This window comes from Liquorilactobacillus sp., from assembly GCF_047719775.1.
Taxonomy (GTDB): Bacteria; Bacillota; Bacilli; order Lactobacillales; family Lactobacillaceae; genus Liquorilactobacillus.
The window spans coordinates 1-57,671 of record NZ_JBDNTS010000002.1; the positions used below are offsets into that span (position 1 = coordinate 1).

General features: G+C 37.1%; 51 protein-coding genes, 2 pseudogenes and 1 other annotated feature. Of the genes and pseudogenes, 17 read left to right on the forward strand and 36 right to left on the reverse strand.

All coding sequences use genetic code 11. The features are described from left to right. Positions 1 to 145: 145 nt before the first annotated feature. The 7 genes and pseudogenes from ilvD to ABF682_RS01180 form a co-directional block, all read right to left on the reverse strand. Entirely contained in the window at positions 146 to 1,903 is a 1,758-nt protein-coding gene (ilvD, locus tag ABF682_RS01150; RefSeq protein WP_415618743.1) for a dihydroxy-acid dehydratase, read from the reverse strand. Positions 1,904 to 1,915: 12 nt separating this feature from the next. After that, positions 1,916 to 2,308: a RidA family protein gene (locus tag ABF682_RS01155; protein WP_415618744.1), complete on the reverse strand. Its 393-nt coding sequence runs from the start codon at positions 2,306 to 2,308 to the stop codon at positions 1,916 to 1,918. A gap of 20 nt (positions 2,309 to 2,328) precedes the next feature. Next, positions 2,329 to 3,110: pseudogene (locus ABF682_RS01160) on the reverse strand (ABC transporter ATP-binding protein). A 14-nt stretch (positions 3,111 to 3,124) separates the two neighbouring features. Beyond that, a complete protein-coding gene (gene ilvA, locus ABF682_RS01165; RefSeq protein ID WP_415618859.1) occupies positions 3,125 to 4,399 on the reverse strand; it encodes a threonine ammonia-lyase IlvA in 1,275 nt (424 codons plus the stop codon). A gap of 99 nt (positions 4,400 to 4,498) precedes the next feature. Further along, positions 4,499 to 5,509 carry a ketol-acid reductoisomerase gene (gene ilvC, locus ABF682_RS01170; RefSeq protein WP_415618745.1) on the reverse strand — a complete coding sequence of 337 codons (1,011 nt, stop codon included), beginning with the start codon at positions 5,507 to 5,509 and terminating at the stop codon, positions 4,499 to 4,501. Between the two features lie 197 nt (positions 5,510 to 5,706). Beyond that, positions 5,707 to 7,359 (reverse strand): biosynthetic-type acetolactate synthase large subunit, encoded by a 1,653-nt coding sequence (gene ilvB / locus ABF682_RS01175; RefSeq protein ID WP_415618860.1) that lies wholly within the window; start codon positions 7,357 to 7,359, stop codon positions 5,707 to 5,709. Between the two features lie 352 nt (positions 7,360 to 7,711). Then, positions 7,712 to 7,927, reverse strand: coding sequence for a hypothetical protein (locus ABF682_RS01180; RefSeq protein WP_415618746.1), 216 nt, complete (start codon positions 7,925 to 7,927; stop codon positions 7,712 to 7,714). A gap of 596 nt (positions 7,928 to 8,523) precedes the next feature. Here ABF682_RS01180 and ABF682_RS01185 point away from each other — a divergent pair. Next, complete coding sequence (locus ABF682_RS01185; protein ID WP_415618747.1) at positions 8,524 to 9,852, forward strand: MFS transporter; 1,329 nt, start codon at positions 8,524 to 8,526, stop codon at positions 9,850 to 9,852. 249 nt (positions 9,853 to 10,101) lie between these two features. On the opposite strand, the pseudogene ABF682_RS01190 reads toward ABF682_RS01185, so the two are convergent. Further along, positions 10,102 to 13,028 (reverse strand): annotated as a pseudogene (locus tag ABF682_RS01190) (YhgE/Pip family protein). A 422-nt stretch (positions 13,029 to 13,450) separates the two neighbouring features. Between ABF682_RS01190 and ABF682_RS01195 the strand changes: the two are divergent. After that, entirely contained in the window at positions 13,451 to 13,894 is a 444-nt protein-coding gene (locus ABF682_RS01195; RefSeq protein ID WP_415618748.1) for an AraC family transcriptional regulator, read from the forward strand. A gap of 352 nt (positions 13,895 to 14,246) precedes the next feature. Here ABF682_RS01195 and ABF682_RS01200 read toward each other — a convergent pair whose 3' ends face one another. The 3 genes from ABF682_RS01200 to ABF682_RS01210 form a co-directional block, all read right to left on the reverse strand. Next, entirely contained in the window at positions 14,247 to 15,578 is a 1,332-nt protein-coding gene (locus ABF682_RS01200) for a serine hydrolase (RefSeq protein ID WP_415618749.1), read from the reverse strand. 70 nt (positions 15,579 to 15,648) lie between these two features. Beyond that, positions 15,649 to 16,812 (reverse strand): sensor histidine kinase, encoded by a 1,164-nt coding sequence (locus ABF682_RS01205; protein WP_415618750.1) that lies wholly within the window; start codon positions 16,810 to 16,812, stop codon positions 15,649 to 15,651. A 15-nt stretch (positions 16,813 to 16,827) separates the two neighbouring features. After that, a complete protein-coding gene (locus tag ABF682_RS01210) occupies positions 16,828 to 17,517 on the reverse strand; it encodes a response regulator transcription factor (RefSeq protein ID WP_415618751.1) in 690 nt (229 codons plus the stop codon). Between the two features lie 316 nt (positions 17,518 to 17,833). On the opposite strand from ABF682_RS01210, the gene budA reads away from it, so the two are divergent. Then, positions 17,834 to 18,544, forward strand: coding sequence for an acetolactate decarboxylase (gene budA / locus ABF682_RS01215; RefSeq protein ID WP_415618752.1), 711 nt, complete (start codon positions 17,834 to 17,836; stop codon positions 18,542 to 18,544). 167 nt (positions 18,545 to 18,711) lie between these two features. Here the strand turns inward: budA and ABF682_RS01220 are convergent, their stop codons facing one another. The 4 genes from ABF682_RS01220 to ABF682_RS01235 all read right to left on the reverse strand — a co-directional run bounded on the left by ABF682_RS01220 (position 18,712) and on the right by ABF682_RS01235 (position 24,051). Then, a complete protein-coding gene (locus ABF682_RS01220; RefSeq protein WP_415618753.1) occupies positions 18,712 to 19,782 on the reverse strand; it encodes a 2,3-butanediol dehydrogenase in 1,071 nt (356 codons plus the stop codon). A 213-nt stretch (positions 19,783 to 19,995) separates the two neighbouring features. Then, positions 19,996 to 20,247 (reverse strand): helix-turn-helix domain-containing protein, encoded by a 252-nt coding sequence (locus tag ABF682_RS01225; protein WP_415618861.1) that lies wholly within the window; start codon positions 20,245 to 20,247, stop codon positions 19,996 to 19,998. A gap of 122 nt (positions 20,248 to 20,369) precedes the next feature. Beyond that, positions 20,370 to 22,625 (reverse strand): lectin-like domain-containing protein, encoded by a 2,256-nt coding sequence (locus ABF682_RS01230; RefSeq protein WP_415618754.1) that lies wholly within the window; start codon positions 22,623 to 22,625, stop codon positions 20,370 to 20,372. Between the two features lie 28 nt (positions 22,626 to 22,653). Next, entirely contained in the window at positions 22,654 to 24,051 is a 1,398-nt protein-coding gene (locus ABF682_RS01235) for a hypothetical protein (protein ID WP_415618755.1), read from the reverse strand. A 483-nt stretch (positions 24,052 to 24,534) separates the two neighbouring features. Here ABF682_RS01235 and argC point away from each other — a divergent pair, with 483 nt between their 5' ends. The 5 genes from argC to argF are packed head-to-tail and all read left to right on the forward strand — an operon-like array spanning position 24,535 to position 29,748. Beyond that, positions 24,535 to 25,566 (forward strand): N-acetyl-gamma-glutamyl-phosphate reductase, encoded by a 1,032-nt coding sequence (argC, locus tag ABF682_RS01240; RefSeq protein WP_415618756.1) that lies wholly within the window; start codon positions 24,535 to 24,537, stop codon positions 25,564 to 25,566. Positions 25,567 to 25,591: 25 nt separating this feature from the next. Continuing rightward, positions 25,592 to 26,794, forward strand: a complete 1,203-nt coding sequence (gene argJ, locus ABF682_RS01245; protein WP_415618757.1) for a bifunctional glutamate N-acetyltransferase/amino-acid acetyltransferase ArgJ — start codon at positions 25,592 to 25,594, stop codon at positions 26,792 to 26,794. Positions 26,795 to 26,818: 24 nt separating this feature from the next. Beyond that, positions 26,819 to 27,583 carry an acetylglutamate kinase gene (gene argB / locus ABF682_RS01250; protein WP_415618758.1) on the forward strand — a complete coding sequence of 255 codons (765 nt, stop codon included), beginning with the start codon at positions 26,819 to 26,821 and terminating at the stop codon, positions 27,581 to 27,583. Continuing rightward, positions 27,561 to 28,718 carry an acetylornithine transaminase gene (locus ABF682_RS01255; RefSeq protein ID WP_289981189.1) on the forward strand — a complete coding sequence of 386 codons (1,158 nt, stop codon included), beginning with the start codon at positions 27,561 to 27,563 and terminating at the stop codon, positions 28,716 to 28,718. Before argB ends, ABF682_RS01255 begins: the two co-directional genes overlap by 23 nt. A 10-nt stretch (positions 28,719 to 28,728) precedes the next feature. Further along, complete coding sequence (gene argF, locus ABF682_RS01260) at positions 28,729 to 29,748, forward strand: ornithine carbamoyltransferase (protein ID WP_415618759.1); 1,020 nt, start codon at positions 28,729 to 28,731, stop codon at positions 29,746 to 29,748. Between the two features lie 232 nt (positions 29,749 to 29,980). Here argF and ABF682_RS01265 read toward each other — a convergent pair whose 3' ends face one another. Continuing rightward, the gene (locus ABF682_RS01265) at positions 29,981 to 30,559 is read right to left on the reverse strand and encodes a TetR/AcrR family transcriptional regulator (RefSeq protein WP_415618760.1); all 579 of its coding nucleotides are present in this window, start codon (positions 30,557 to 30,559) and stop codon (positions 29,981 to 29,983) included. 141 nt (positions 30,560 to 30,700) lie between these two features. On the opposite strand from ABF682_RS01265, the gene ABF682_RS01270 reads away from it, so the two are divergent. Beyond that, positions 30,701 to 32,611: an MFS transporter gene (locus ABF682_RS01270; RefSeq protein ID WP_415618862.1), complete on the forward strand. Its 1,911-nt coding sequence runs from the start codon at positions 30,701 to 30,703 to the stop codon at positions 32,609 to 32,611. Between the two features lie 195 nt (positions 32,612 to 32,806). Here ABF682_RS01270 and ABF682_RS01275 read toward each other — a convergent pair whose 3' ends face one another. The 5 genes from ABF682_RS01275 to hemH all read right to left on the reverse strand — a co-directional run bounded on the left by ABF682_RS01275 (position 32,807) and on the right by hemH (position 36,677). Next, complete coding sequence (locus tag ABF682_RS01275; RefSeq protein WP_415618761.1) at positions 32,807 to 33,268, reverse strand: GNAT family N-acetyltransferase; 462 nt, start codon at positions 33,266 to 33,268, stop codon at positions 32,807 to 32,809. A 109-nt stretch (positions 33,269 to 33,377) separates the two neighbouring features. Next, the gene (locus ABF682_RS01280; RefSeq protein WP_415618762.1) at positions 33,378 to 34,745 is read right to left on the reverse strand and encodes an FAD-binding oxidoreductase; all 1,368 of its coding nucleotides are present in this window, start codon (positions 34,743 to 34,745) and stop codon (positions 33,378 to 33,380) included. Positions 34,746 to 34,798: 53 nt separating this feature from the next. Beyond that, positions 34,799 to 35,018: a binding site (T-box leader), on the reverse strand. A 298-nt stretch (positions 35,019 to 35,316) separates the two neighbouring features. Beyond that, positions 35,317 to 35,460 (reverse strand): hypothetical protein, encoded by a 144-nt coding sequence (locus ABF682_RS01285; protein ID WP_164478088.1) that lies wholly within the window; start codon positions 35,458 to 35,460, stop codon positions 35,317 to 35,319. Beyond that, complete coding sequence (locus tag ABF682_RS01290; protein ID WP_289981198.1) at positions 35,460 to 35,597, reverse strand: hypothetical protein; 138 nt, start codon at positions 35,595 to 35,597, stop codon at positions 35,460 to 35,462. Before ABF682_RS01290 ends, ABF682_RS01285 begins: the two co-directional genes overlap by 1 nt. A 90-nt stretch (positions 35,598 to 35,687) precedes the next feature. Then, positions 35,688 to 36,677: a ferrochelatase gene (hemH, locus tag ABF682_RS01295; RefSeq protein ID WP_415618763.1), complete on the reverse strand. Its 990-nt coding sequence runs from the start codon at positions 36,675 to 36,677 to the stop codon at positions 35,688 to 35,690. 236 nt (positions 36,678 to 36,913) lie between these two features. Between hemH and ABF682_RS01300 the strand changes: the two genes are divergently transcribed. After that, positions 36,914 to 37,594: a VIT family protein gene (locus tag ABF682_RS01300; RefSeq protein WP_289981203.1), complete on the forward strand. Its 681-nt coding sequence runs from the start codon at positions 36,914 to 36,916 to the stop codon at positions 37,592 to 37,594. A gap of 90 nt (positions 37,595 to 37,684) precedes the next feature. Then, positions 37,685 to 38,347 (forward strand): VIT family protein, encoded by a 663-nt coding sequence (locus ABF682_RS01305; RefSeq protein ID WP_415618863.1) that lies wholly within the window; start codon positions 37,685 to 37,687, stop codon positions 38,345 to 38,347. A 252-nt stretch (positions 38,348 to 38,599) separates the two neighbouring features. On the opposite strand, the gene ABF682_RS01310 is transcribed toward ABF682_RS01305, so the two are convergent. After that, positions 38,600 to 39,451 carry an oxidoreductase gene (locus ABF682_RS01310; RefSeq protein ID WP_415618864.1) on the reverse strand — a complete coding sequence of 284 codons (852 nt, stop codon included), beginning with the start codon at positions 39,449 to 39,451 and terminating at the stop codon, positions 38,600 to 38,602. A gap of 360 nt (positions 39,452 to 39,811) precedes the next feature. Between ABF682_RS01310 and ABF682_RS01315 the strand changes: the two genes are divergently transcribed. Continuing rightward, positions 39,812 to 40,153, forward strand: coding sequence for an ArsR/SmtB family transcription factor (locus tag ABF682_RS01315; protein WP_289981204.1), 342 nt, complete (start codon positions 39,812 to 39,814; stop codon positions 40,151 to 40,153). Positions 40,154 to 40,366: 213 nt separating this feature from the next. Here the strand turns inward: ABF682_RS01315 and ABF682_RS01320 are convergent, their stop codons facing one another. The 4 genes from ABF682_RS01320 to ABF682_RS01335 form a co-directional block, all read right to left on the reverse strand. Beyond that, positions 40,367 to 40,795 (reverse strand): universal stress protein, encoded by a 429-nt coding sequence (locus tag ABF682_RS01320; protein WP_415618764.1) that lies wholly within the window; start codon positions 40,793 to 40,795, stop codon positions 40,367 to 40,369. A gap of 40 nt (positions 40,796 to 40,835) precedes the next feature. Continuing rightward, positions 40,836 to 42,404 carry an Nramp family divalent metal transporter gene (locus tag ABF682_RS01325; protein ID WP_415618765.1) on the reverse strand — a complete coding sequence of 523 codons (1,569 nt, stop codon included), beginning with the start codon at positions 42,402 to 42,404 and terminating at the stop codon, positions 40,836 to 40,838. Positions 42,405 to 42,659: 255 nt separating this feature from the next. Next, complete coding sequence (locus tag ABF682_RS01330) at positions 42,660 to 43,694, reverse strand: acryloyl-CoA reductase (RefSeq protein WP_289981212.1); 1,035 nt, start codon at positions 43,692 to 43,694, stop codon at positions 42,660 to 42,662. Positions 43,695 to 43,725: 31 nt separating this feature from the next. Then, positions 43,726 to 44,298 carry a uracil-DNA glycosylase family protein gene (locus ABF682_RS01335; RefSeq protein WP_415618766.1) on the reverse strand — a complete coding sequence of 191 codons (573 nt, stop codon included), beginning with the start codon at positions 44,296 to 44,298 and terminating at the stop codon, positions 43,726 to 43,728. Positions 44,299 to 44,609: 311 nt separating this feature from the next. Here ABF682_RS01335 and ABF682_RS01340 point away from each other — a divergent pair, with 311 nt between their 5' ends. Then, entirely contained in the window at positions 44,610 to 45,941 is a 1,332-nt protein-coding gene (locus ABF682_RS01340; RefSeq protein WP_415618767.1) for an MFS transporter, read from the forward strand. 112 nt (positions 45,942 to 46,053) lie between these two features. Here ABF682_RS01340 and ABF682_RS01345 read toward each other — a convergent pair whose 3' ends face one another. Beyond that, positions 46,054 to 46,821 carry an ABC transporter permease gene (locus ABF682_RS01345; RefSeq protein WP_354669258.1) on the reverse strand — a complete coding sequence of 256 codons (768 nt, stop codon included), beginning with the start codon at positions 46,819 to 46,821 and terminating at the stop codon, positions 46,054 to 46,056. Continuing rightward, the gene (locus tag ABF682_RS01350; RefSeq protein WP_289980911.1) at positions 46,802 to 47,575 is read right to left on the reverse strand and encodes an ABC transporter ATP-binding protein; all 774 of its coding nucleotides are present in this window, start codon (positions 47,573 to 47,575) and stop codon (positions 46,802 to 46,804) included. The genes ABF682_RS01345 and ABF682_RS01350 overlap by 20 nt, the downstream gene beginning before the upstream one ends. 167 nt (positions 47,576 to 47,742) lie before the next feature. On the opposite strand from ABF682_RS01350, the gene ABF682_RS01355 reads away from it, so the two are divergent. Then, positions 47,743 to 48,426, forward strand: coding sequence for an ArsR/SmtB family transcription factor (locus ABF682_RS01355; RefSeq protein ID WP_289980913.1), 684 nt, complete (start codon positions 47,743 to 47,745; stop codon positions 48,424 to 48,426). A 99-nt stretch (positions 48,427 to 48,525) separates the two neighbouring features. On the opposite strand, the gene ABF682_RS01360 is transcribed toward ABF682_RS01355, so the two are convergent. Then, complete coding sequence (locus ABF682_RS01360; protein ID WP_289980914.1) at positions 48,526 to 49,116, reverse strand: TMEM175 family protein; 591 nt, start codon at positions 49,114 to 49,116, stop codon at positions 48,526 to 48,528. A gap of 519 nt (positions 49,117 to 49,635) precedes the next feature. Then, positions 49,636 to 50,583 (reverse strand): alpha/beta hydrolase, encoded by a 948-nt coding sequence (locus ABF682_RS01365; RefSeq protein WP_289980916.1) that lies wholly within the window; start codon positions 50,581 to 50,583, stop codon positions 49,636 to 49,638. A gap of 151 nt (positions 50,584 to 50,734) precedes the next feature. Here ABF682_RS01365 and ABF682_RS01370 point away from each other — a divergent pair, with 151 nt between their 5' ends. Next, entirely contained in the window at positions 50,735 to 51,196 is a 462-nt protein-coding gene (locus ABF682_RS01370; RefSeq protein ID WP_289980917.1) for a MarR family winged helix-turn-helix transcriptional regulator, read from the forward strand. A 153-nt stretch (positions 51,197 to 51,349) separates the two neighbouring features. Here ABF682_RS01370 and ABF682_RS01375 read toward each other — a convergent pair whose 3' ends face one another. From ABF682_RS01375 to ABF682_RS01390, 4 genes are read right to left on the reverse strand one after another with little or no spacing between them, the layout of a single operon-like run. Then, entirely contained in the window at positions 51,350 to 52,228 is an 879-nt protein-coding gene (locus ABF682_RS01375) for an SDR family oxidoreductase (RefSeq protein ID WP_415618768.1), read from the reverse strand. A 12-nt stretch (positions 52,229 to 52,240) separates the two neighbouring features. Beyond that, positions 52,241 to 52,828 carry a TetR/AcrR family transcriptional regulator gene (locus tag ABF682_RS01380; protein ID WP_415618769.1) on the reverse strand — a complete coding sequence of 196 codons (588 nt, stop codon included), beginning with the start codon at positions 52,826 to 52,828 and terminating at the stop codon, positions 52,241 to 52,243. Next, the gene (locus ABF682_RS01385; protein ID WP_289980921.1) at positions 52,828 to 53,214 is read right to left on the reverse strand and encodes a hypothetical protein; all 387 of its coding nucleotides are present in this window, start codon (positions 53,212 to 53,214) and stop codon (positions 52,828 to 52,830) included. The genes ABF682_RS01380 and ABF682_RS01385 overlap by 1 nt, the downstream gene beginning before the upstream one ends. Positions 53,215 to 53,223: 9 nt before the next feature. Then, positions 53,224 to 53,952 carry an SDR family oxidoreductase gene (locus ABF682_RS01390; protein WP_415618770.1) on the reverse strand — a complete coding sequence of 243 codons (729 nt, stop codon included), beginning with the start codon at positions 53,950 to 53,952 and terminating at the stop codon, positions 53,224 to 53,226. A 116-nt stretch (positions 53,953 to 54,068) separates the two neighbouring features. Between ABF682_RS01390 and ABF682_RS01395 the strand changes: the two genes are divergently transcribed. Further along, positions 54,069 to 54,686 (forward strand): NADPH-dependent F420 reductase, encoded by a 618-nt coding sequence (locus ABF682_RS01395; protein WP_415618771.1) that lies wholly within the window; start codon positions 54,069 to 54,071, stop codon positions 54,684 to 54,686. A 9-nt stretch (positions 54,687 to 54,695) separates the two neighbouring features. Then, positions 54,696 to 55,259, forward strand: a complete 564-nt coding sequence (locus ABF682_RS01400; protein WP_415618772.1) for an RBBP9/YdeN family alpha/beta hydrolase — start codon at positions 54,696 to 54,698, stop codon at positions 55,257 to 55,259. A gap of 461 nt (positions 55,260 to 55,720) precedes the next feature. Here ABF682_RS01400 and ABF682_RS01405 read toward each other — a convergent pair whose 3' ends face one another. Both ABF682_RS01405 and ABF682_RS01410 read right to left on the reverse strand, forming a co-directional pair. Continuing rightward, positions 55,721 to 56,566: a metallophosphoesterase family protein gene (locus tag ABF682_RS01405; RefSeq protein WP_415618773.1), complete on the reverse strand. Its 846-nt coding sequence runs from the start codon at positions 56,564 to 56,566 to the stop codon at positions 55,721 to 55,723. Between the two features lie 14 nt (positions 56,567 to 56,580). Continuing rightward, positions 56,581 to 57,669, reverse strand: a complete 1,089-nt coding sequence (locus tag ABF682_RS01410; protein WP_415618774.1) for an ABC transporter ATP-binding protein — start codon at positions 57,667 to 57,669, stop codon at positions 56,581 to 56,583. Positions 57,670 to 57,671: the final 2 nt, after the last annotated feature.

The following is a 57,671-nucleotide window of genomic DNA, read 5'->3' on the forward strand; positions in this document are numbered from 1 at the left end:
AAACTATAATCTTTCTAAAAAACACACACGGACCCGGTGAGTACACGTAGAAAAAAGGTTAGCCATTCATAAAATTTTTTAATAAATCGAGGCCAGGGGGCAAAATTTAAATTTTGCCCCATCTCCTCTATTATTACAGCTGTACTTAATTATCTTGCGTTGAAGCTGGACCGAACAACTCATCTGCTCCCATCATAATTCCACCCGTATTTGCAGAAGTTACCAGGTACTGATAACGTGCTAAATACCCGAAACGTACTTTGGGTTCAAACGATTTTAAACCCTTTCTTCTTTCTTCTAACTCGTCTTGCTTTACATCTACATCAAGTGTCCGTTTCTCTAAATCAATTGTGATTTGATCGCCATCTTTAATTAGTGCAATTTCGCCACCTGCAGCTGCTTCTGGAGAAACATGTCCTACACAGATTCCATGTGTTGCACCCGAAAAGCGTCCATCAGTAATTAATGCAACTGTTCGGCCCAATCCACGTCCAATGATATCAGATGTCGGATTAAGCATTTCCGGCATCCCCGGGCCGCCTTTTGGCCCTTCGTATCTAATAACAACAACATGCCCAGCTTTGACACTTCCATTATCAATTCCAGTGACAGCATCATCATGAGAATCAAAACAAATTGCTTTTCCCACAAACCGCTTAATATCAGGGTCAACTCCAGCAACTTTGATTACTGAACCATCCTTTGCAATATTCCCATACAAGATAGAAAGGCCACCTTGCTCCGAATAAGGATTATCAAGCGGACGAATTACTTCAGGGTTCAAAGTATGTGCCCCAGCAACATTTTCTCTGATTGTCTTCCCTGTGACCGTGATACGATCAGGATGTAAGATTCCACCTTTTTCAATTAATTCATTCATGATTGCCGGAATCCCACCTGCTTGATGAACATCTTCCATTGTCCATGAAGAAGATGGAACGATCTTAGCCAGATGTGGTGTTTTCTTAGCAATTTCATTAACTCTTTCTTCACTATATTCAATTCCAGCCTCATGAGCAATTGCCAGACCATGCAATACAGTATTGGTTGATCCGCCCATTGCCATATCCAATGCAAAACAATCATCAAAGGCCTCTTTAGTCATAATATCTCTTGGCCTGATATTATGTTCAACATTATACATTACTTGACGTGCTGCTTTTCTAACTAATTCACGGCGCTCCGGTGATACAGCGAGGGTTGTCCCATTATACGGCAAGGCCATCCCCATAGCTTCCATCAGTGAATTCATTGAGTTTGCAGTATACATTCCAGCGCAAGACCCACAACCAGGACAGGCATTTTGTTCTAATTCCAGAAAATCTTCTTTACTAAGTTTCCCATCTTTGAAGGCACCAACAGCCTCGAAAACCGTTGAGAGTGTCGCGGCCTTTCCTTTAGGATCAAGACCCGCTTTCATTGGACCGCCTGAAACAAATGCTGCTGGAACATTGGTTCTTGCCGCTGCCATCAGCATTCCTGGTGTAATCTTGTCGCAATTAGGCATAAATAATACTCCATCAAACCAATGAGCATTAATAACTGTTTCAGCCGAATCAGCTATCAGTTCACGGCTAGGTAACGAATATCGCATCCCAATGTGTCCCATTGCAATTCCATCATCAACTCCAATTGTATTAAATTCAAATGGAACACCACCAGCTTTGCGAATCTCCTCTTTTGCAATTTCTGCTAGCTCTCGCAAATGAACATGTCCTGGAATAATCTCAATGTAAGAATTACAGATTGCAATAAAGGGTTTCTTCATATCTTCTGGATTCTTAACCTGCCCAGTTGCATAGAGCAGGCTACGGCCAGGTGCACGATCCACTCCTTCAGTAATCGTATCACTTCTTTTCTGGATTTCATTACTATCAATGGTAAAATTCAAGGTGTCGCTCATTTATTTCATCTCCTAATTATTTTTTCGTGCGATTGCTTCGACTTCTACAAGTGCACCTGCTGGTAATGCTTGTACTCCAACGGCTGAACGTGCAGGTAAACATTCATTATCTGCAAAAAAGTTGGTATAAATCTCATTGACAGCTTTAAAGTCAGCAATATTAGTCATAAAGACCGTAACCTTAACTACATCTTTAGGAGTCATTTGTGCCGCTCCTAAAACTTCTTTCAAGTTGTTCAATGCTTGAACTGCCTGTTCTTCAACACTCAAATCAGAAACAAACTTTCCTGTCATCGGATTAATCCCGATTTGTCCTGAACAATACAGAACTTTCCCGTTTTTAACAGCTTGTGAATAAGGTCCTAGCGCTTTAGGTGCCTTTTTAGTTTTTACTTCTTTATTCATACTTTTCAACTCCTTTATGATTACTTTGGATAAACAATGACTCGCTTGGCTTCGTCCACCAATATATTAATTGGTGCTTCATAGAAATCGCTCAATTTCTCCGTTGTTAATAGGTTCGCACGCTGCCCTGCTGCATAAATCTTTCCCTTTTTCAAAAACATTATTTTACTAAAACATGGCAAAATTTCTTCTGTGTAATGTGATACCATTAACAGCGCCGGACTATCTTCACTAACAGCAAGTTTTGCTATTTTATTTAACAAGCGTTCACGTGCGAAAAGATCAAGCCCATTGCAAGGTTCGTCTAAAATTAATAACTCAGGTTTTGCCATCAGAGCTCTCGCAATCAAAACTAGTTGTCGTTCTCCTTGTGAGAGCACTCGATATGACTTTCCAATCAGATTCGCACCACCAAGGCGTATAACTTGTTCTTTTGCCTCTTGCATTTCTGCTTCTGTATACTGTTCATAAAGACCAATACTAGCGAACTACCCGATAACACAATTTGTTCCACTAGATCACCTGGATGAAGCCAGTCTTGTAATGCACTACTGACCCAGCCGATTTTACGCCTTAACAAAGAAATATTGGATTTCCCAAACACATTGCCTAAGACCTCAAGTTGACCACACGACGGCCACAAATCACCATGGATCATCTTTAGCATCGTTGTCTTTCCAGCACCATTCAATCCTAGAATTGCCCAATTTTCCTTTGCCTCAATTATCCAATTTAGTTCTTCTAAAATAACTTTTTCTCCTCGCTTTAATGAAACATCCTTAAATTCTAAGATTTTCTTCAAGCTTTGACCTCCTATCAGACCATCATTTCATAGAGCATCTGATTTTCTTTTAAATCAATATACTGTGGATCGAAGGCAGATAATCGTCTTTGCAGCTGAGCGACATTCTCTCTTTTACCCAACTGAATTCCAATTAGAACTGGTCCTTTGCCCCGATTGACCTTCTTCGTATACTCAAATTTAGTAATATCATCATCAGCATTTAAAATCTGATTTACAAATTCTTTTAATGCACCTGGTCGCTGTGGGAAATTCACCACATAATACAGTTGCTCTCCTTCGTAAACCAGCGAACGTTCCTTGATTTCTTGCATCCGCCCAATATCGTTGTTGCCGCCACTGACCACACAAACAACTGTCTTCCCAACGATTTCACTACTTATATTATCAAGCGCAGATACACTGAGGGCTCCTGCTGGTTCAGCAACAATCGCTTCTTTATTGTATAGTTCTAAAATCGTTGTACAGACATGGCCCTCTGCTACCGTTACCAACTGATCAACATATTCGTGTGCATTAAGATATGTCAGATCTCCCACCGTGCTGACTGCTGCTCCATCAACAAACTTATCCATCGTTTGCAACGTAACTGGATGCCCAACCTTAAAGGCTTCCGCCATCGAAGCAGCACCGTTTGGCTCAACTCCAATTATTTTGGTTTGCGGACTAACTGCTTTCATATAAGCTGAAATTCCGCTGATTAGTCCACCACCGCCGATTGCGCTTAGCATATAATCGATTTGAATCCCGTCTTTAACCATATCTTGATAGATTTCAACAGCCAAACTACCTTGTCCTGACATAGTCTGTAAATCATTGAACGGTGCAATAAATGTAAGCGATTCTTGCTGACAATACTTTTGTGCAGCTTTGGCGGAATCATCGAATGTATCACCAATTAGCTGAATTGTTGCATATCCTTTGCCAAAGAACTTAACCTGTTCAATTTTTTGCTTTGGTGTAGTAGTCGGCATAAAGATAACTGCGGGAATCCCCATCTTCTTGCAAGTCCAAGCAACTCCTTGAGCATGATTACCTGCGCTCGCACAGACAACTCCTTTTTTTCGCTTTTCTTCAGACAATTGTGTTATTCCATAATATGCACCTCGCAGTTTAAACGAACGAACAACTTGTAAATCCTCTCTTTTTAGATAGACCTGACAGTCATATTTCTGTGAAAGATATGCGTCATATTGCAAAGGAGTATGGCGCACAACTGACTTTAGAACATCATAGGCTTGTTGTACATTCTCCTTTTTTAACAGCTTTTCCTTGGTCAATACATTCAATAATCTCACCCTTTCCTCACTATAAGAATATGTATTAACAGAGTTGAGCAACAACCAACCCAATCTGTCAAATAAAAAATATGTTATTAATTACCGTGACTACTTGCTATACTTATCTGCTTCTTTAACAAATGGCATCTTAGCCCGCAATTCTTCGCCGACTTTTTGTAATTGTGACTGTTCCATCTTGCCACGATAATCGTATAGTTTCTTAAATCCGTTACGATAATCTGCCATGAATTCTTTGGCAAATGTACCATCTTGAATCTCAAGCAAGTTTTCTTTCATTGCTTTTTTAGATTCTGCGTTAACAACTTTAGGTCCACGTGTATATGAACCATATTCAGATGTATTTGAACAATCTTTGTACATCTTGGCAAAGCCGCCCTCATAGATTAAGTCACATATCAACTTCATTTCATGGTCAACTTCAAAATAAGCAAGTTCTGGGGAATACCCGGCTTCAACCAAGACTTCAAAACCGGTTTCAATCAAGGCTGTTACCCCACCCATCAAGACATTTTGCTCACCAAACAAATCTTCTTCAGTCTCTTCCTTGAATGTCGTCTTCAACAATCCAGCTCTTGCAGCTCCATTAGCCTTTGCAAATTCTTTTGCAAAATCCTCTGCATGACCTGATACATCTTGATAAGTTGCATAAAGTGCAGGAACTCCAAAACCTTCCATATAAGTTCGACGACACAAGTTACCTGGACCTTTAGGCGCCATCATAACAACATCAACATCTGTAGGTGGAACAATTTCTTTGTAATAGACATTAAAGCCATGTGAAAACCCTAATACGTTACCAGCTTCAAGATATGGTGCAACTTCTTTTTTATAGATATCCGACATGACTTCATCTGGAGTAAGCATCTGTACCCAATCTGCTTTTTTAGCCGCCTCGGCAACTGAATATACTTCAAAGCCATCATTTTTTGCTTTATCAAATGATTTTCCTGGACGTATTCCAACAATTACATCTACACCTGAATCACGTAAATTGTTTGCTTGTGCATGACCTTGTGCACCATATCCTATAAAGGCGACCTTCTTTCCTTTCATATAATTAGTAGTAACATCTTTTCCATATAACATATCAACTGACATTTTAAATTCCTCCAAAGTTTTTAGTATAATAAGCTTTCATATATCATATAATTTGTGTAAAATATAATTGTGATTGGCATAGCAAATAAACATATGATTACCGTCATTGTGCTTATTCAATTGTCATCTGGCGTTCTCAAACATTTTTGATAATTCAGTTTTTTCTGAATTGTTTCAGTCGTTCTTTTTTGCTCATACTACTTGATTCCGAACATTTCATGATTTGGTGCCCCGGGTGCAATCATCGGGGTTACTTCTTCAAGTTGTGGCACTGGCGCCTCTATTAAGACACAGTGCTTCTGGGAAAAAGCATCTGCCAATGCTTCCTTCCAATTATTCGGGTTAAGTTTTAGATTTTCGATTCCGTATGCTTGAGCAATTCCAAGAAAATTCGGCTGTTTATCAAAAATCGTTTGTGAACGTCTTTTTTCATAAAATAAATCTTGCCATTGTCTTACCATTCCTAGTGCATGGTTATTAATCAGAATAATCTTTAAATCTAAATCATATTGTTTAATGACTGCAAGTTCCTCTAGTGTCATCTGGAACCCGCCATCGCCTACAAATAACACAACTGTTTTTTGGGGATTAGCAACCTTTGCTCCTATTGCAGCCGGCAATCCGAACCCCATAGTTCCCAAACCACCGCTTGTTATTAATTGTCTAGGCTTAGAAAATGGATAATACTGCGCTGCCCACATTTGATGCTGCCCAACGTCTGTCACGACGATGGCTGCACTTTGCGTCAGTCTTCCCACTTCTTCAACAACTTCTTGCGGTTTGATAACCCCTTCTTGCCGGCGATAATGATACGGATATTTTTTTTGCCAACTTCGTAATTGCAAGTACCATTGATTAATTGGGCCTAACTCAAAATCGGCTTTTAGTAATTGCTGAAATACATCCTTAGCATCGGCTACTTCAGCCAAATCTGCTTTAATGATTTTGTTCAACTCATGTGGATCAATATCGAGATGTGCAATCCAAGCTTTTGGAGCAAACTCAGCTGGCTTAGTTGCCAAGCGGTCATCAAATCTGGAACCTATGTTCAATAAAAAATCACATTCAGATAATGCCATGTTGGCTGCATATGTACCATGCATTCCACCCATTCCTAAGAAAAGTTTCTCATTTTTCGGTACAACCCCCAGACCCAGCAGCGTTGAAACAACAGGAATCTGATACTTTTCAATAAACTGTCGAACTTCTCGGCTTGCGTTAGCACTCAAGATTCCCCCACCAATAAGCAAAATTGGTTTCTTCGACTTCTGCAATTTCTCAACTAACTTTTGTCTTACCGCCGTACTCATCTTCAACGGATTCTCGGACATCTCAGACAGATTAGTCGAGTCACTAACAGATTCCGTCATAACATTTTTGGGTAAATCTACAACGACCGGACCCGGTCTTCCATTAACAGCTAGCTTAAACGCTCTTCTGACTACTTCTGGTAACTGTTTAGCCACTGTAACTTGCAGACTTGCTTTTGTAATAGGTTTTGTGATCTCAATGATCTTGGCTTCTTGAAAAGCATTTGTTCCTAAGACAGTGGTCGCAACTTGACCGGTAAATACCACCAGTGGTACAGAATCGCTCTTCGCATCCGCAATCCCTGTGATTGCATTTGTTGCTCCTGGTCCTGAGGTTACAAAAGCAACTCCAACTTCACCAGTTGACTTTGCAAAACCCTCTGCAGAATGAATGGCTCCTTGTTCATGACGTACCAGAATGTTGTGAAATGAATTCCGGTAGATTGCATCATAGAGTGGTAGCACCGCTCCACCTGGATACCCAAACACAACTTTTACTTTTTGTTTCACAAGCTCCTGTAAAAGTAAATCGGCACCCATTTTCTTAGTAGAATTTACTGCTGAATCCTTCTTTAGCTGTCCTAACAAACCATCACCTCCTCTTAAAAACGATTATGAAAAATTCAGAATCACCTCCTTTCATCTGATTTTTTTATATAAAAAAGCATCCATCATTTTTTGTGATGGATGCTTCCTGCTTACCCACCACATTACATTAGTTCATGCGATGGATTCTCAATTTCTTAGGTAACTAAAAACTACCTAGACATCAAACCACAATCGCATGTGTTAATAATGACTAAGCTAATAATAATATTTACTAGAAAACTTCTATTCATTTTTTCCATGCTCATGTGCTTCAACCTCCTTGCGAATGCAAATTTTATATTGCTTAAAATAATTGTGTGCATTTCTTGTTATACCCACATATTGAACAATACTCTTTATTAGGTGTCAGAGAACCGCAATTAACACAAGTCCCAACTGCAATATTTTCTCTTCGATCCAAAGTATCTACGAATTCTTTACCACACTCAACACAGTAATTGCCTTGTGGTACAACTTCGCCACAACTACAACATACTAGCATCTCATACTTTAACTTCATGAACATTCCCCCAACCACTAACTACGTGTGTAAAAGCGATATGTTGCATATAAGTTAAGACAACTATGTACTTAAATAAATTCTAAACTAATAATTAAAACTACCTGAGTATTAATTCATTTCACGGGTGTTATGTTACACGCCTTATTTTTTCTAGTCAACCTCTTTTTTTATAAAAAAATAAAAAAAGTTTCTAAATAATTTTATTTTTCATTTTTTCCATCTTCAAAGCCCTATAATAGCAAGGATTACAATTTTAAAAAATTTATAATCTGATGATTTTTATAAAAAAGTTTGACAAAAAAATGTTTTGTGTGTATATTCACAACTAATAAAAAAAGTAAAGAAGGATTAAAAATGACTGAGACAGCTTACATTACAATTTCAATGATTATCAGCACGATTATTATTATCAATTGATGCGGGCTGCTTTTTGCTGTCTGCAATTGCGGACAGCCTTGGTCAAGCCAAAAGCTGTTTAAGCTTTTGGCTTTTTTCTTTACTCTAATTAAGGAGGGACTGAAGATGACTTGAGCGACTATTAACCAGAAATAACAATAATCATTCGCATTTATAATTTTAGGAGGATATTTATAATGACTACTGCTACAAAAACAGGTGTTAACTTACCAACTCTGAATCAACCAGACCTAGCACGCGACTCTGTAAAAACGGTAATTCTAGCTTCAATGATTGGTACCGCAATTGAATTTTTTGATTTTTACGCTTATGGAACAGCAGCAGCTACATACTTTCCAAAGGTTTTCTTTCCTGAAGTAACAACTACAATTGCCACATTACTAAGTCTGTTAACGTTCGGGGTAGCATTCGTGGCACGTCCACTCGGATCATTCATCTTTGGTCATTTTGGAGACAAGGTTGGACGCAAAAAAACATTAGTTGTCTCACTACTACTCATGGGTGGTTCAACCGTGCTAATTGGTCTACTGCCGGATTACCACACTCTTGGAATACTTGCCGTCATCTTACTTTGTGTTTGCCGATTCATTCAGGGAATTGGGCTTGGAGGCGAGTGGTCAGGTGCCGCACTTGTCGCTACAGAAAACGCCCCCGAAGACAAACGAGCATTTTATGGAGCTTTTCCTGAATTAGGTGCTCCACTCGGTTTCTTTTTAAGCAATGGTTTGTTCTTCCTGCTTGAAACCTTCTTGACCCCTAGCCAGATGCTTACATTCGGCTGGCGTGTACCTTTCCTCGCTTCTGCTGTTTTAGTAGTTGTTGGTTTCTGGGTTAGAACAAAGATGCAAGAAACTCCTCTATTCAGGCAAGCCCAAGCTAAGCAATTAACTACCAAATCTCCATTGACACTCGTCTTCAAGACTTCTTGGCGTCAAATTGTTCAAGGCACTCTTATTGTTGCGGTAACATATACATTATTTTATACATTGGCAACATGGTCTTTAACTTACGCAATCACAAGCTTAGGCTTTTCTAATCGTGAGTATTTGTTTTTATTAATGGGTGCTATTATTGTTTTTGCTGTTTTAATCGTATATGCTTCCAAACTTGCTGATATCTTCGGCCGTCGGCGCGTCTTATTAGCTTCTTCGAGTGCCTTAATTATTTTCTCACTACTTTTTCCTTATCTTCTGCAGGGACAGCGTAACTTTACTGGTGTCATCATTTTCTTAGTAGTTGGTTTCACATTAATGGGAATTGCCTTTGGACCTGTTGGGGCTTTATTGCCTGAATTATTTAAGACAGAAGTCCGCTACTCTGGTGCCGGAATCTCTTACAACCTGGCTGCGATAGTCGGCGCTGCTTTTACACCAACCATCGCAACCTGGTTAGCTGACAATTGGGGAATAAAATTTGTTGGACTTTATCTTGGTATAATGGCTGTTGCTTGTTTGATTTCGCTCTTGACAGTAAAAGAAACAAAGGATGTTGATTTTTCAGAATAAAAAATATATTATCCTATATAATTTGATTATATATTTATAATTGACTAAAACAATAGCCACTTATTGGATCGAACTTCAAATGTTCATTTAGAACATGGAGTTTGATTTTTTTGTCTATTTTAATTGCAGTCTCTTACTTACTATCTCCCCCATGTTATTTTCCAAAATAAAAAAGAACCTCCATAAGAGATTCTTTTTTGAATACCAGAATTTGATGGTCGTTAGTCGTTAGATTAGTATCAAATCCAATTATTCTTTTTCTTCTGTTGCTGGTTCTGCATAACTGACCGAACCATTTTTTCTTTTTGTAACCATCGTTACCCACAGCAATAGCAATGAAACTACTATGAAGATGAGCATAATCCCAATTGAAAATGCAACTTGACCAGAACCTAATCCCGAAGTCAATGATTCACGGAATCCAAGAACGGAGTATGTCATTGGTAAGAACGGATTAATTGCCTGGAAGAAACCATCCATTCCATTCGTGATATTAATTGGGAATGAACCACCTGAACCGCCGAGTTGGATAACCAAAAGAATCATTGCAGCAAAGCGCCCAGGATTCCCCCCTGCGACTGAAAGGAACATTATCAAGTACATTGCAGTGAACGAGAATACGATTGCGTTAAGAACCATCTGGAAAGGATGGTCTGGAGTCAATCCTACTGCCATCATTAACAACGTTTCAATCACCGCTGTTCCCGTTGCCACAACTGCCCCAATCGCAACTTTACTCAAGAACCACTCTGTTCCCGTACCATCTGGTGTCGATAAACGACGAATTGGATATACTAAGTTAAATACCAAGGCACCAACATATAACGCAACTGAAAGCATATATGGTGCAAGTGCATATCCATAGTTAGGAACCGTACTGTAATTCTTATGAACCAATTTAGATGGTGTTGCAAACATATTTGATGTCTTGTTAGATGTCTTAACTGCATTTACTTTCTTCGCGCCTTTGCCTAGAGCCTTAGCAAGCGCTTTGTTACCATCAGCTAACTTCGATGAGCCTTGTGTTAATTTTGAAGAATTAGCATTAAGCTGACTTGTCCCACTTGCTAGCTGATTAACACCAGAAGAGAGTGTTGGCACTTTACTATTAAGTTGACTCAAGCCACTCGCCAGCTGTGCCGTTCCACTATTCAAGGTAGTGCTATTACTATTCAATTCGCTTGTACCAGATGCAAGTTGACTCACACCCGAAACAAGGGCTGGAACGCTGCTGTTGAGTGTTCCTAAACCAGTTGAAAGTTGTGAGGCTCCACTTGTAAGAGACGAATTATTAGAACTTAATTGACTCGCACCTGAACTTGCCTGATTAGTTCCAGCTGTATAAGTTGCTACTCCACTAACTAATTTTGAAATTTCAGAACTTAAAGTAGAAGTACTTGCAATTGTTGCCACTTTATTTTGAATAGCCTCTGCTGAGGCCAAAGTCGTCGCATCAATATCCGGACTACTTGCATTAATCTTTGAGTTAAATTCATTTGCACTACTTGCAGCCGTGTCTGATAAACTCTTTAATTCAGATACTTTATTAGTTAAAGTCAAAATTGATTTAACCATTGTTTGTGCATCATTGTCAGTCAGTTTGTTGCTCGTATCCATAAGATTTTCCAAATTAGTTACTGCCGTGCCTAAAGAATCCATCTCTGATACCAATTCATTCATTGATTCTAATTTACTAGAAAGTGATGATAAATCTGTCTTTTCACTTAATGTTGTTGCCGCCGTCTGAATATTACTAATTTCAGCAATATTACTTGTGGCGTTTGTATTTGCACTACTATCAGTTGCACTCCCAGACAAAGCTATAATTTGTGCTAATTTTGCTTTATCCGCATTTGTCATATTATCTTCTGACTGCATGCTCTTAGCAAGTGCAGAAACAGTTGATGAATTAGTTGCCACTTGCTTTAAGCTAGCTGTTAGACTAGTACTAAAATCTGTCTTTGCAGTCGCAACGGTTGATAATGTTGTTTGTAATTCTGCAAGCATAGTTTTAATATTACCCGTTTGTCCAGCCAAACTCTTCAATGTAGCCAACTGCGTCTGAAATTTAGTACTATTTATTTCTGTATTCACTGCAGCCATTGAATTAGACATAGAATTGACACTGTCTTTATTCGCTTGAAGAGCACTATTTATCTGACTAACATCCTGTGCTAATACATTATTCATGACATAAAAGCCAGCAGCTGCAGTCGGTAATTGTGATGTTGAACTTGCTAAAGTTTGCATTCCACTATTAAGCGTACTGGAATTGCTGGAGAGTTTACTTAGTCCACTCGATAATGTTCCAACGCCGTTCGTATACGTGCCCAATCCACTTGTCAACGTATTCGAACCCGTCGCCAACTTACTAACACCACTTGCAAGTGTACCTGTACTATTATTCAATTTTTGTGTTCCAGTATTGACTTTAGCCACACCAGCCGTATACTCTGATACACCACTTTGAAGTGCGGTTGCCCCAGTTGCCAGTTTAATCACACCTTGACTCAATGGTACAACACCTGTTTGTAATTCAATTACACCATCATTAATCTTCTTAACACCTGCAGTATATGTGTTAAGTCCATCTGATAATGTTGTTGACCCTTCTTTTAACTTATTAGCACCCTTTGAAGCTGTTGTGAAGCCTGTCCCAACTTGCTTGATTGTCGCAAACATTGTTTTTGCGTAAGCCTTCGTCACAGTTGCATTGATTTTAGTGTTAAGCTGTTTTGCCCCTTCTTCACTAATAACCTTACCAATATAGTTGAGTGAATCGTTCGTCTTATAAGTTAATCTCATTTTTTTGGATTCTTATTCAAGACGGTTGTAGCATTTTTCGAAAAATTCTTTGGAATTGTAATAATTGTATAATACTTTTTATGCTTCATCCCATCCAAAGCCTTCTTTGCAGATACAAAATGCCACTGCAAAGAATCATTTTTCTTCAATTCCTTAATTAATTCGGCCCCAACTTGCATTTTCTTTCCATTGTATGAAACTGCCTTATCTTCATTGACCACGGCAACTGGTAATGACCCAGCGTTCCCATAAGGATCCCATACTGATTTTAAGAAGAATACTGAGTACAAAAAAGGTATGAACATGATTGCTAAGATTGTAGCAATCAATAACCTATGATTCAAAATATTTTTGAACTCTTCTTTAATCATATTCAATTTTCTCTCTCCTCTGCTTTTTTAATCATCTACTTCAACAATCTATAATATACACTCAATATCCATGAAAAACAAGAAAGCTACATACTTGCCTATTTCATTAATTAACCTTATGAATTTCTTAATAACTTAATTATTATTATTCGTTTTGCTTTTTTAATTTCCCACTATTTTTAAATAATTCTCCGATATTCCAAGTAATAATTTGATGATATTTCCAGCATCATTTAATCAAAAAAAGTGCAAGTTAAGTTAATTTCTAAATTTTCATGAATATAAAACAGCACTTGGACAGATTTTATATGAATCAGACTTAGATCAATATATAATTTTTTAAAAATATTAGTGTATTTCATTTTAACTGGGGTTATGCTACTAATACAGGACGTCCGAGTAAAAAAATGGAGTAAATAAAAGTGAAGATTGAATATTTAAAATCAACAAAAGTCGTTTATTTTAGAAGAGTTGGAATTTATGGCACGGAAAATAAGCTTTTAATGCGAGCTTTTAAAAAGTGGGTCAAAGCTGAAGAGCTATTTCAAGAATCAACCATTTTGGGAATTGCTTTAGATAATCCACAGAATACACCTGCAAAAGATTGCCGCTATGATGTCTGTCTTATTACCGATAAAAAAAGGTTTAAAGATAATGTCGAGCAAAGAACTTTAACAGGAGGCACATACGCTGTTTTCAAAGTGGCGCATATTGAAAAAGTAATCATTGACTTTTATATGAACATAGCACAAACTATTGCTAAAAATCAGCTTAATGTATTAAGTAAACCTATAATTGAAAGATATAAACAAAACCTAGTGGATAAGGGATATTGTGAAATACTAATTCCAATAGAACAAAAATAACTGGTCATTATATATAGTGCTAGTGTGATTTGCTGTACCACTTAGACATGTGAACAAAGGAGTTAAGTTTATAGAAGTTCTATCTTATTCTGTACTACGCAAAAGTCTAAAATATTACTGACAGACGATTAACAATATATCAAACCTCAAATATTAGAACCTTTTACCATGGTAGTTAAAAATTCACTTTAATCTTTATAATCATTTCCAATTAACTAGTTTATATTAGCTTACGTAAATACTTTGTCATAGACAAAAAAATCAGTTCAAAAATGAACTGATTTTTTATATTTTGCCCTCGATTATTAAATCAATAAATCATGCAGATACATTTCACAAAATTAATTTTTCTTTAGAACAAATTACTGAAAAAATTCTTAATCGCTCGACCCATGATAACAAAGACATTTGCCTTCTCCACTTTTTGTGTATTTGTGGCCGTCAGCTTCAAGGCACTTGAACCATTCAAGAAACTCAATTGCTGTCCCTTTACACTAAGTGATAAGGTACCTACATTCTTACCCTTTGCCAGAGGTGCTTCCAAACCGCCATTTTTGTACAGCTTCTTATTTGCAGTTAATTTTGCTGAGATGTTCTTAGATGACACACCATTCTTAAGCCAGATATTAGTAGCTTTTTGGTTGACGACCTTAGCAGTTAGCTTTTTACCATGGAACGTAGGTAAGGAGCTTGCCTTCTTGAATGTCTGATTAGCAGCAATCTTTGTATACGTAAAGTTATTATATACATATGACATCAGCTTCTGCGTCTGGGTAAACCTAGACATATCCGTATCGCTAGTATGCTGAGCTCCCAGCACAACAGTTATTATCCGATGCCCATCTTTATGAACTGTCCCTGTGAAGTCAGCCCCTGCGCTATCTGACGTTCCTGTTTTCAGCCCATCAACTGGCAATTCAGTGTATGCACTCGCTAATCCCTTTAACATCCAGTTCCAATTATCCATCTCAGTTTCACTGGTACCATTATTGAACTTCATTTTCGTAATGCTTGTAGTCTTTAAGATGTCTGGATAATATTTCAAGAGTTTCTCTGCGACAACTGCCGTATCCTTTGCAGATAACTTATTAACTGCATCCGATGAAGCACCCGGATACTTAGCATTACCTACTTGATCATTGTCAAGGCCCGACGCCGTATATAATTCTGCGTCCTTAATACCCCAGCTCTTAACCAAAGACCTCATCTTATTGACAAATGCTTTTTGCGAACCAGACACTGCATTAGCAAGTGTCATCACTGCACCATTAGCAGAATAAATTAAACTTGCTTGATAAAGTTGTCTAACTGTATATGTATGATTCTTTAACAACGGAACATTCGATAGTGTTGCATCCTGACTTACCTCATAAGAATCACTATCAACTGACACCTTCTGATTCCATGACAGTTTTCCTTCCTTAATTGCCTGCAACACTAAATAAATCGAAATCAACTTACTCATTGAGGCAATTGGCAGCGCCTGATTCTCATTCTTGGCATACAAAATCTGACCGGTTTTTGCATCCACAGCAATTGCAGCCTTAACATCCAAGCTCAAATCCTGTGCATTGGTACTATCAGCGCTCACTTGTAATTCACTAAATATTCCTGCACTTGTAGTAAAGGCAGTCGTTGCGATTACTAAACTTAAAAACAATTTCTTTGTTCTTTTAAATAACATTTCTTCCTGTCCTTTCAAATTTCGAGTCTATTCTAGAATACCTAAAAAGGACTGTTGTGACAACGACTATTTAGTTCTTTTCTTCAATTTTCTCTCTTCGCAGCTCAATTTCTTGGTTAACTGGAAAATGCATAATAAAACTTGTTAATTTATCATCTGATTCCGCATAAACATAACCATGATGCAGCTCAATAATGCTCAAGACAATTGCCAAGCCAAGTCCGCTTCCACCAGTCTCCTTAGAGCGTGAACTCTCTACCCTATAAAAGCGATCAAAGAGTTGGGCCAGAGACTTCTTAGGAATTGCCTTGCCATCATTAGAGATACTAACAACGATTTCTTTTTCAGACACTTTCTTCGCATCAATACAAATTGTTTTAGCGTCAGCACCATACTTCAATGCATTTGTAATCAAATTATTGAATACCCGCACCAACTTCTCTGCATCCGCATCCATTAACAATTTGCTTTCGATTTTCCCAGTCTGAATAACTACATTTTTCTTCTTTGCTTCTAATTCAAATGAAATGGCTAATTGTTCAAGTAACTGGCCCAAATCAATTTGGCTAAGTTTAAGTGGTGTAGAAGTTTGTCTTACCTTTGTATATTCAAATAAATCTTCTACCAACAACTTCATTTGCTTTGCCTTAACAAAGGCTGTGTGCGTATATTTCAAGATATCTTCTTCAGAGCGATATTGTTTTTCCTCAATCAACCCCAAGTATCCAATTATCGAAGTCAGTGGTGTGCGAATATCATGGCTGACATTTGTGACAAGATCATCCTTAGAGCGTTCGATTTTACGTTCTTCTTCCATTGCGCGCAATGAACTATCAACGAGGACATTAATACTTGAGATTACACGCTGCATATCGCCTTGTAATCGGAAAGGAATTCGGTGGTCTAGATGGCCATCAGCAATATAGTGCAATTCAAATATGACGTGCTGTAACTGCATCTGACGATACCTTCTTAACAGACGCCAGTAGATGATAAACACATCTAATATTAACATCACAGTTAAAAAGACCCACCCCCAACTCCAAAATTGGATATGGTTTGGACCAAATGCTAACGACATCTTTATTTGAAAGATTCCGTTAGCAAGACCTGGATTCGACTCTATTAACTGATCTAACAACACATATATTGATAGATTAAGTAATAAGAGCAAAATAATGGTTACAATTCCTTCACCGAACAATTCACTCTTTTCACGTGCGGTGAGTTTCACTTAACCAGCTCCATTCTAATGTGTTTTAACTTTGTATCCGACACCCCAAACAGTTTGAACAACTTTTTCACCGTTAGTAGCTTCTTCAATCTTGTCACGCAAATGACTGACATGAACCATCACCGTTTTTGCTGAAACAACAGATTCTTGCTGCCAAACACGTTCAAAGATATCATCTGCTGAAAAAACACGATTTGGATGACTAGCCAGCAAGTGCAAAATTCCAAATTCCAAAGCTGTAAGCTGAATTAATGTCCCATCGGTTGTCTCAACTTCATGAGAATCTTTCTTGATTATTAATGGCCCGATTTTTAAAATATCGGGTGTTTCATTTTTGACCGTATGTTCTGCACGACGCAATAATGACTTAACACGAGCCATAACTTCTAACGGATTAAAAGGCTTCGTTACATAATCGTCTGCCCCTTGAATCAAGCCTTGTATTTTATCCATATCACTAGCTTTTGCAGAGAGCATCAACACTGGAATTTGCGAATCTTTACGGACTTCCTTGATAACCTCGCTGCCATTCATTTGTGGCATCATTATATCCAAAATCATCAATCCAATTTCCGGATTAGTATTTAACTTAGTAATTGCCTCTTTGCCATTATATGCCTTCTCAACTTCATAGCCTTCATTTTCAATATAAATACTCAAAAGTTCTACAATATCTTTATCATCATCAACAACTAGTATTTTCATAATATCTACCTCTCGATATAAGATTAGGGTTTCCATGCCTTGTTATATATTCTTACAAAGCACCATATGGTAAAACTACCATACTTCATAGGTTAATTGTAACAAACTACACCCTTATCGTATCTAAAGAATTCTTTAAAATCAAGATTTATTACGCAGATGCCTTGTATTTTCTTAAGGTATTCACAAAAAATTCATAAACTAATATCTTGTGCACGAAGTAATCCATTTTAAAACATCTATGTTATTATTTTAATGTTGAGATGTCACTGACACCTTGGACTATACTATGATTTTGTTTAACAAGGAGATTATTATGAAAAATTCAAAAATACTTTATCAACATGGGACACTTGCATTGCTTGTTCCAGGCCTTCTTACCGGTACAATCACGATGGGCGAATTACTTGCTCATGGCGATACCGGTATCGGAACTGGCGAGGGACTTGATGGTGAACTTATTATCTTGGATGGGGTTCCCTACCAAGTGGACAGCCATGGCAATGTCAATGTACTAAAAGAGGACTTTATTATGCCCTTTGCAAACAGCCATTTTGCTGACTACAATGAACTTGGCACAATTAACAATGCATCATCTGCTGACTTTGAAAAAGCTGCACTTGAAGGTAAGCCAAATTCAAATACCTTTTTTTCAGTCTTAGTCAAGGGAACATTCAGCTATCTGAAGACCAGAGCAGTTGTTAAATCAACAAAGCCCTTTGCAACTCTCGCTGAAACTGCAAAAAATCAAAGTATATTTGAAGCAAAAAATGTCAAAGGAATACTGCTGAGCTACTATTCACCAGCACTCTTTCATGGTGCAGCCGTTGCAGGATTCCATAATCACTTTTTAGCGGATGATCATTCAATTGGTGGACATATCTTGGACTTCAAGATTGCAGAAGGAACGATTTCAGTTCAACAATTCGACACCCTTGAACAACACTTGCCGGTCACTGATAAAGAGTTCATGAAGCATGACTTTTCTAAGGATGATATTGCTAAGGCAATTGCCGACGCTGAATAAGAGGAATATAGGTCGGAAAAATTTGAATATCAATTAAAAAAGCAGCCTCAAGAAATCAAAATTTGATTTCTTGAGGCTACTTTTTATTTTTTTACATACACCATATATTACAGAAACTTATAGGACTTTAAAAAGATGTAATTCAACACCTTAACTTAATCCGAAAACTATGCTTCGGGTGAAACTAAGATTTTAACTTGGTTCTTTTCGGTAGCTAAAGTCTTAATCCCCTCCTCAACAACTTTGCTTAACGGAATCTTTTTAGTTACTAACTTACCGAAAAGTTCACGATGGTTGTTCAGCATTCCTAGGACTTCTGGATATGAATTGTTATAACAAAGAGTCGTAATAATATCGATTCCTTGCATAATAACATCATTTGTCATATCCACTTTAAGCGCTTTCCCAAAAAGGGCAACAATCTGCAAGGTTCCAGTTCTTTTTGTTAACTTCAAAGCATTTTCAAATGTAGCTTGAACACCTGCTGCTTCAAAAGAAACATCCACCCCATTAGGACATTCTTTTCTAACTTCTTCTAGAATATCTACCTTATTGGGATTCAAAATTCGCTTGAGTCCCAATTCTTTTGCTTTATTCAGACGATCTTGCGAAACATCAATTACGAAGACCCGATTAGCACCGGCAAGTTTTGCTAGAATTGCTGTTAATAATCCAATTGGTCCGGCACCTTCAACGATAACATCTTCTCCAGCACGCAAACCACTTTTCTTGATTGCCTCAAAAACTACAGCAGTTGGTTCAGCAAGTGCCCCTAGTTCATAAGGCATTCCCACTGGCATTTTGTGTGCAAAAAAAGCATCAACATTAGCATATTCCGCAAAACCGCCATCATCTGAAAAGCCCAAGAAATTGCCGGCGCCGTCCTTTGCAACTGCATTATTACAAAAATTATAAAATCCCTTGCGGCAGTTCTCACACTTGCCACATGCAATCAATGGTTCTACCGCAACTGCATCACCGACTTTCAAGTCATCAACGTCACTTCCAACTTTAACTACCTCACCTGCAAATTCGTGACCGAGTGTAATTGGAACTGATTTTCCAGTTAACGGGTGTGCTACAGTCGGAAGTCCCCAGCCTTCAAGATATGCATGCAAATCACTTCCGCAAATTCCACAATACTTCACCTTAATTTGAACTTGATCTCTCTTAGGCTCAGTGATGTTAACATCTTCTAACCGAACATCTTTCTCCCCATAAATTCTTGCAGCTTTCATAACCAACGACTTCCCATCCTTAAAATTTTTAAGTTAGCAGCAGGCTTTTTGTAAGCGTTACCCTAAAGAAAGTATAAGCGCAAAATAATTATTTTTCAATATGTTTTGCTATAAAAACATGAGATAAATTAAAAGTTTTGGATACTAGAGATGAATTGCAACAACCTGTATTCTTTGCTATTAGTAAGTCAAAGCCAGATTGAGCGTTTCTGTTTATGGAACACGGTTATACGAAATCATTAATGAGACCATTATAAAATTTTTATACATGTGATTAAATTCACAGCCACTTGATTCTTTAAGAATTCGCCAAAGTGTAGAGCGTGATATTTCTAACTCTTTTGCAGTTAGTGTCTTATTATAATTATTTTTTATCAATGTTTGTTCTACGATTTCCTTAGTAATTTTCTTTAAAGAACTTTCTTTTGTAATTTCGATTGAACATTTTGGGATCTGCTCTTTTATTTGTTTATGTCTACACTAGCTAGATTCTCAATTTACTAGCAGCTATATTCCTAAAGCAGTTGATCTCGTTTCCAACTCAATCTAGAGCTTGAATTATGGAAAAGATTGAACCCATACTATTATTATCTTCTGCTAAAATTGACGGAATATGCCAAAACAGCAAGAATCTTAGCGACCTCATGTCCAGTTCCAGCTCCGCCACCACCAACTTTAGGAATTAATGTGTGATTGACATCCACTACGCTACCTGCAGAACTAAAAAATTGATTGAGCAACCCATTATGATTTTGGCTAGTATTATCCCGAAAACTAAAATTATCTGCTTGCAAATAATTTTTTAGTACTGGCTTTGCATTAGCTTGAGTTCTTGGCCCCTTTGTAACATATACTTTAATATTCTTTTGACTCCCAGTTGAATTATTATAAGTTCCATTCCAATCATTTTGCAGCTGATAACCATATTTTTTCAAGGTCGTAGCTACAACTTTAATTGGATAAAACCCATCTTGCTTCAGCAAAATATCAGATTTTACAATTTTATTTGTTGCTTGATCAACAAAATGGATATAGCTCACTGCTTCATTCTCAATTTGCTGGCTTATTATTTCAGTTGATAATTCAGTCTGTTCAACCTTGTCACCAATACCAGAATTGTTACTTATTGTTGGAATTTGCGGCTGCAGATTTTGCTTTGAATCCGAATTTGAATTTGAGTTTGTCTTTGAATCTGAACTTGTCTTTGAATCTGAGTTTGCATCTGGAGTTATTTCAATTGGTAACAAATTAACCTCATAGATTACAGTCTGTCCATCTTCATTAAACGTAATACCATCTTTTGGCAGAGTACTAGACTTAACGAAGTATCCCTGATTCTCAATTAGCGCTATATCATCTGCTAGTTTATAGCTCGCAGTCGTCCCGAATTTACCACTAAGCTGTTTTTCAAAAATCACATTACCAGTCAAACTATCAATAAACCTGATTGTAGCCTGCTCGTCTTTTGGTGCATACTTAACAACATAATTTGCAGCACTACTATCTTGACTTATGTCGGCGGTCTCTGGAATAGCTGTCTGATCAGCCTCATATCCCGTAATTTCTGGTGAAATGACTTTGCTAAACACTGTTCCATTCTCTGGCGTCCATGTACTCGTTGTTTCACCCGTAACTTCGTCTTTTGTAACTTCATTAACAAATGTCAACTTTTGAATACTATCAGTTGCTGCTTTTGTTCCGTCTTCATATTCATAGCTAATCTTTTGCTGGACAACCTTTGCAGTAGTCGTCGTGGTTGTTTTGTGCTTTAAATAAACTGAAAATGTCTGATCTTTTGTATCGTCACTATCAAAGCGAGAAGAGTTCGTCAAATCTGTTTTGTCAGTATCAACTTCATATCCTTCATTCTCATAATCCTCTATCTTTGCATCTGGATAGTCAATTAGGGCATTAGAAACCCCACTTATGGTGCTCGAATCCAGTGTGTTACCCGTTTTCTCATCTATATAATTAATTGTCGCATTCTGTGCGGCAACATATTTCATATAATCAAATCTAAATGTCTGCTCGGCCGAAAGCGCACCTGTTGAAGCTGCAATTGAGAATGAATACTGCGGATTTTGAGAATCTATCTTACTAGCTAAGCTTTCACTAAAAGTCGTGTCATCCACTACAACACTAAGTATTTTAGTCGTTGCATCATACTTTATATCTAAATCATGCAGCTGACCATCCTCAAAGTCAGAGCCCATTCCCTGTACCGATTGCTTATCAATTGTCCCTTTCCCAGTCGAATCTGTTGATACAAAAGCGCCATACGGTGTTGGCAGTCCCTCATCAGAGTCACCATCTATAGCACCATCGTTCGAATATGTATCAAGCTTCCAACCAAAAACATTCGGGACCCCGTAGATTCCAACATTGCCGCCATATATGTTATTACTGCTGCTACTGTACTGACTCCTTTCTCCCTGATAAAAGGCAAATCCTATGCCATCAGCAACTTTATTTGCAGATGTGCTTTTCCCAACATTGATTGCACCCTTTATCTCAAAAGAGTTGTTTAGATTAACTAATCCATTAAAAGTAATATTTCCAGCTTGATTGGTAGTTGTTGTAAACACCTGCACGCCCGTTGAACTATCGTAATTATTAACTGCATTACCATTTTGTGTGAAGTAATTCAGAAAATTATCCTTGGAGATTGTCGTCATGTCATCATCAGACTGGTTTTGAGTTGTTGTCGTGTCTGTTTCCTGTGCGTTCACATCAGGAACAGCTGCATGAATATTAGAAATCATAGGAGCAGACAACAAAGTCCCCGTGACTAAACTTGTGAGAACCCACGTTTTTTTCTTCTTCATTCTATTTTTTTTCTTCATGCATTCATCCCCCAACTAAGCAGTCTTCTTATTTTATTTTCCCTGATTGATACTTGTGCTGCTTTATCTCTACTATCTTCTCACCCAGTTCAGCCCAATCAAGCGGTGTTGGCGGCTTCAGCCAAATAACTTGATTAAGTAGCTGATACTCAATATATTGGTCGCTTAAATATAAATCTGTTTCACTTGTTAATATATTTGAAACACTCACATTGATGTTCACATAGCTCTTAAAAAGGCTTAAGATGTATGAATTAACGTATGGTCCTCCTGAGAAATCTATACATAATGTTACACGGTCGCTCTTTGAAAAAGGAATTTCAGAAGTAAGCATCGACGTAATTATGTTAAAATATGCTCTTTTTTTATCTGGGATTGTCCAGTGCTGAGCTATCGTATCAACCATTTTTCTTACCTTATTATTTAAAAATGGATAAACATCAGCAAAGTACTGAATGTTTAAACTAAACTGATCAGTCTGGATAAAACAAATCTTATCCAAAATCACTTGTGAACTAACCTCATTGCAAAGTCTCATAATTTCATCTTGATAATGATCCTCTTCGTCAAGTAAACTCTCTATGCCATCCAGAAGTACCAGCGCAATTTCCCTAAAATGTCCATGTTCTACGTTCTTAAAAGCAGATACCGATAATTTTTCAACATTAAATATTCCTGTGTAGTAATAAAATTGGACAACAAATAATGATTCTCGTTGAAGTTTTTTCTTTGAAATTGGCAGAAAAGATAATAATGCTGGTGCAGCAAGTTCGTTAGCAATAACCAAACTACGATCAGAAATGAATTTCTTATTCAGCACACGTTTTTCTACAATCCAGAGCATCAGTTCTGCCTTAAATTTCTGTGTATTTGAAATAGTCTTCAAAGCCTTAAAATCCCGCAGATTTAAGCGCTCTAACTTATCAGGGAACGCACCAAAAAAGGCAAAAGAGTTATAGACAAAATACCGTAAACTGGCTTCTTCATCCACTTGACGAGCAATTAAAAAGCTCTCATATAAATCATCATATTTGTTCTTTTGCTGATAAAAAAAAGTTTTTGGCCACGAATACTTTACTTCCATCTTCTGAAAGCTCGGAAATTCTCCTCCATCCAGAACTTCTATCATTAGCACACGAATTGGTGATAATTCAAAATAATACTTTTTGATCATGCTTAATGTATGGCGTGAGAAGTTCCTACTGGGAATTACCATGTGCGCATTAATGGTCATACCTGAATATTCAGTTAATAACTTAATATCATAATTTAAACTCTCCAAAAGATTCGCAATTTTATAACGAGACACATCCATGGTCTCTTGCAAATTTCTAAGCTCGATTTCTCTATTTGGATTATCCAAAATTTCTGCAAATAAGTTAATTTTATCACGTTCAAAATCATTCAAGACATTCAAAAATTCCATATGTGTACACCTTTACTTTAAGAACTAATTTTCTTCCCTTTTGCCTTAGATTATAGCAAATTTGTTTCAAAAGTTATACAAAAATTATTTCCTCAGTGTTTATATGTTATTTCTGTATCTTAAATCTGATGTAATTATATAGCACTCACAAATTCTCACGGTTTCTTTTTTTTATTTTTTTTTAACAATTAAAAACCCTTGCCTTTAAAATTAAGCTGCAATATCTAAATGACTAGTTCAATATGTAAGGCTAGATTCGAAATGCTGCACTTGATATACAATTCAACGACAGATTCAACTTTATTTGTTTAGTAATAGATTCTTTATACATTATTTCGCTAATAAAACAATATTTATTCATTTAATTAAGAAAAATATGGGTTTTTATTAAAAAACTATTGAAATAAAAAATAAAAAGGATTATAGTTATCATCATCAAAATGAATTGTTATTCACAAAAAATGAATTTAAAGGAGTGATTCTATGCACGTCGCAATTTTGGGAGCAACTGGATACAGCGGGAATGTTCTCTTCAACTTATTGGCACAACATCCCAATGTTGATGCAATAAAGCTCTATGGTCATGAAGGAGGCAAGGCTTCCCGCTTCCTCGATGATGAGGTTCCCGCTTTTTTCTCTGCTCATCTGCCTATCTTGCCTTTCAATCCTGAAGAAATCATGGCGAATAATGATTTGCTTTTCTGTGCGACCCCTGCTGGAGTCACTAAGGACCTGATGGAACCTTTCATACTAGCAGATTTTCCTGTAATTGATTTATCAGGTGACTTTCGTTTAACAGATCCTGCTGTATATGAGAAGTGGTACCACAAGAAGGCCGCTCCTGCAGGCTTGTTAGAAAAGGCCACTTATGGTCTAGCTGAATTCCCAGAAGAAAATCCTGGTAAATACATCGCAAATCCTGGCTGTTATGCAACTGCTACATTACTTGGCTTAGCACCCTTGGTCATTGAACACATGATTCAAACTAATGCAATTATTGTTGATGCAAAATCAGGTGTGTCGGGTTCTGGGAGGAAGTTAAGTCCAAGTAGCCAATATAATTTTATAAATGAAAATGTATGGCTATACAAAATGAATAAACATCAGCATATCCCAGAAATTATGCAGAAATTAAATGAATGGGATTCTCATATTCCAGCTATTCAATTTTCAACAACTCTGATTCCTGTTACTCGCGGAATTATGGCAACTATTTATCTTAAACCGCTTAAAGAATATACAAATGAACAATTATTAGAATGCTTTCATCAATTCTATGATGATGCACCTTTTGTTCGTTTCAGAGACAATGATTTACCAACTATCAAGGAAGTCGCTGGTTCTAACTTCTGTGACATTGGAATCAACTACAATCCAGTCACTAATACGATTACCGTAGTATCTGTGATTGACAACTTGATGAAGGGTGCTGCTGGGCAAGCTATCCAAAATTTCAATCTTCTTTGGAACTTAGAGCCTACCAGTGGTCTACCAACATTACCCATTTTTCCTTAACATACATCTAAAGGGAGTATAGAAAATGACAACTACTAAAAACTTTACAGAAACAGATTTCGAATGGCCCAAGGGTTTCTACAGCGATGCAAAACACATTGGTCTCAAGCATAAAAAATTAGACTTTGGTTGGTTATATTCCGAAGTGCCGGCTACAGCAGCTGGTGTCTACACAACTAACAAATTTTGCGCAGCTCCAACCGCTAAAACAAAAGAAACAGTTAGCAAAAGTCATAAACTGCAAGCAATTATCGCTAACAGTGCCATTGCAAATTCTTGCACAGGTCTCCAGGGAGAAAAAGACGTCCTCACAGAGCAGACATTGATTGCTGAAAAATTAAATATTAAGCCCGAACTCGTAGGAGTTGCTTCAACTGGCTTAATTGGAGCATGCTTACCCATGGATAAAATAGAAAAGGGCATTGCTGAATTGACATTAACTTCCAGTACCGAGCTCACGAAGGCAATTCTGACAACTGATAAAAAGCAAAAAATCATCAGTGTTGATTTCAAAATTCAAGGAACTACTTGCAAAATCTCAGGCTTTGCTAAAGGCTCTGGAATGATTCATCCTAAAATGGCAACAATGCTTGCGTTTATTACAACAGATGTTGCAGTAGCCGATGATACCTTACAACCATTACTCAGCGAATTAACAGATGTTACTTTCAATCAAATTACAGTTGATGGCGATACTTCAACAAATGATATGGTTCTAACATTGGCCAATGGGATGGCTGGCAACAAACCGTTAACTAAGGCAAGCCCAGATTACCAAACATTCAAAGAGGTTCTTCATCTTGTTTTACAAAAACTGGCACAAAAGATTGCTGCTGATGGTGAGGGTGCAACTAAACTAGTTGAGGCAAATGTTTTAGCAGCACAAAACAAAACTGATGCACAAGCAATCGCAAAAGCAATTGTTGGCTCAAACCTCGTTAAGACAGCTCTTTTTGGAGCAGATCCTAACTGGGGAAGAATTATCAGTACGATTGGAGCGACTCCAGCAACATACAATCCACAAACAATTGACATCAAAATCAATGAGTTCTTGGTTGTTAAGCAAAGCCTAGCTGCTATTTTTGATAAAGACGAAGTCAGCAATAGCCTCAAACAAGACATGATCACCCTAACCGTTGATCTTCATGACGGTCAGTATGATGGTCAAGCATGGGGCTGTGACTTGACTTATGAATATGTAAAAATCAACGCAACATATAGCAGTTAATACCTAAAGAAAGGAGACTTCAAGATGGAGAACTTAATTGTAATTAAAATCGGTGGTAATTCGATTGCAACACTAACATCCTCGTTCTTTGCACAAATTCACCAATGGATGTTAGCAAACAAACGGATTTTGATAATCCATGGCGGTGGCAGTAAAATCTCGGAACTATCTGATAAACTCAAAATTCCTGTCAAAAAAGTTGATGGAATGCGCGTTACAGATTCAGCAACACTCGAATTAACACAGATGGTCTTATTAGGACAAACACAGCCTCAATTATTAATGAAACTGACAAAAGCTGGAATTCCTGCACTTGGTTTGAACGCAGCTGATGAATCTATCTTGAATGGATCCTTTCTTAATAAAGAAAAATATGGTCTGGTTGGTAAAATCAATAAGATTAATGATAAATTACTCAGTGAAGTTTTGGAGAAGCATGTCGCAGTTCTTGCACCGATGGCATTAACAGACGAGCAGCAATGGCTAAATGTCAATGCAGATACCGCTGCCTCAAGGATCGCCGGTCTCCTAAAAGCAGAGAAACTGTACCTAATGACAGATGTTCCTGGTGTTCTCCATGAGGGGGAGGTCGTCCGAAGCCTTTCCCCCAGCACCGCAGCTAGGTTACAAGAACAAAAAATTATTACGATGGGAATGCAGCCAAAGATAAAGGCAGCTTTTAGCGCACTAAATCTCGGCGTCCCAAGTGTGCAAATTACTAATCAACTTACTACTTTAGGAACAACTATTATCCAGGAAGGAGCGAATGAAAATGCAATCTATCTTTAAAACATACAACAGATTTCCCTTTGAAATAGTTAAGGGTGAAGGTGTCAATCTATTTGATGAAACGGGGAAGAAATATCTCGACTTAACCAGCGGAATTGGGGTTTGCAACTTAGGATACAGCTCAAAGAAAGTCAAAAACGCAGTAAGTGCACAGTTAGACAAGATCTGGCACACTTCAAATCTTTATGAAAGTCAGCTGCAAGAAGATGTCGCTGAACTATTGATTAAAGGTGCTGCCAAAAAGGTCTATTTTTGTAATTCCGGAACAGAGGCGAATGAGGCTGCTTTGAAGTTGGCTCGTAAAGCAACTGGGAAAAGCAAAATGATGGCATTTGATCACTCCTTCCATGGTAGAAGCTATGGTTCACTCTCATTAACGGGCAACGATAAGCTTAAAGAAGGATTCGGTCCATTTCTATCTGATATCACATTTGAATCATACAATGATTTTGCTGCAGTTGAAAAAATCGATAACTCATTTGCAGCTGTGATCCTAGAAGTAATTCAGGGAGAAGGCGGCATTGTTGTCGGAAATTATGATTGGCTGCAAGCCATTGCAGCTAAATGTAAGAAAACTAATGTATTACTGATTATTGATGAGGTTCAAACAGGGATGGGAAGAACCGGTAAGCTATTTGCTTATGAAAACTATAATTTGGATCCTGATATTGTAACCGCAGCAAAAGGTCTCGCAAATGGAATCCCAGTTGGTGCAATGATTGGAAAAGATGAGTTAGCTGCTGCTTTTGGTCCCGGTTCTCATGGTTCAACTTTTGGTGGCAACCCACTCGCAATGAGTGCTGCAACTGCAGTCTTAGAGACACTAGACACCGCTTTTTTAGATAATGTCCAACAAAAAGCTAGTTTTTTCTGGTACTTTCTTGAAAAGGAAATATCTTCATTAGAGGTCGTTGACTCAATCTCTGGCAAGGGCTTAATGATTGGTATCCATATTAATTCTTCTATTCCTGTTAATCAGGTAATCACTGAATTGCATAAGGTCGGGGTATTGACACTTTCATCTAGAAGCAACACACTTCGCCTTCTTCCACCATTGACAATCATGAGTTCTGAATTATTAGACGGTGTTAACAAAATAAAAGAAGTTCTACAAAATGTAACTGTGAGCTTATAGGAGGCATATCATGAATCATTTCTTCGGTAAATCTTTCCTTAAAGAAAATGACTTTTCTGCTAAGGAACTTAATTTTTTAATTGATTTTGCAATTCACCTAAAAGAATTAAAAAATCAAAATATTGCTCATCAGTATCTTGCTGGGAAAAACATTGCGCTTTTATTTGAGAAAGCATCTACACGAACCCGTTCAGCATTTACCGTTGCTGCGACAGACTTAGGTGCACATCCTGAATTCTTAGGAAAAAACGACATTCAGTTTGGAAACAAAGAATCCGTTGCAGACACTGCAACCGTGCTTGGCAGTATGTTCGATGGAATTGAATTTCGTGGTTTCTCCCAAGAAACAGTGACAGAATTGGCAGCAAAAAGCGGTGTTCCGGTCTGGAATGGTCTCACCGATGATTGGCATCCAACCCAAATGATTGCTGATTTCATGACACTCAAGGAACACTTTAACAAGCTCAAGGGATTGACACTTACTTATGTCGGTGATGGCCGTAACAATATGGCTAACAGTCTCTTGATGACAGGTGCAATCCTTGGTGTGAATATTCATATTGGCTCACCTATATCTCTGCAGCCCTCAAAAAAGGTGCAGCACCTCGCCTTTGAAGCAGCGAAAAAAAGCGGTGCAAAATTATTGATCACTGATGACGTTCAAAAAGCTGCTGCCAATGCTGATGCACTTTATACAGATGTCTGGGTATCAATGGGTGAAGATGTTGATTATGACGCAAGAATTAAATTGCTCCTTCCCTATCAGATAAATAGTGCATTATTAAAGGAAACCGGAAAAAAAGATACAATCATCTTACATTGTTTGCCTGCATTTCACGACAAGCAAACAACCATTGGCAAAAAGCTGGCAGAGCAATACAACTTGGAATCACTTGAAATAACAGATGAGGTTTTCAAGAGTGCTAACTCGGTTGTCTTCCAAGAAGCAGCTAACCGAATGCATTCAATCAAAGCAATTATGGCTGCGACATTAGGACAGCCCTTCATCCCCACGGAATATTTTGAGTAAAATTATAATAAAAGCAGTGGGAGTGTGCCATAAGTAGGGAAAATTTGAGTAATTCGAAGTAGTAATTCGAAGTTAGACGGAGAATTTTGACTTATGAAACACGTTTATACAGAATAAATAGAGAAACTGAATCAAAATTTAACTTTTGATCCAGCTTCTTTTTTACTGACTTCAGATAAATATATTTCAGAAGTCACAAACAGAATTTTTGCAAACTGAAAAATTGATGCTTTTATTGATTCGAGTTCAAACTATCAGCCAGCTGACGAACGGCCGACAACATTAAGTCTTTAATTTTTTCTGGTGGTTCAGGATTATCTTGCCCTAACCAAACCCTTAGGATATTAGTAAAACCACCTAATGAAAAAGCCATCACATAATTTACCTGGGTGGGTGATCCATTAACATGCCAAGGAGCAGTAAACTGATTATAACGTGGAATAGCTTTTCGTTGCCAAACCTCATTCATATGGTCGAATAATCCCTGCCGAATCAGTAACTGGATTAAAGTCCGTTTCTGCCACCCAAAACTTAAAAAAATACCGAAAGTGGTGCTTAACATAATTTCACTAGCTTGAGGCCTTTGCTGAATAATCTGCTCAAAATATTGCTCGAATAGCTGGTCGCATAGATAATTAATCACGGCTTCTTTATTTTTAAACGAGTGATAGAATGTTTTTCGTGACAATTCGGCTGTTTGCGCAATTTCAGTAATGGAAATATCTTGAAAATCTTCTGTTTCCATCAATTTGATGAGTGCGTCACACAACCACTGTTTAGATTGTTCAACCATACGTTGCTTACCGTTCATTTAAATGACATCTCCTAATTAGTATTGGTAACAAATTATAGCAATTTGTATCACTTAGCGAATAACGATTGTGTTAGTCCCTACAGTTGATTATACTAAAAATTGCAAAATAAAGGTAACATATGTTTCTTGCTTACCCATTTGTTACCGAGAGGAGAGTACGAGATGTCAAAAACTACCAAAATCATTAGTTTTATTGGGTTAACGATTGCGATGTTTATGGGAACGTTAGATGGTACCATTGTCAATATTGCTTTACCCAACATTATGACTCATTTCAATGCCAGTCTTACCGACACTAGTTGGGTAGCAACAATCTACACCTTGTCTTTAGCAGTGTTTATGATCACAGGTTCAAAGATTGCGGATCGTTATGGGCGCAAAAAAGTCATGTTACTGGGATTAGCATTGTTTGGGGGCTTTTCAACGGCTTGTATGTTGGCCACTTCATTACCAGAATTGATTGCCTTTCGTTTTTTTCAAGGTTTAGGCGGTGCTATTATCACTCCCATTGTTTTACCAATGGGAATCGAAATTTTTGGTAAAGAGAATATGTCTAAAGTTGTCAGTATTGTGGGGGCTGTAACTGCCCTAGCCGCTGCCGGAGGACCACCAATTGGCGGAATGATCATTGAATATGTCTCTTGGCGCTGGGTATTTGGTATCAATATTCCCTTAACCATCATTGCATTTTTAATTATTGCTATTTGGATAAGAGAGTCATATGACGAATCTTTAGCTGGCAGAATTGATTTGCCAGGAACTATCCTTTTAACATTAGGCTTAGGTGGCTTAACCTTTGGACTACTAGAAGGACATCAATATGGTTGGCAATCAGGAACTATCTTAGGAGCAATCATTGGTGGTTTACTAGCCATTGGATTATTCATCTTTATAGAAAGTAAAGTCAAAAATCCATTACTTGAATTGGATCTATTCCGTGAAAAAACATTAACTGCTTCTAGTTTAGTTTACTTTTTGACTGGTTTTGCCCTAGTCAGTCCCTCCTTGATTTTGAATTATTTTTTACAAGATGTTTTAAACTATAATGCATTACATGCGGCACTAGTCATTATTCCAGTTTCTTTAACCATTATGATAGCCATGCCTTTAGGAACTAAACTTTTTGATCGAATTGGTGCAGTCCCAGTTACTCTGATAGGACTGTTAGTCATGGCCGCTGGTTTAGCGTTGTTGTCGTTTATTACCACCACAACGCCTAGAGCAATTATGATTACTTTTCTCGTAATCAATGGGTTCGGTTTCGGCTTTTCTTCAGTATCTTTGGTCGCCTCGGTTAAGCACTTGCCTAAGAATAAAAGCGGGATTGGTTCAGGAATTGTCAATGCTGCTCGTCAAATTGGGACTTGCTTGGGAATTGCCATTCTAGTTACGGTTCTTGATAGCAATGTTAACACTGCTAAACAACATATTCACCAAGATGCTATTCAAATTATGGATCACCAACGTCTCTCGCCACAAGTGAAAACAGCGGCTCATCAACAATTGAATAAGCTATTTACAACTACTAAAACGTCTAAGTTAACAACCAAAAATGGACAGAAAAATTTACAGCGCGCACTTAAACAAGCTGCTAAATCCACAGCAAACTTACCATTGCCTGCAAAGGGCACCGACCTTCATCAGATTTATCAAGCAGAAAAGAAACTTGCCACAGCAACTGAAAGTCTTAAAAACAGCAATCTGCAATTAACGATGACACTAGCTAAGCTCGAAAATGAGAATACCACCATAGCTAAAATTGCGTCAACTTCAAAGAAAATCAGCGTTGGCAGTCAAAAAATAGCTCAAGGTCAGAATAAATTATTAATTGGTATTAAACAGTTGGCACAAAAAGAAGCTTTAACTAAGGCCTTAAGAAAAATTAAACATACTAAAAACCGACAGATCAGCCGAGCTTTCAGCCATACCTATTTACTAGGCGCGTTGCTTGTTTTAGTCCTATCACCTATTGCTCTGTTGACTGACCGTAGACAGACGAAAAGCCATGAACTTGATTGGGAAAAGTCAGAGAGTAATGAACTTCAATGATAAGCCTGGATGATATATTTTATGTTAACTTTAATCCAAGTCGGGAAAATTTGAGTAATTCGAAGTAATAATTCGAAGTTAAACGGAGAATTTTGACTTATGAAACACGTTTATACGGAATAATAGAGAAACTGAATCAAAATTTAACTTTTGATCCAGCTTCTCTATTATTTTAATCTAATAAAAGTTTCTAGTTTATTTAAGAATTTTTCTCAAGCGTATCATGTCTTTTAAAATAAGATTATTTTCAGTGATTTCTTTATCATAGTGAATTGTAAAAAAATCCTGGTTAACTCCAACAACCCGAAAACCACATTTCTGATAAAGATAAAGTTGACCAAAACTGGTTGTCCCAGTTCCAATCTCAAGACATCTGTAACTATTGTTCCGTGCATACTTTTCAGCAAAAGCAAGAAGTTGATGGCCAATGCCCTTGTTTCTTTGTGTTGAAACTACAGCAATATTAACAACCTCTAGCGTCTCAGGGTGCGTAGGTAAAAGAATCAATACCCCAAATAATTCATTATCGTAAGTTGCTTCGAAACAAAATGAGCGTTGCAAATACTTGCTTATCAATTTTTTATTAGGATCTGCTTCAAATAAAAGTTCATAATGCTGTTCTGTTAGTTTATTTAATGTTCCAATGTTGAGATTCACTTTATCTCCTTAATGAAGATTTCTTTGTAGGTCATATTCCCTAGTCTTTAACAAACTAAAGGGGGTTATCATAAGTCAAAATCCTCTGTCTAACTTCAAACATTATTATTTAAATCTTGCGCCCAGGGTTCAAAATATTATTAGGATCAAATGCCTGCTTGACTTTACGTTGCAAATCGACAACCTCTTGCCCCAACTGTGAGACAATCCATCCATATTTTAGGTCACCGATTCCGTGTTCGGCAGAAATGGTTCCCCCCAGTGACTGTGCAAAAGCAAAAATCTTAGTGATTGCACTCTGCACATCTTCTGGGATTGTGTCTAAGTCTTTAGGAATTGCAATGTTCGGATGGAAATTACCATCACCTGCATGGCCGCCTAAGAACGCCTTAACTGGTGAAGTAAAACTAAGATTATCTACAAACTCTGCAAGTTCTGGGAGCTTAGATAATGGGACTGCCACATCTTCGACAACTAGTCTCCCATAAGCCGCTTCTGCTTTATAATAGTCCTGTCTTATTTTGACAATTTTCTTTGCGTATTCAGAGTCATCTGTTACTGAAACGTGCAAGGCCTTATTTTGTTCTAGTGTCTCCTTAAGCGCCTCTAATGCTCCTTCTGGTGTTACGTCCAATTGGAAAATCAACAATGCCTCTGCACCCTCTTTGCCCATATCAGTCCCTTCAAGGGCATCAAGTGCTTCAATCGACGTCTTATTTAATGCTTCTAACATCGACGGATTTAAGCCACTAGCTGATATTTTTTCAACAGCAACACTCAATGCCTTCATATCTGCAAATGTTGCCAAGCCTGTTGTTGCATTGCCAAAAGGAATCGGTAGGATTCGAACTGTTGCTTCTACTACGACCCCCAGCGTTCCCTCAGAACCAACAAATAAATCTGTCAAATCATAACCTGCATTGTTTTTAAAGCAGCGTCCGCCAGTTTCAACAATTGTCCCATCAGCCAGTACAACTTTCAGCCCTAAAACGGATTGTTTTGTTGTTCCGTACTTTAAAGAACTCATCCCACCGGCATTCGTCGCAATATTTCCGCCAACTGTACTAATTGGTTTTGAGCCTGGATCTGGTGCAAAGAAGTAACCTTGCTTACGCACTTCTTCATCCAATGTTCCATTTAAAACTCCAGCTTCTACCACGGCCGTTTGATCTGCCGTATTTATCTCGATAATCTTATTTAACTTTGTCAGATTCAAGACAATTCCACCATTTTCACCAGCTGAGCCATTAACAATCGAAGTTCCTCCACCGTAGACTGTAACTGCAATTTTTTCCTGGTTAGCAAATTTAACTGTCGCTTGTACATCCACAATACTCTTGGCATCAATTAAAACAGCCGGTTTGCTACCCGTAATTTTTTCTTGGGTAAATTTATTCTGACCATAATCCTTTAATATTTTCTCATCAATTACTATTTCTCCAGTTGGTAATTGTAACTTGCTTAAATCTAATGTCATATTCTGACTTCCTTTCTTCTCCGCATCTTCTACAAAAAAGCCGCCCTTCTCATATGAAGGACGACTCTTGCCGCGGTACCACCTTGATAAACTTAAATTATTAGTTAAGTCCACTTCAATGCGGTAACGGGCATCTCCGTAATCAGTTTACTGTATTTACCAATTCATCATTTTTATCAAAGACCATCTTCAACCAATCTTTCAACTATCTTCCAGCAACACAATAGCTCTCTTAATTCAAAATTAATCTACTCATCTTTTGATTTTAATGTAATTATGGATTTTTAGATTTTAAAAGTCAAGAGGGTGCTGGGTCAAAAGTTAAATTTTGATTCAGTTTCTCTATTTATTCCGTATAAACGTGTTTCATAAGTCAAAATTCTCCGTCTAACTTCGAATTACTTATAGTAAAGTGCCTGCTATGTTCGTAATTTCGAGTTAGTACTCAAATTCCCCCGACTTATGGCACACTCCCACTTGTATCATATATCTGCAAACAAGTAAAAAGCTAAGCCAGAAAATAGCTCATGACTTAGCTCCTTCTACTTCGCTTAAATTAACAAATCAATCCTTATTTTCCATGAATCTTGTCTTGCAACTTATCTCCTAAATCATCAATCTTCTTAGAAGCGAAAATAGTTCCACCAACTAAAACACCGCCAACAACTAAACCAACTGCAAGTACGAACTTAAATAATCCCTTAATTAAATTCATCATTTTTGCCTCCTATCATTGACTTTTTTACCTTTTGCCACTTGAACCTCTTTGTAAATTGCCATCAACAACTGAGCTAAGGTCAAAATAAGCGATAGTTTTGCCCAAAAACCTACTCCAGAACCTAATTTTTTCACACCTTCACCCCCATACAAAGAAAAGCCTCTGTATCCCTTAAATCATTATAGAGTAAAATAGTGCTCAAAATCTATTGATAAGACTCACTACTATCTGATTCCCAGCTTTTTGTCAGGTTCTGCAACAGACCTAGTATCTTGGTCCAATACCAGACCTTTAAGTACTTGGGTAAAAGCAAAATCATCATTAAGTGCTGGAACCATCTTAAATTCCGTGCCACCGCTTTCCATGAAATATTCTTGATTCTCAATTTCAAGTTCATGCAATGTTTCAAGACAGTCTGAAACAAAGCTTGGAGCAACCACCAATACACGCTTAACTCCTTCATTAGGGAAAGCCCGTAATGTATCATCTGTCGCAGGTGTCAACCACTTGTCTGGTCCAAATCTAGACTGAAAGGTTTCAGTATACGGAACATTCTGTAGTCTCTCCATTATCAGCTTGGTTGTGATTTTGCACCGTTCAGCATATGGATCACCTTTCTCAACGTAACTAACAGGAATACCATGATAAGAAAATAATAGTCTATCTGGTTGAAATTCATTAATTGCCGTTTTTATTTTATCTGCCAGTGCATTGATATATGGAAGATAGTCACAAAAATCTGTGACTATCTTTAGATTAGGTATCTTTATTCTTCCCATATAAAAGCGGTTGATATCATCTACAACCGAACCAACCGTTGTCGTTGAGTATTGCGGATACAATGGAATAATTGTTAAGTTATCGACTTCCATTTGCTCCAGCTCAAGAAGTTCCTCTGCAATTTCAGGTTCACTATAACTCATAGCATAGCGAACTACATAATCAGGTAACTCTGCTTGCAACATCTCTTTTTGTCGTTGTGTGTAATAAAGCAAAGGTGAACCATGTTCCTCTGACCAAATTGTCTGATATAACTTGGCTGATTTCTCAGGTCTGTGGGGTAGAATTGCCAAATTTAAAATTGGATTCCATTTCCACGCTGGCATATCAATCACACGCGGATCACTCAAGAACTTTTTTAGATAAATACGCACATCAGCTGGCGTAGGAGTCTTAGGAGTTCCTAAATTAATTAATAAAACACCTTTTTTCATTTTTTTCACCCTTTTTAAGTTGCCATTTAATAAGAGACTAACGAACAGTTAATTGATAAACATTCTCAATTACTTTTTTCCAATTTTAGCATAATTACTAACTGATTCAAAGTAAAAATTTATGATTACTTATTTTTTGCTCATACTCCTTTGTTATCAATTTACATTTCTTCAAATGTATACTATAATAATTACTAGTTTAGAAATATTCTAAACTAGTTGGAGGGATTAGTGTAATGGAGAAGAAAAGAAGTCTCGCGCAAAAAGTCAATATTATGCGAGCAGCCGTGATGGGGGCTAATGATGGTATTTTGTCTGTCGCTGGGATTGTTATTGGTGTCGCCGGAGCAACTGACAATAACTATGCTATTTTTCTAGCTGGAATTGCTGGAATGTTGGCTGGAACTGTATCAATGGCCATGGGCGAATATGTATCAGTAAATGCACAAAAAGATGCACAGAAAAAAGCAATTATTCAACAAAAATCGGCTCTCTCACTGAACTATGATGGAGAAGTATCATATGTCAGAGATAAATACGTATTAAAAGGAATCCAACCCGAGCTTGCTACTAAGGCAGCTTCTGAAATGATGAAAAAAGATGCACTGTTAACATCTGTTCGCGAACGTTTTGGCTTTGATATCAGTGAATTTACGAGTCCATATGCTGCAGCATTATCGTCAATGATATCTTTCCCTCTGGGTTCGATTCTACCTTTATTAGCAATCACAATGTTGCCCGAATCAATAAAGGTCTTTGCAACTTTTATTTCCGTCGTAATTGCTTTGGCTATCACAGGGTTTATTGCCGCAGTTCTTGGAAATTCAAATCGGAGAAATAGCGTTATACGAAATGTTATTTCTGGTATATTAACAATGCTTGTAACATATGGAATTGGTACATTAATAGGAAGGTGATTTTAAGTGAATCCTGATATTTTGAAAAAAAATAAGAATGTTAGTACAAATATTAACAAAAATGTTGAACAGAATACGAATAAATCAAAAATGACAATTGATGAAAAACTGAATACTCTGCGTGCTGGAGTTCTAGGATCAAACGATGGAATTCTGACCGTCGTCGGTGTCTTATTTAGTGTCGCTGTTGCAACAACAAATCAATTTACAATTTTCATTGCTGGACTTGCTGATTTAATTGCATGTGCCTTCTCAATGGCAGCTGGTGAGTATGCATCAGTGAGTACACAAAAGGATACTGAAAAATCTGTTGTATCAAAAGAAAAGCTTCTACTGGATAATAATTTAAATGCTGAAAAAAAGCGAATTGCTCTATTTTATGAAGAAAAAGGAGTTACACCTGCAACTGCAACTGAAATAGCTGCAGACTTGATAGCTAAAAAGCCACTCGAAACATTGGTTGATATTAAATATAACCTGAAGCTGGGACATTATATGAACCCTTGGGCAGCAGCTTTTTCATCACTATTCTCAGCAACAGCAGGTGGGATTTTCCCATTAGCTGCAATGACCTTATGCCCTGTTAGTTTCCAGTGGCCTGCAACTATCCTTGCCGTTTGTGTCTCGGTTTCCTTAACTGGTTATTTGAGTGCTAGATTAGGAAATGGCTTAGTTAAAATTGCTATTATGCGTAATCTGCTTGTTGGTATTTTGACAATGATTATCCATTATAGCATTGGGATTTTATTATAAAAATCCACCAAAATTTTACCGTTATCACATTTATTATGTGCTTCTATGCTCATTTTAAAAAATCTAAATTGATATTATTACAATCATATTTTCAGATATTCTATTTTTATTTCAACTAGCATAAATAGAGGAATTGAGTCAAAAGTTAAATTTTGATCCAATTCCTCTATTCATTACAGATAAAAGTGTTTCATAAATAAAAATTCATGGTACACTCTCTAATTTCAGCTATTAAATTTTGGAAATTTACGACTAATCCCAGTAACTCTCATCACCATAATCAAGATGAGTCGAATCCTCTTTAAAATTATTAAAATCAATCTTTTCCTGTTCAATTTCTTCTTGGAAACGGTTAAAAGCATCTTTCCCCGCTAAGAAATGTAAAGGCGGATTCTTTAATTGACTCAACTTAATAATAGCCTTGGCAACTAAAGCAGGAGAACCTTTTTGTTCCCCTGAAAAGCCTTCAATTGTTTGGGTTCGCTTATGTGCAGTTGCATCATAAGCAGAAATTGTTTGTGGAGCAGACAAATGTGATCTACCGGCCCAGTCAGTTCTAAAAGGTCCAGGTTCAATATTCGTGATTTTAATACCCAATGGGCTAACTTCTTTTAACAACGACTTCATCAAACCTTCAACAGCATGCTTGCTTGCATTGTAATAACCCAGTGATGGCGTTCCAAGCAACCCGGCAATTGAACTAAGATTGATGATGTAGCCGGATTTTTGCTTTCTCATTATTGGCAAAACACTGCGGGTTGCATTCGAAACACCCCAAAAGTTAGTTTCCATCATCTGCCGTACTTTTTGATCATCAGTTTCCTCTACAGAGCCAAAATATCCCCAACCAGCATTATTTACCAGGATATCAATGCGACCCCAACGATCCACAGCTTGTTGCATGGCTTTTTCAATTTGACTGGGAATTGTGACATCAACCGTTTCAATCAAGACATTGGGCTTATTACTCCAATCCGAAATTTTATCAATATTACGAGCAGTAGCCACAACTAATTCGTTCTCAGAAATTAATTGTTCAACTAATTGACGTCCAAAACCAGTTGATGTGCCAGTAACAAACCAGACCCGTTTTTCCTTTTGCATTAGAAAGCCTTCTTTTGAATTATTTTCAAGAACTACATTTAACTTGAATAATGTTAATATACCATCTAAAGTATACTTTAAGTCAACTTTTGAAATCATTATTAACTTTGATAATTTGTAAGATTGAGGGAATGAAGTTGCTCGAGATACCGATTTATGCACATTTCCTTTTCTCATCTAGTAACTCATATGAAATTGTCAAAATGGCTAGCTCTTTTTGCTATTAATTTGGAAGGTACAATTAGCGTAGATATTCCAAGCAGCTTATTTCCTAGGCTAGCAGAACAATTAATCATATAATATAATATAATAGAAGTATTTTGACAATTACGAAATTCTAATGGGAAGAGGCCGAACAAAATGGATTCAAAAAGTAAAGTGAAGATTCAGCTACTTGATTCCGCTCATCTTATGGAATCACAAAAAATATTCAAAATACTAAGTAATCCCATCCGGTTACAACTGCTAAAGGTTCTGGAACAACAGTCTCTTAACGTCAGTGACTTGGTTGAATTACTAAATATCGAACAATCGGTCGTTTCTCATCAGCTAGCAACGCTGCGCAAGCATCAACTGGTGACTGCAACTAGATTAGGCAAGGCAAATTATTATCAACTCGATGATCCACATATTCTTGATGTGGTAAATGAAACACTTGCACATGCTGACCATGTTATTCGTGGCAAAGGGCATGGTCAATAGCTTGCTGGCTCACATATGTCAGTAGGCTTTTGAGTAGATGATAAATTTTACCGTCTCATATTCTATGTTCAGCCAGAACCAATAAAAAATGGTTTAGATTATATTTAACTACAAAAATACCGACCCCCGAAAATTAGATTTTTAATCTAACTTTTGGAGGTCGATATTCCTTACCCAGTCTTTTGACTGTAAAACCTAATCAAAATGGAATTTCTATCTAACTACCAAAACTGATATTGGAGCATGTTTAGCCATGTATGCTGCCTGGCTACCAAAACGACCCTTGATACCCTTCTTTGATTCCGAACCAATTATCAACAAATCAGGACTTACCTTAGGAATAACCTTCTTCACAATTGATTCACCTGCGTCGCCTTCTGCGATAATCGTTCTAACATGCTTAACTCCCTTAGCAAGTGCTTGATCACGATATCCCAAAATATGCTCCTCTAACTCTGATCTCTCACCATGAATGAAGTCTTTATCCATTGCTTGAAAAACGCTTAATTCATCACTTTCAAGAATCGATGTAATTATGAGTTCGGCATCTTCTGCAACTGCTCTTTCAATTGCATAGTCAAAAGCCAAAAGGGCATCCGCCGAATCATCAACACCAACTAATATTCTCTCTACTTTTTTCATTTCGATTCCTACCTTTCGCAACAAACATCAAACAAATTTCCTATTTTTCCTCAAGAGCTTTTGCAGCAAATGCCTTGTTTCCTTTATAAAGATCAAAAACCGTCCAAATTAATAACGCCAATATTCCGATAATCAATGCATATGCAATGTAATCACCAATTGCCAATTGAGTTGCAGAAGCATTATCTCCAAAGAAATTGCCTATTTGGTCAGGTAATCCAATAATATTAAGGACTGTCAACCCTATTACAGAAATCCATCCAAGAATTTTAATCCAAATTGCATTCTTAAATTTCTGACCCATTTCAGCATTACTATCAGTTAACATTAATAGCGGTAACATTGAGAAAGGTAACGCGAATGCAAGAAAAACCTGTGAATTATTCATTAATGTGTTTAAAGCCTCATGTTCAGCAATTTCACTCTTACCATTTGTCAAAACAACACAAATCAGAACAGGGATAACTGAAATAAGACGTGTAACTAATCTGCGCAACCACAGTGGCATTCTTAAGTGAACAAAACCTTCCATAATAACTTGTCCTGTTAGTGTCCCTGTAATTGTTGAATTTTGACCAGAAGCAAGTAGAGCAACTGCAAACAGAATTGATAGGATTCCTGAACGAGCTACCTCAGCCAATACTCCATTACTTAAAGTCGATGCGTCTGAAAGTGCTTGGAAAAGTCCGAAGAACGAAGGATCCTTTACAGCACCTGTCTTAAAGACCGCAACACCCATGATAAGGAGAAGTGAATTAACAACAAAAGCAAGAGACAATTGAATATTTGAATCCCATGCAGAAAATCTAACAGCTTGTGCAATTTCTTCTTTATTATTGTGATCAATCTTTCTTGTTTGTGAAACAGCTGAATGCAAATATAAATTATGTGGCATAACAGTTGCTCCAATAATACCAAGTGCACCAGTTAAAGGTGTCTGTCCACCAATACTTGGCGAAGTAGAGACTGTTTTAAGAGATGGAATGAAACCCTTCAAAATATCGCCCCATGATGGATTTGAAAGTGCTACTTGATAAACAAAAACAAATAAAATAACAAAAATCAAACATACAACAATTGCTTCAATCTTTCGAAAACCAATCTTAGTTAAAAGTAATAATAACAAAACATCAAAAACAGTAATAAATACAGAGATAACTAGTGGTATATGAAATAAAAGATATAAAGCAATCGCAGCACCAATAACTTCAGCAATATCAGTTGCCATAATAGCTAATTCTGTCAAAATCCATAAAACAATTACTAATGATTTGCTTGTACGTGCACGAATCGCCTGTGCTAAATCCATCTGGCTCACAATTCCAAGTTTGGCAGCCATGTATTGTAACAACATCGCAATCAAACTTGAGATTAAGATAACGGAAATTAATAGATATTGGAAATTTTGTCCACCAGTGATAGATGTCGACCAGTTACCTGGATCCATGTATCCCACAGCAACTAGTGCTCCAGGACCGGAATAGGCAAACAATGTCCTAATGAACCCCTTGCCTTTTGGTACTTCAACAGTACCATTTATTTCTTCAAGCGAAGGACCATTAGCATATTCAATTAATTTATGCTTTTTTTCTTGGGTATTATTGCTCAAAATTATTACCACCTTTCAAATATTAAGTAGAACCAAAATGTATTATACACCACAGTTTGCTTAATTTGAACTTTTTTTTAGGCTAACCATAAAAAATATTTTTCAATAGTGACTTTTTCTATTAATATTTGCTTAAAATTCACCCCTAGAATCAGCTTCATTGTAGGTGAGACACGTTCATCCTGAATAAACAAATGGAGCCAAATCAAAATTAAATTTTTTGACTCAACTCCTCAATGACTACTTTGCAATAACTTAATAAACATGTACTCGGCCTACTTGTTTTTCAACAATTTTGGTGTCCGGCATACTAATTATAATTCTGCCCCTATTTCTTGCTTTGGTCCAATTATCGACCACATATTCAACCTCAGTCAATGGAAAAACATTCACTGAAAATGTCTCGGCAATATTCCAATCCGTCAACAATCGCTGCCATATCTCCTTTTTTTCTTCAAGTGTGATATTTACTGAATCGATCCCAATTAATCGGACACCACGTAAGATAAAGGGAAGTATATTAGTTTCTAATTTGTTACCAGCAATGTTTCCACATGCTGTAACTACTCCTTTATAACTAACCCAAGGTAATACAGCTTCCAACACTGTTCCTCCCACGCAATCAATTACATAATCGAATTTTTGCTGTGCAATCAATTTTTTAGTTGCAAGTTCCTCTTGTAAATACACGTGTTGAAACTCTTTGCGATAACTATCTTGCTGTTCTTTGTTCCTGACAAAAACTGAAATATTTTTCATTTTCAATTTTTTTAAAAGAGCAATAACGATACCTCCCACTCCGCCAGTAATACCTGTAACAAGTACTTTAGAATCAATTTTTGCCCCTTCTGCAATAATTTCGTGCACAGAAAGTGCAGCCGTCAATCCCGCGGTCCCCAGTGACATAATATATTTCAATGATACATCTTGGCCTAGTTTTATCAGCCATTCTGCAGGAACCCTTGCATACTCAGATAAGCCCCCCGTATGTGAGACGCCCACATTGTAACCCGTGCACAATACCTTATCCCCTATTAAAAACCGAGAATCGCCCGTCTCAATAACTGTACCGCCAAAATCCACCCCTGGAACCATGGGATACTTTCGGATTACTCCTGCGTTATTCTGAAAGGCCAGCACATCTTTATAATTTAACGAAGAATACGCAATCTTCACAATTACATTCCCTTCAGATAAGTCAGAAAGGGTAATATTTCGCAGTTCTTGCTGCACCTCTTGCATGTTCTCGCTCTTATCAACCACTATTGCTTTAAATAACTTATCTTCCATTATTCAAATCCCTTCTGCAATAATTTCTGCTTTATACTTGAATAGTTCTTGTAATCTGCTTCTTTAATTCTGGTATTACATCTGTTAAGAACCAAGGATTTTTCGTTAGCCAAATATTGTTACGTGGTGATGGATGGACGATAGGAAAATATTCAGGTAAGTATTCCATAAAATGTTGAACTGTACTTGTTATTGTTGTTTTGGGTGTTAAATTCAAATAATATCGCTGGGCATAGGCACCTATTAGAACTGTGAGTTGAATATTCGGCATTTGTGCCAATAATTTTGGATGCCATTTTGCTGCAATTCCCTTTCTGGGTGGCTTATCACCTGATTTTGCCTTTCCAGGATAATAGAAGTCCATGGGAATAACCGCAATTTCTCCAGAATCATAAAATGTTGCTTTATCAATTCCTAGCCATTCACGTAATCGATCACCAGAAGCATCATTCCACATAATACCGGAGTCCTGTACTTTCTTTCCCGGAGCTTGTCCAATAATCAATACTTTAGCCGTTTTAGGTGCTGAAAAGACAGGATATAGTCTCGCAGCGGTATAATTCTTGTTCTGCTCATCGTTCACAATATCATCATAAATACTCATTATTATTCCCCCGTTCAAGTAGACTTTATATGTTCAATTATACAACAGAATACTAAATAATTTATACGATTCCCTTTATCATCGCAGTTCTCTATCCTATTGTGTTGCTTTCTTATAGGAACTTTGAAAGTATAGTATAATATAATGTGCTATCATTTTTTACTGCAACCGGTGAGAAATAAAAAAGCACTCATGAACCGCTATATGTATAAAGATTAGGAGACTCTAATACATATAAAGAAGTGATTTATCCCAAAATACATTTTTTTAAGGAGCTGTTATCTAACTGCTTTGATATAGCAGTTTAATTTATGGAAAAAGAAGATCAAAAAAAGTTTTACAAACACGCACCATTTTCAAATGTGCATTTAAGAATTTATTTAGCAATTATCCTAGGTCAATTCACTAGCGGCTATACTATTCAAATTAGTGGTACGGCAATTTCCGCTGCACAAAAATATTTACCGATTTCTAGTCTATGGGTTGGTTTGATTGGTTCTGGAACATTAATTGGTCTTGCAGGCAGTCTCTTTGTAGGAAAAATATCTGACAATATTGGTAGGAAACAATTGTTACTAATTAATATGTATGTCTTGACTGGAGTTTCATTATGCCAGCTTTTTACTTCAAATCTCTGGTTAACATTTATCTTTAGAATAGCTGTTGGCTTAATGATTGCTATTGATTACACGGTTGGGAATGCTTTGCTTATTGAATGGTTACCGTTTAAAGAAAGCGGAAAAATGCAAAGTCATTTAGTAATCTATTGGACATTAGGATTCATTTTAGCTTCTTTCTCCAATTCATTCATTACCGGATTTGGGGAATCGACTTGGAAAATCCTCATGGTTTCACCTGCTTTATTTGGAATAATCACTGCAGTCTTTCGTTCATTTGCCAGACTGCCCGCATCCCCTAGTTGGTTAGTCAATCAGGGTAAACCAAAAAGAGCTCAAAGAGTCATTCAAAAACACTTGGGTACTAAGTGGGGAATCTCAAAAAAACAAAAGATACATGCCGCAAAGGTCACTGCATCTTCTGCTAACTTCTCATGGACAATTCTTTTTTCAAAGAAATACATTAGATATACTTTAGTCGGTGGTGTATTTTACGCTTCTCAAGCATTTTCTTTTTTTGGAATCAGTATTTTTTTGCCTATCTTAGTTTCTAAAATGGGAATATCCAATACGAGTTTAGTAGGTTACTTGTATAACGGATGTATGTTTTTAGGTATTATTTTCGGAATAAGAATCTTTGGTACTTTTAGCCGCAGACATTTTCTAGTCGGTGACTTTCTGCTTTCTGCAATCTGCTTGCTAATACTAGCCCTGTGGAGTTCCATCCCTAAAGAGCTGGCACTACTTACTTTTTCCTTGTTCTCACTCACTTTATCAGCTGGATTGGTAATGGATTACCCTTACACATCCGAACTATTTGATTCAAATATTCGAGGAACTGGTGTAGGAATGGTTGTGACTATCAGCAGAATCGGAGCTGCTGCGGGTACTGTTTTACTCCCCGTCATCACAAGTTCATTAAACGTTCAATTCTCAATGTTAACTTGCGGACTAATTCTTCTTTTCGCTGGGATATTTTGTTTCATTTTTGCTCCAGAAACATCAATCAAGTACAAGAAAAGTTAAGGCGATTGCCTTAGATTGCAATAAAATTCAAAAATGGCTGCAAGCCTTGATTTATATAATATATTTATATAAAATCAGTTAAAATATCAAAGTGCATACTTTCTTTGTTTTATTAATAATTTAACTTTGACCTAACTATACTTTGGGGAACAAAAGAAAGTACGACAGCAACTATAATCAACCAAATTATATCGTTCAAGCTTTGCAGTGTTACAGCACCTGTTGCCATTTGTCGAATTAAATCTACTGCATGTGTCAGTGGTGATAACCAACCGACATTTCTCAACCAAGGTGAAACAGATCCTAAAGGAAAAAAGGTGTTTGAGAACATGTACATTGGTTGAATGATTAACATACTGAAATAGTTAAGGTAGTCTCTCGTAGGTGCTAATAAAGTAAATGTCAATCCTAAAAAACCAAATAAGGTACCTGTAATAAATAGAATAACTGGAATAAACACTACCATCCAACTTTGTAAGATTCCCATAAATAGGGTTACTAATAAAAATAAGGTACCAAATATTGTACTCCGAACCCCTGCCCATAAAGCCTGGCCTACAATAATTTCTTCTAAATTAATTGGACTCGTACTCATCTCATAATAAGTCTTGTCCAGATACATCTGGATATAAGCATTAGTTACACTTTCTGCATTAGCGGCATTCATACCGGTCGCCGCTACTAGTCCAAGTGAAACAAAGTTTAAATAAGGCATTCCTCCTATATGTCCAACAAAATGTCCAATCCCTAATCCCATTGCTGCTAAATATAAAATTGGATCAAACAAATTCGGGAAAATCGAGATTTTAATTAACTTTTTGAAGCTCATCCAATTACGTTGAATAACATGCCAAATACCATTAACTGAGAGTTTGTTCAATTTCTTCATGCTCCTTCGTATATCCAGTTAGTCCTAGATAAGTTTCTTCGATATTTCCATATCCTTGTTGTGCAGGTAACAATTTCGTTGGTCCACTAACAATTTTTTCTCCATGATTAATAATCATTACGTCATCAGCCAAACGTTCAATCTCCTCACCATAGTGCGATGTAATTAGTATTGATACGCCCTTTTCCTTCAATTGCTCTAATTTGTTCCAAAAAACATGTCTCGATTGAATATCCAATCCAGTCGTTGGTTCATCAAGAATAATTAATTCTGGATTATTGACTAAAGCGCGTGCTAGCACCAATCGTCTTCTCATTCCACCTGATAATTCATAAATTTCTTTTTTTTGATAATTTAAGAGACCTACAAATTTTAGTAGTCTTTCCGCTTTTTTCTTAGCTAATTTCCATGGAATATCAAATAAAATGGCATGCGCTACCATATTCTCCATTACATTCAGCGATGTATCCAGCAAGTCATCTTGCATAACTACCCCAATATGGCGCTTAGCCTCTCGTGGATTAGTTTCAACATCAATTCCTTTTATCTCAACATGTCCAGTTGTGATAGCAGTTGTTGCATATATCATTTTCAATGTTGTTGATTTTCCAGCACCATTTGGCCCAAGAATAGCCAATGATTTACCCTTTTTTAACTGTATTGAAATATTTTTTACTGCAAAGAAGGTACCATACTGTTTCACTAGGTTATCAGCAGTCAAAACTATCTCTTCAAAATTCACCATATTTTCCACACTCCTTAAATTACTTTTTAATAGACCAAGTTAAAAATCATTAACTGTCTTCAATTAAGATATCTTTGTATTTCAACAGCTTTTAGTATATACTTTGGTTACTTAGACGGTGATCGAAGTATGGAATTAAAAAAATATATACTTGTGGAGAACAAAAAATGAATGAATTCCCTGATATTACAATAATTGCTAAGGCACTCTCCAATTCATCAAAAATGAAGATTCTTGATGAATTGATGGACTATAAGGGGCATACAGCAACAGAGCTTGCTCGAGCCAGCCAAATAACACCACAAACTGTAACCCATCATCTAAATGAATTTCTTAATAATAATTGGATTAGAATGGAGAAATCAGGTCGCTTTCATTATTTTTTCCTAACTAATACTGATGTTGCTCAATTATTAGAACAACTTAGCCCAATTTCGCCACAAAAAAGAGCACGCTCACTGCAGCGCACTCTTGATCTTGAAAAGGATGAATTGTTTCGTACCTGTTACGACCATATGGCTGGTCATATTGGAGTACTCATTGCTCAATCTCTTGTCACAAAAAAATATTTAGATTCAGAATTTCATCCCACTGAACTTGGGATAACTTTCTTAAAAGATGCTCTTAACATTGATACTCAAAATCTGCATAACTTAAAAAGACAATTCACGACACAGTGTTTAGATTGGAGTGAGCGTCAACATCACGTTGGTGGCGCACTTGGTCATGCTCTATTTCTATCATTTGCAAAAAATAAATTTGTTGTATCACATAAAAGTATAAAACGTGCTTTAGTTGTAACCTCGACTGGGGATGCTTTTTTACAAGAAAAATTGAATATAAAGTTATAAATGCTGTCCTTGTATTCGAAAAAGCTTTTCAAAATCTAGTGATCCACGAAAATGATTTAAAATATTACTTATGCTCTATTCGCCCATAAGATAGTGATTTTAATCAATTCGATCACTATCCTGAGGTGTTAGAAAACCCAGTACAATTAGTTCTACAAAGGTAATCGTGATGCCAATCAGTGGATATATATAGATTCCAAGCGCAATTACACAAACAGAAATGGGGAAGAAAATTGATTTAAGGAATCTGAATGGCCGCATTTCTTCAATTTTCCTGCTAACTGCTGTGTTACGGTGTTCTTTTGTATTCTTAATTGAATTTGATAACCAAAGATAAGACACACTCCAAAAAGTGAAGATAATCAGATACAAGTACTCTGGCCCAGAGTACTGTGGGAACTTTCCTACCCACCCAGTCGCAACTGGTAACAAGGACATACTAAAAAGCCATAAATTATTGACCCAATAAACCTTTTTCGATATTCTATTAGCTAAGGTAAACATGTAGTGATGGTTGTACCAAGCAACCCCGATAAAAATAAAGCTTACAATATAAGCAAAGAAGTAGGGGATTTGTTTGATTATTTCCTCCCAGCGAGCCGACTCTGGGGTCTTAAATTCAAGAACCATAATAGTAAGGATAATAGCTACAACCGCATCAGTATATGCTTCAACTCGATCTTTCTTCATTTTCTTCCCTTTCCTTATCAAAAATCTTTCGGTACAAATTTAGTGTCCTTCAACAATTCCCTGAAAAATATTCTTTGTAGAGCGCAACAGCCTATTTAAAATTAAAACTCCAAAAAATACCTCATTTAAAACCACTATTATTATAATAAATCAAAAGCTCTTTTACTACTTAAACACTTATTCTAAAATACATTTTGCCACCAGCGTACCATTCATAATTGACTCGCCCATTCGTTAAAATCAGGCACAACAAAAGGCAGTACAAAGTCGGGGGAAATTTGAGTACTAACTCGAAATTACGAACATAGCAGGCACTTTGCTATGAGTAATTCGAAGTTAGACGGAGAATTTTGACTTATGAAACACGTTTATACGGAATAAATAGAGAAACTGAATCAAAATTTAACTTTTGACCCAGCCCCAACAAAAAACTTAGAAAGTCGTTAAACAATCTAAGCCCATCTTTTCTATCCTATAAAATTATCTTAATCGAGAAAAAACTGAATCATAAGTTATATTTTAATTTCTTTGATTAATCCAAGCAGTCGCTAAATCCATGGCAGCACGAGCAGCCTTAGTCTGATCCAAAGTATTTAGCATAACAAAGTCATGAATCATCGCTTGAAAACGGACTTGAGTAACTGCTACACCAGCATTACGTAATTTTTTTGCATATGCTTCACCTTCATCACGTAAAACATCAGCTTCATCGGTTAGAATCAATGCCTCTGGCAATCCGTGCAGGTCTTCAAGTGAAGCTCTAAGTGGTGATGCTGTAATTTCAGCGCGTTGCTTAGGATCGCGAGTATACTGATCCCAGAACCAGACCATTCCTTCCTTGGTTAAATAATAATTATCATCAAATTCTGCATACGATTGTGTGTCCAAACCTGCATCAGTCACAGGATAAAATAACAGTTGTTGTTGAATTGGCTGACCAACACGTTGTTTTGTCAGAATTGTCATGACTGTTGCCATATTTCCGCCTACGGAATCACCGGCAACGGTCAAGCGGTTAAGATCGAACTTCTTTTCAGTTTGAAGTGCTGCTAATTGTTGAAGAACGCTATAATTCTGCTCAATAGCAGTTGGATACTGTGCTTCAGGTGAGCGTGAATATTCTGGGAATATGACAACTGAATTAGTCCGAACTGCTAACTCACGAATTAGCTTATCATGTGTTTGCGCACTGCCAAAGACCCATCCTGCACCATGAATATAGAAGATTACGGGCAAGACTGCTTGTTCTCCAACCGGACGTACAAAGCGCACGTTGATGTTTCCCCATTTACCAGTTTCAAATTCTATGTCTTCAATATCTGCTGGCTGCTTCTTAATCGTTGTTGCTTGGACCTCTTCCAATAAATTACGACCAGCTTGTGGCGCTAACTCATAGATTCGAGGATGACCCGCATTCGCATCACTAAAATCAATTGCTGCTTGTTCTAAAGAAATTCGATTAGTCATAAATAAAATCCTCCTAGATGTTTAGTTGTCTGGAACACCTTTTATATTACTTGTGCACAATTGATTTGTCAACAATTAAATTTCAAACAAGCAATTTGAAAAAAAAATAAAAAGGAGATATATTGGTTATAGCTACTAGGAGGAAAAAAATATGTCAAATTCAAGCAATGAATTATTACCTTTAAATGAACACCTGTGCTTCTTGTTCTACGCAACTTCCAGAGCAATTCAGCGAGGATATCATCAAACTCTAGCAGAACAAGGTTTAACTTACCCACAATACCTAGTTCTAGTAATTTTATATGAACATCGCCAGCTCACAATAAAAGAAATCGGCACCTACTTAGCTTTAGACAGCGGAACAGTTACTCCTTTAATTAAAAGAATGACCACTGCTGGATTATTAAGAAAACAGCGCGATAAGGATGATGAACGAATTGTCTATGTCGCGATAACACCCCAAGGACAAGAAAAAAGAATTGCAATGCAAACACTGCCTGATGTGTTATTAGATCATAGCCAATTATCCTCGACCGAATGGCAGCAGTTATCGCAATTGACAAACAAGCTATGGCACAATTTGCAACAAGCCGATTCTGAGCATAAAAACTAAAAAGAGGTTGTGCCATCATTATTAAAATTTGGCATAACCTCTTTAATTATTACTATCAATATACTCCATAAGTCAAAACTTAATTTTTGACCCAGGTTAATAACTTTGTGCTATTATTCTAATTTTACAGACTTATATCATCTTTGTTTCTCTTTAAATTAAATCTGCTAAACCTATTCGCTCTAAAAATGCTGCGCGGTTAGCATCTGCCACGTCAGAAACTTTTTCAGAGCCATCATCAGCAGGATCAACATGAACCCGATAAGGCCGTTGTCCAGCGGGAGTCGAGACAATCTTGACAACTTCATCAGCCACTAACTGCGCAGAGCTGCCACTTGGTGCCAATTGCGCTAACTTTTCGCCTACCTGCTGCATTAAGTTAGGGTATTTACTGTCATATTCGGCTGCTACAGCATCGTCTGCTGGGTGTCCAGCATGCTGAAAATGATTGGTCCCTGAGGTAAATGAACCTGGAACAATAATTGAAGTCTCAACACCAAACCGCTTTAATTCAGCTGCATAAGAGACAGCTAAGGCATCCATCCCAGCTTTGGCGGCAAAATAAGGTGCTAGGTAAGGTGGAGTTCCGCCTTTAACACTTGAGCTTGAAACCCAGAGAACTAAACCATGCTGTTGTTTACGCAACAATGGCAATACAATCCGATTCACTCGTTGCGTTGAAATAACATTGATATCATACAATTCAGCTACTTGTGCCGGCGTAAAAGCCTCGGCTGGGCCTACCACCATATGACCAGCATTGTGCATAATAACGTCCAACTGCCCTTGTTCAGCAATAACTTGATCAACCGCTGCTTGAATAGAAGTCTCGCTATTGACATCTAACTCAATTGGCAAAAGCTGAACTTGATTGGTTTGCGCAAACTCTTGTGCAGCTAATACTTGTGGACGATTGCGCTGCGTGGTTTCACGCATTCCTGCATAAACTATGTTGCCAGCTAGTGCTAAGCTTCGAGCGCTCAAAGCTCCAAAGCCGCTGGAGGCACCTGTAATAATAATAACCTGTTTCATTTTTTATTCTCCTTATTGCTCAAATTCGATTTTGATTTTAGGACTAATTAAGTGCCATAAGTTCTCTTGCCGTACTTTTATCTTGGCATCTAGCCATAATTCCTTATGTCGTGGATCATAGAACAAGCTAAAAGCATCCAAAATAGCTTGTGCCACTGCCAAATTCCTAGTGCTTGGTTCTTCAATTTTAAAAATTGTCAAAATTTGTTCTCTTAAATTTTCAAGATGCTCTACCTCTAATTCCGGATAGCTTTGAACCATATCAGTATATAAGCGGAAAATAGCGGGATGTTGCTGGTAGGTATCTTGCTTGGTATGTGTAAGCGTCATTAGCCAAATATGCAATTTTTCGACTGGATTAACTGCCGAAGCAGCAGTCACTTCAGCTAAGTTAGCTTCAGTCCCAAACAACCAATACTTAGCTAAGGAAAACCAAAGATCATCCTTGTTTTTGAAGTGGCGGTACAAAGCCACATGGGTAATCCCAAGGTGACTAGCAATTTCATTTAACGATATCTTGACTGTATTTTGCTCAAATATTAAGGCTTGAGCTGCAGCTAGAATTTCGACTTTACGATTATCTGTACTTTTGTCTGCCACTATTTTCCCACCCGAGTCAAAACAACAGTTAAATCATTGGGACGACTAGTGTGAACCGCTTGGATTCCATGTGCTGTAGCACTAACAGTTTGTCGCTCGTTAACCGCTTTTCGATAAGCATTAAAGAAACTAATGGAAGACCAGTTCATTCCTTGTTCAAAGCCTTCAAATACCTCATCCCACGCAGGATTATTATCTTCATAACAATTAATCGTGATTGAGACCACCTCACCATGCTGTAAATCCATACTAATCTTAATTGGTCCGCTGCTTACTAACACACTTTCTCCCTCTGAAGGTGTCTCTAACGGCAACTGATATTGTTGTGACACTCGTTGATTAAAGTTGTGTTGAATCGTTTGATAATCGGCAATTGTTTTTTCCATAGCTCCTCCTTAAATAAATCCACCATTTACTCGTATGGTCTGACCACTAATCCACTTTGCACTCGGTGAAACGAGCAACGCGACTGCTTCTGCAATATCGGTTGGTTTTCCTAGACGATTGAAGGCATTTAATGAAGCCAATTGGTCAATCTGTTCTTGTGATTTACCATTTAAAAACAGATCCGTTCCGGTCGGGCCAGGAGCAATCGCATTAATATTAATTTTACGCTGTCCGAATTCTTTAGCAAGCTGACGTGTAAATTGTTCAACTGCACCCTTAGTTCCCGCATAAACACTATAGGTAGGGAACATCTGTCCATTTACTGATGTTGAAAGGTTAACAATTGCCCCATTATCAGCTAACTTTTTAAATGCATTTTGCAACATAAAGTATGTTCCTTTTACATTGACTTGGAACTGGCTGTCAAAGACTTCTTCTGTTACCTCACTGATTGGTTGGGTAATCATCAATCCAGCATTATTAACTAATACATCTACATGACCAAACTTGGCGATTGCTTGCTCAAAAAGCTCCGTGGTATCTGAAACTTTGCTAATATTAGCTTGAACAGCTAAAGCTTTTTGACCTAAGTGTTCAATTTCTTGTACCACCTGATCTGCTGCCTTACTATTAGAATTATAATTAACTACTAAATCATAGCCTACTGTGGCTAACTTCAAAGCGATTTCACGACCTATTCCTCGTGAAGCGCCTGTTACGATTGCTACTTTTGTCATATTTTTCTCCTTTGTTACTTTTGTTTTTATTTTGTAACTTTGTACAATTAGTAGTATAATACATCGTGTTACAAAGTCAACAAAAAAGTAACTAAAAATTCAAGGAGGCTTTTATTATGAATATCGGATTTATCGGCAGTGGTCACGTAGGTCAAGCATTAGCTAGCCTATTTGCACAGGCAGGACACTCGATTATCTTGTCTAATCGCCATGGTGTTACCAGTTTGCAGGACGTAATTGCGAGATTAGGAAATTCCAATATTAAGGCTGGTACTATTGAAGATGCAGCAGCGCAAGAAATTGTTGTTCTAGCATTCCCCTTTAATACACTTTCGCAGGTGCAGCCTGAGTTATTAGAAGGAAAATTAGTGATTGATGCAACTAATTATTTCCCAAAACGTGATGGTGATTTACCAAAGTTCATTGATCACAAGATTGCCACTTCACAATATGTTGCTAACTACTTTACAGGTAGTCGTGTGGTCAAGGCTTTCAATTCATTTGGTGTCGTTGATCTCCCTCAATTATCAGCTCTACCAGCAGCTAAAAAAATTGCCTTGCCAATTGCTGGTGCAGCGAACGACAAGACCATTGTCAAGGATTTAATTACCGCTATCGGCTTTGTTCCTTATGATGCTGGTGAACTGAAAGACAGTTTCAAAATCCAGGCTGATTCAAATATCTTTGGTTTTGAGGGAACTCGCCCAGAACTAATCGCTAAATTAAAAGGATAGAGGCTTAAAATGGCTAAAGAAAGTATCTATTTAATTCATGGTTATGCGGCTAATCCTGAGAAGCATTGGTTTCCTTGGTTAGGAGAAAAAGTTAAGTCTGAATTGGATTTATCCATTACAAGTTTAACAATGCCTGACTCCTTAGACCCTAAAAAAAGTGAATGGGACAAGACTTGTGAGCGCAACATTACTTCCACAGAATCGCTAACTCTAATTGGGCATAGTCTTGGTTGTATTACCGCCTTGCGTTTTTTAGACCAACATGACATCAATAATGTTAATTTACTATTGGTTTCCGGCTTTGATGAACCAGTCTATCCATTACCACAATTAGACGAATTTACGCAACAACCGCTAAATTACCAAAAATTACGCGCTAAAATAAATCAGGCTACCGTTATTTCGGCACAAGACGACGATATCGTTCCTTATCCATATGCCGAAACTCTAGCAAGACATTTGCAAAGTAAATTTGTTTTATTGCCTCATGGTAAACACTTCATTGATCGTGATCATATTACTCAGCTCCCCGTTGCTTATCAGGAACTGAAAAATTTGTTGGTATCTCGCTAGGATTAAAGTCATAGAAATAAGTTTAATCAATATAACCAAATCAAAAATGGATTGATATTTTCTGTATTCAGAAAGTAACAATCTATTTTTTATACTCTTAAAAATTCTAGGCCAAATAGCAAGCTCACATTAGGTATTAAAATTACCAAGTTTAAAGATGCTTATGCCATTGGGGAACCGCTAGGACCAATATTTGCCCTAATCTTTATGATTCTTATTCATGCAATAAATCATCTTACATAACTTACCCCAATGTGACACTTAGAGTCTCTCGTAGAACAATTTTTTTTATCTCAACATGCCAAATGTAATTAGCAGTTATTGCGTATATTATTTTAAATATTGTTGCTTTTCCAGCAAACTTTAGTCCAAAAAATAACCAAGATTCTTCCTTCTTTAATTGTGTTGAAATTTTTTTCAATACTAAGAAATTACCATAATAGGCTCTCTAAGACACCTTATTATTTTTTTATCTTATTCATATTTATAAAATCAGTTTGTTCAATTGGAATTTCCTTCACAATTTTCGGATTCCAAAGCAAAAGCTGATTCTCAATACCAACTTCACACGCTGCAGAAAGTGTAATAATATTATATCCAACTGCATCACTGACATAATGTATCTTATGGTTACGACAATCAATATGATAGGCCGTCGATTCTGCAACACCATTTAATATGCTTTCCGTCGCATAGGTAGTTGCGAAGTGAATATGGCCTGCAAAGATTCCTTTGACATTTCCATTTCTGCACACTTCCAACAGTTCGTTACCATTTTGTAAAACACTAAAGCGCATGTAATGTAATGATGCACCTGCTATCGGATGATGCATAAAGATCAACGCAGGTCTTTCCTGATTTTCGAGCAAGCTTTCTTTTAGCCACTTCAGTTGCTTCTCATCGAGATATCCTTGTTCGATATTTCCAAATGTAGTATCTAGAAAATAACTATCCACACCGGAAAAGGTTTTCTTATAATAATATTTATCTTGTGGTTCTTTCTGTAAAAAGCCTTCATAAAAAGCCTCGGTTCTATCATGGTTACCTAATAAAACTTGGATTGGGATTCCAAGTTGACGTTCTTTTTCTTCTAGGATTTTCTTCAGTTGGATATAATCGCTAGCAACTCCTTCATGAATGAGATCGCCTGTCAAAACAATAAATTCCGGTTTAACAGCTATCTTTTTTATATCATCAAATACCATATCTAATTTAACATGTGGATTTAACTGCTGATTAAAAGACGGCTGCTTACCCGCAGGATTCAAGTGTATATCCGAAATTTGTACAATTGTTATATCATTCATTTTAAACTTCCTTTTCATTTTTCAAGATTATTTTTATTCTCATAGTCAAACAATAAAACTTTCTCTGCAGCAAACGAAAAATAAACATTGTCACCACTAGTAAAATCATTATTGGTGATAATTGCTTTGATAGATTGACCGTCTTTTATACTCAGTGTCAATTGCTGGTAACGCCCATAATCAACAATAGTTTCAATCTGCGCAGGTAAATCCAATAAATCTGTCCGTTTTCTCTTCACAACTACATGTTCTGGTCTAATCCCTAAACAAAGCTGATTACTTGCTAAATTCAAGCTTTCCAACCGTTCAGTATTGGAAAACACAATCTTTTCATTGAAAAGAAGCTCTCCATGATTACAGGTAACTTCTAATGTATTAATTTTTGGAGTACCAATAAATTGTGCGACGAAAAGATTTGTTGGATGATTATAAATATTATCTGGGGTATCTATCATCTGAATAATCCCGTCATTGATAATTGCAATTCGATCTCCCAGAGCCATGGCCTCTAACTGATCATGGGTCACATAAACAATTGTCTGATGGTTTTTTTCATGCAGCGACTGAATTTCATCACGTGCCTTTTCACGTAACTGTACATCAATATTCGAAAGAGGTTCATCCAAAAGAAATATCTTACTTTGCTTAACCATTCCTCTTCCAAGTGCCACTCGCTGCTTCTGCCCTCCAGAAAGTTGTCCAGGTAGACGATCACGATATGCGGTTAAATTAAGTGTTTCAAGAATTGCTTCCAGCCGTTTTTGTCGTTCTTCTTTTTTAACTTTGTGCACTTTTAATGAGTATTCCAAATTTTGATAGACCGTCATATTGGGATACAATGCATAGTCTTGAAAAACCATCGCAATGTTGCGCTCAAAGCTTGAGATTTTTTCTGAATTTCGACCATCTATTAGAATTTCCCCAGTACTTGGAGCTTCTAACCCTGCAATCATCCGCAAAGTAGTCGACTTACCACAACCTGATGGACCTAGCATTACTAGAAACTCCCCCTCTTTAACTTGTAAATTCATTTTACGTATTATATTAGTTTTTTTATAATTTTTCGTAACATCATTTAATTCTAAAATTACTTTATTACTCATAA

Bases quoted from the DNA above. Each gene is read 5' to 3' on its own strand.
- ilvD (WP_415618743.1), bottom strand. From the start codon at position 1,903: ATGAGCGACACCTTGAATTTTACCATTGATAGTAATGAAATCCAGAAA.
- ABF682_RS01155 (WP_415618744.1), bottom strand. From the start codon at position 2,308: ATGAATAAAGAAGTAAAAACTAAAAAGGCACCTAAAGCGCTAGGACCT.
- ilvC (WP_415618745.1), bottom strand. From the start codon at position 5,509: ATGTCAGTTGATATGTTATATGGAAAAGATGTTACTACTAATTATATG.
- ilvB (WP_415618860.1), bottom strand. From the start codon at position 7,359: ATGGGTGCCGATTTACTTTTACAGGAGCTTGTGAAACAAAAAGTAAAA.
- ABF682_RS01180 (WP_415618746.1), bottom strand. From the start codon at position 7,927: ATGAAGTTAAAGTATGAGATGCTAGTATGTTGTAGTTGTGGCGAAGTT.
- ABF682_RS01185 (WP_415618747.1), top strand. From the start codon at position 8,524: ATGACTACTGCTACAAAAACAGGTGTTAACTTACCAACTCTGAATCAA.
- ABF682_RS01200 (WP_415618749.1), bottom strand. From the start codon at position 15,578: ATGTTATTTAAAAGAACAAAGAAATTGTTTTTAAGTTTAGTAATCGCA.
- ABF682_RS01210 (WP_415618751.1), bottom strand. From the start codon at position 17,517: ATGAAAATACTAGTTGTTGATGATGATAAAGATATTGTAGAACTTTTG.
- budA (WP_415618752.1), top strand. From the start codon at position 17,834: ATGAAAAATTCAAAAATACTTTATCAACATGGGACACTTGCATTGCTT.
- ABF682_RS01220 (WP_415618753.1), bottom strand. From the start codon at position 19,782: ATGAAAGCTGCAAGAATTTATGGGGAGAAAGATGTTCGGTTAGAAGAT.
- ABF682_RS01230 (WP_415618754.1), bottom strand. From the start codon at position 22,625: ATGAAGAAAAAAAATAGAATGAAGAAGAAAAAAACGTGGGTTCTCACA.
- ABF682_RS01235 (WP_415618755.1), bottom strand. From the start codon at position 24,051: ATGGAATTTTTGAATGTCTTGAATGATTTTGAACGTGATAAAATTAAC.
- argC (WP_415618756.1), top strand. From the start codon at position 24,535: ATGCACGTCGCAATTTTGGGAGCAACTGGATACAGCGGGAATGTTCTC.
- argJ (WP_415618757.1), top strand. From the start codon at position 25,592: ATGACAACTACTAAAAACTTTACAGAAACAGATTTCGAATGGCCCAAG.
- argB (WP_415618758.1), top strand. From the start codon at position 26,819: ATGGAGAACTTAATTGTAATTAAAATCGGTGGTAATTCGATTGCAACA.
- ABF682_RS01255 (WP_289981189.1), top strand. From the start codon at position 27,561: ATGAAAATGCAATCTATCTTTAAAACATACAACAGATTTCCCTTTGAA.
- argF (WP_415618759.1), top strand. From the start codon at position 28,729: ATGAATCATTTCTTCGGTAAATCTTTCCTTAAAGAAAATGACTTTTCT.
- ABF682_RS01265 (WP_415618760.1), bottom strand. From the start codon at position 30,559: ATGAACGGTAAGCAACGTATGGTTGAACAATCTAAACAGTGGTTGTGT.
- ABF682_RS01280 (WP_415618762.1), bottom strand. From the start codon at position 34,745: ATGACATTAGATTTAAGCAAGTTACAATTACCAACTGGAGAAATAGTA.
- ABF682_RS01285 (WP_164478088.1), bottom strand. From the start codon at position 35,460: ATGAATTTAATTAAGGGATTATTTAAGTTCGTACTTGCAGTTGGTTTA.
- hemH (WP_415618763.1), bottom strand. From the start codon at position 36,677: ATGAAAAAAGGTGTTTTATTAATTAATTTAGGAACTCCTAAGACTCCT.
- ABF682_RS01300 (WP_289981203.1), top strand. From the start codon at position 36,914: ATGGAGAAGAAAAGAAGTCTCGCGCAAAAAGTCAATATTATGCGAGCA.
- ABF682_RS01305 (WP_415618863.1), top strand. From the start codon at position 37,685: ATGACAATTGATGAAAAACTGAATACTCTGCGTGCTGGAGTTCTAGGA.
- ABF682_RS01310 (WP_415618864.1), bottom strand. From the start codon at position 39,451: ATGCAAAAGGAAAAACGGGTCTGGTTTGTTACTGGCACATCAACTGGT.
- ABF682_RS01315 (WP_289981204.1), top strand. From the start codon at position 39,812: ATGGATTCAAAAAGTAAAGTGAAGATTCAGCTACTTGATTCCGCTCAT.
- ABF682_RS01320 (WP_415618764.1), bottom strand. From the start codon at position 40,795: ATGAAAAAAGTAGAGAGAATATTAGTTGGTGTTGATGATTCGGCGGAT.
- ABF682_RS01330 (WP_289981212.1), bottom strand. From the start codon at position 43,694: ATGGAAGATAAGTTATTTAAAGCAATAGTGGTTGATAAGAGCGAGAAC.
- ABF682_RS01335 (WP_415618766.1), bottom strand. From the start codon at position 44,298: ATGAGTATTTATGATGATATTGTGAACGATGAGCAGAACAAGAATTAT.
- ABF682_RS01340 (WP_415618767.1), top strand. From the start codon at position 44,610: ATGGAAAAAGAAGATCAAAAAAAGTTTTACAAACACGCACCATTTTCA.
- ABF682_RS01350 (WP_289980911.1), bottom strand. From the start codon at position 47,575: ATGGTGAATTTTGAAGAGATAGTTTTGACTGCTGATAACCTAGTGAAA.
- ABF682_RS01355 (WP_289980913.1), top strand. From the start codon at position 47,743: ATGAATGAATTCCCTGATATTACAATAATTGCTAAGGCACTCTCCAAT.
- ABF682_RS01360 (WP_289980914.1), bottom strand. From the start codon at position 49,116: ATGAAGAAAGATCGAGTTGAAGCATATACTGATGCGGTTGTAGCTATT.
- ABF682_RS01365 (WP_289980916.1), bottom strand. From the start codon at position 50,583: ATGACTAATCGAATTTCTTTAGAACAAGCAGCAATTGATTTTAGTGAT.
- ABF682_RS01370 (WP_289980917.1), top strand. From the start codon at position 50,735: ATGTCAAATTCAAGCAATGAATTATTACCTTTAAATGAACACCTGTGC.
- ABF682_RS01375 (WP_415618768.1), bottom strand. From the start codon at position 52,228: ATGAAACAGGTTATTATTATTACAGGTGCCTCCAGCGGCTTTGGAGCT.
- ABF682_RS01385 (WP_289980921.1), bottom strand. From the start codon at position 53,214: ATGGAAAAAACAATTGCCGATTATCAAACGATTCAACACAACTTTAAT.
- ABF682_RS01390 (WP_415618770.1), bottom strand. From the start codon at position 53,952: ATGACAAAAGTAGCAATCGTAACAGGCGCTTCACGAGGAATAGGTCGT.
- ABF682_RS01395 (WP_415618771.1), top strand. From the start codon at position 54,069: ATGAATATCGGATTTATCGGCAGTGGTCACGTAGGTCAAGCATTAGCT.
- ABF682_RS01400 (WP_415618772.1), top strand. From the start codon at position 54,696: ATGGCTAAAGAAAGTATCTATTTAATTCATGGTTATGCGGCTAATCCT.
- ABF682_RS01405 (WP_415618773.1), bottom strand. From the start codon at position 56,566: ATGAATGATATAACAATTGTACAAATTTCGGATATACACTTGAATCCT.
- ABF682_RS01410 (WP_415618774.1), bottom strand. From the start codon at position 57,669: ATGAGTAATAAAGTAATTTTAGAATTAAATGATGTTACGAAAAATTAT.